The following is a 57,671-nucleotide window of genomic DNA, read 5'->3' on the forward strand; positions in this document are numbered from 1 at the left end:
ATTTATAGCGATGCTAAATCCAGAAATCTGCTGGTTAATATCGCCGATACTCCCGAGTTATGTGACTTTTACCTAGGGGGAATCGTCACTAAGGGAAATGTCAAAATAGCCATCAGCACCAATGGTAAATCCCCGACCACTGCCAAAAGATTGAGACAATTCCTGGAAGAGGTCATCCCTGAGGATATCAATGAGATGGTGGAAAATATTAATCAGTACAGAGATACTTTAAAAGGAGACTTTGAATATAAGGTGGAAGCTTTAAATAAGCTTACCAAGGAGCTACTGGTGAAATCCTAATGGGTGACCAGGCTTCTGGAAAATTATATATGCGGTTGATTTATAATGAAAAGAACAGATAGTCGTCTATCTGTTTTTTTTTGACTTTGACAATAAATACCCCTCCTCAAATAAAAGCTATTTACCCTTTAGCCTTTACTTTTTACCCGGATCAGAATGGGCCTGAGTCGTTTTATAAGACCCTGTCCCTCATTTTTAGACTGGGCTGGCCTATAGATTATATGCCGAATCAAGGGCCTTTGGGCAGTTTATGACCATAGAAGCAGGAGAAAAAAGCAAAGGATCATCTCAAAATTGGATTTAGTAGCTGAGATAATACTCCTTATCGGGCAGCGCTATCGGCTCGAAGTCAACTATCAGAACATCTTCATTTATGCTTAGTACGTCTTTTTAGCTTATGGAGAGGTTTACAAATAGTAAATTTTTTATGCAGGATATATCGAATGTTAAAAAAGATAACTTTTGATTAATTGTTTTTTGAAGGTTAAAATATACATATTTAAAGATCGATAGAGGTGCTTTTTTACTATTTCGGGGAGCGTTTAGGCTTTTTGCCTTAAAGAGAAATGGGCCACTAAATTTTTGTTAATTTTTTACTAATTCTAAACTTTTTAAGGTAATCAATTGATAATGGTGCTTACTATGATGCATTCCTAAAGAGGAATAATTTTGTCATCGTAAAAAGCCGAATGGAGCTCTTTTTAGAGATTATTTTATTGAAAATCAATTATTTACCATACCAATCACCTTAAATCTATGAAACACGTTTTTACTATTTTACTGAGCTTGCTGCTGGTACCGATGGCCGTATTTGGTCAGGATCAGATTACAGGGCAGGTGAAGGATGCCTCCGGAATAGGATTACCCGGAGTGACTGTTATGATAAAAGGTACCTCCAAGGGTACCGTGGCCGATTTTGATGGCAACTATGCTATTGACGCCAAATCGAATGATATTATTCAATTTAGTTTTATCGGTTTTTCTTCTCAGGAAGTGGCTGTGAATGGAAAATCGATCATCGATGTGGTCCTGGCAGAGGATCAAAAGAGTCTTGACGAAGTGGTGGTAACCGCCATTGGGATCAAGCAGCAGAAGAAAAAACTTGGTTACGCTACCCAGGAGGTCAATACAGAGGGTCTGGAGCAGGCCAGCACCATGAATGTGGGTAATGCACTTTCTGGTCAGGTGGCAGGACTTACGGTGACCAACCCAACGGGGATGTTTCAGTCGCCTTCTTTTAGCCTAAGAGGCAAGACTCCATTGATCGTATTGGATGGGGTGCCTGTAGAAACTGACTTTTATGATATTTCTCCGGATGATATCGAAAGTATCAACGTGCTAAAGGGTGGTGCAGCTTCTGCCCTTTATGGAGCCAGAGGGAAGAATGGAGCGATTCTTATTACCCGAAAAAATGCAAAGAAAGAAGGCCTTACCGTGTCTGTCTCCACTAGCAATATGGTGACTGCCGGATTTACAGTGTTCCCGGAGACCCAAACCGAATATGGTAATGGCTCCAATGGTAAGTATGAATTCTGGGATGGTGCCGATGGCGGTGTATCCGATGGTGATATGATCTGGGGACCTAAGTTTGAGCCTGGCGTAATGGTGGCACAGTGGAACAGCCCGATACGAGATAAGGAGACTGGCGAGACCATCGAATGGTATGGCAATGTGGCCGGCACCGTGTATGATGATAAGTCTAGGTATGAGCGTGTGCCTATTCCATGGGAAAGACATGATAACCTTAAGGATTTCCTGCGTACTGGAGTAGTTACCAAAAATGATTTCTCAGTGGCTTACCAAGGAGACCGCGCGCAATTTTATTTCTCTGGGAACTATAGCCATCAAACGGGTCAGGTGCCCAATACGGACATGACCACCGGTGGATTGACTTTCAACTCCTCTTTTAAATTGACTGACAACTTGCAGTTGGATGCCACCGCTAGTTATAATAAGGTGTATTCTCCCAACTATCCGCGATATGGATACGGACCAAAAAACCATATGTACACCATCCTGATCTGGATGGGGGATGATGTAAATGGCCAGGATCTCAAGGATCATATGTATGTGCCTGGGCTGGAAGGTTACCGTCAAGCTAACTATAACTATGCCTGGTATAATAATGTGTACTTCGCTTCCTATGAGCTGAACCAAATGTACAACCAAAATACCTTGGATGGTAAGTTGAAATTAAAATATCAAATCACGCCGGACCTATTTATCCAGGGAAGGATATCTGCTAGAGAAAAAGGTGATTTCAGCAATATGCAAAGTCCTAAGTCCTATATGAACTATGGAGACTCCAGGAATGGGGATTATAAAATGTGGAATGACAATCAGCTCAATCTGGATACTGACTTCCTGGCGAGCTATTACAAATCAGTATCTGATAACTTCGCTTTTGGGGTCAATGCTGGAGCTTCCAGCTTCCGCAGGACCTATCAGCAGGAGTACTCTGCTACGGATGGACTGATCGTACCAGGAATCTATAGCCTTAGCAACACTCAAGGGCCGGTTCAAGCGTCTAACTACTATCAGGAAAAAGCCATTCGAAGTGTCTATGGAACGGTGAATTTTGATATGTGGAATTCAGTATTCTTAAACCTGACTGGCAGAAATGACTGGTCTTCCACCTTGCCTACTTCTACCAACTCCTATTTTTACCCCTCGGCCTCCCTAAGTGCCATGGTGTCGGAATTTGTGAAATTACCTACCGCTATTGATTACCTGAAGGTGTATTCATCCTGGTCTGAGGTATCCAGTGATTTGAGTCCTTACAGCTTACAGGCTACTTATAATAAAGGAGTGACTTATGGCTCTACTCCATCGGTGTACTATCCTTCCAGTTTGGTAAACCCAAATATTCAGCCTGAAAAGTCCACCACTTTTGAGATCGGTGTGAGTACATCCTTTGCTGAGAAGAGATTGACCTTAGAAGGAACGTATTATAAGATCCTGGATGAAAACCAGATTATCAACCTGAACATCTCCGAAGCCTCTGGCTTTAGCTCCAGAAAGGTAAATGGTAATGAGTACACGACCAATGGCGTGGAGATCATGGCCAACTATCTGGCGATAGATCATGATAAGTTTGACTGGAATATCGGTATCAACTGGACCCGGTATGTCAAGAGAATTTCTGATATCTATGGAGGTGACTTGACTTATGGCAACTTAAGGGAAGGCGATCGCTCTGACTCTTATTATGCTACCGTATGGCAAAAAAGTGCCGATGGCAAGGTCATCCTTGATGCCAATACCGGCCTGCCTACCAGAGATCCATACCCTACCAAGATTGGTCATTTTGACCCAAGCTGGAGACTAGGAATCCAAAATCGCTTTAATATCGGCAAGTTCCGAGTAGATATGGATGTGGATGGCGCCTGGGGCGGACTGATTCGTTCCCTGACCATCGAGAAAATGTGGTGGGGCGGTAAGCATCCCAACTCTGTGGAATACAGAGATGAGGAGTATGCCGCTGGCCAGCCAGTATATGTTCCGGATGGGGTAGTAGTTACAGGCGGAGAGCTGGTAAGAGATGTAGAAGGAAATGTGATCTCCGACACGCGTGAGTACACTCAAAACACCACTGCAGTGAGCTGGCAGACCTGGTCTCAGATCTATCCTTACCGTGCTCAGGTGACAGAGGAAGAGAGTGAGCTATTCGCCAATGTGTATGACCGCTCTTACTTTAAGTTGAGACGACTGGCGGTGACTTATGACTTGATGAATATCATGGAATCCAAAAAAATCAATAAGCTAGACCTGTCAATCTACGGGTATAACTTGGCGATGTGGAAGAAAATGCCGCTTTTGGATCCGGATTATGGAGATGATAATAACCTTCAGGATCCTTCCTCTCGCTTCCTTGGCTTTACGCTAAAAGCTACCTTTTAATTGATTTTGCTGTTAAGAAATTCTAAGAAAATGAAAAATATAATCATCTTATTTGCTGTTTTGGCCAGCNTGGCATCTTGCCAAAACCTGGAGGAGATGAATGTCAACCCCAACCTGCCAACAGAAACCCACCCGCAGCTTTTGCTGACCAATATCGAGTGGGATGCGTTCAGAGATTACCGGGGGACTTCACCATTGTATGCACTCAAAATGCTGGTCCAAACCGATGGCGAAAATGCCTTCCAATATTATAAGTGGGATCGGGGGAGCTTCGGGAGCTTCGGCACCCTGAGCAATGTCACCAAGATGATCCAGGAAGGCGATCGTATCGGTGACCGCTCGTATGTCGCTTTAGGCAAGTTTTTTAGATCTTATTACTTCTTTGAGATGGCCTTGACTTTTGGGGATATCCCTTATAGCCAAGCTCTGGAAGGAGAGACAGACGAAAACTATGCTCCTATCTATGACAGCCAGCAAGAGGTGTTTGAAGGAATTCTTACTGAATTGGCCGAGGCCAATGAAATCCTGAAGACCGAGAATAATATCATCGCTGGGGATATCATATTCGGCGGAGATATGCTTAGCTGGAGAAAGGTGATCAACGCTTTTAGACTAAAAGTAATGCTGACCCTGTCCAACAAAAGCGCCGAGATCAACTTATCAGAATTTTCTGATATCGTGGCTAACGAGCCACTAATGGAGAACCAGGCAGAAAGTGCCCAGTTGGTGTTTCTGGATCAGCAAGGCAACCGATACCCAAGCTTCAACTCCAGTGGATTTAGCTCTGGGATGTATATGGATTCCACCTTCATCCAGCGCCTGCAGGTTCGGGAAGACCCGCGCTTATTCATCTATTGCACCCAAACCAAATCCGCTAAGGAAGCTGGTAAAGCCATCGATGACTTTACTGCTTACGAGGGGGGAGATCCAGCAGCTCCTTATGCTGAGGTAAACGAAAAGGCTACCCAGGGAAATGTCTCCAAAGTAAACGACAGATACCATAGAGATCCTGTGAATGAGCCATATATGCTGATTGGCTATTCTGAGCAACAGCTTATCCTTGCGGAGGCAGCGGTAAGAGGCTGGGTTCCTGCAGACGCCCAGGCATTATATGAGTCGGCTGTTCGTGCTTCTTTTGAATTTTATGAGATGTATGCGGAGAACTATTCCAGCTATATGAGCCAGGATGCCGCGAATACCTATCTGGCTAATCCTACCAACAGCTTTGCTGCAGCGATGGATGAGCAATCGCAGCTGGAGCTGATCGTGATGCAAAAATACCTACAATCCTTCTTCCAGTTGGGCTGGACCTCTTTCTACGAATATCACCGAGTAGGAGGCTATCCTTCCCTGAGAAGGCCTGCAGGGGTGGAGATCCCTTATCGTTGGATCTATCCGCAGTCAGAATATAACTATAATGCTGCCAATGTGACCACGGCCATCACCCGTCAGTTTGGCGAGGGAAATGACCAGATCAACCAGGAAACCTGGTGGCTAAAATAATTGCTTAAAACCACCTTCCTATAATCCGAAAAACCTCCGGGAAGGGCCAAAAGCTGGGTTCTACTCCTGCTAAAGGTCTTAGCCTAGAGGCTTTCGGGCAAATAATGGGGTCAAGCTATAGTTAGTCTTGACCCCATTCTTCGTTTAGCCAAATCCATTAATCACCCGTCATTCGAAAGCAAATGAAGGTGATTATATTCGTTGTAAAAGAAATAAAAAGTTAAATTGGTTGGTTGAAAGTAAAGAGATCCAAAGATCTAATTTCATAAAACCATTTTCTTTACTCTTCCTTTGGCCTAAAGTAGGGGAAATCCATGGGAAGCAGCACTTATGATTTTGCGATAGCATATCTATAAAATCATATTCCTGTAATATAATTATCCATAGTAAAACCGAAAACATTATCCCATATAGAATGATGAATGAAAAAATGAATGAGTCCAGAAGAGATTTTTTGAAGAAGGCAGGATTACTTTCTGGAGGAGCTGGAATATGGTCTGTGCTTCCCGGCTCGATAGAGAAGGCTATGGCGATCACTGCTGATCCTGGTACCACCTTTTTGGACGCGGAGCACGTCGTGTTGTTGATGCAGGAAAACCGCTCCTTTGACCATTGCTATGGTACCCTGAAGGGGGTGAGAGGCTATAATGATCGCCGGGCAATTCAGCTTCCGGATAAGAACCCTGTCTGGTTACAGGCTGACAAGGAGGGGAACCGATATGCTCCTTTTCGCTTTGATATCAAAGGCACGATGGCCACATGGATGCGGGATATTCCTCATAGTTGGGAAAATCAGGTGGACGCCAGAAATCATGGTAAATACGACAATTGGATTGAAGCGAAGCGATCTGGCAGGGCTCAGTTTAGGGATATTCCTATGACCATGGGCTATTATAGCCGAGAGGATATTCCTTTTTATTATGCTTTTGCTGATGCCTTTACCGTCTGTGATCAGCATTTCTGTGCGGCACTAGCGGGCACCACGACCAATAGGAGTTATTTCTGGACGGGGAAAACCCATCCTGAAGGCAAAAAAGCCAAGGTTCGGAATGGAGAGCTTACTTATGGCAAAGAGGTCAGTTGGAATACCTTTCCCGACCGACTGGAAGACAATGATATCTCCTGGAAGGTATATCAAAACGAAATCAGTTTGCCCTCAGGTGTGGAGGACAGTTCCTTATTAGCCAATTTTACTGATAATAACCTGGAGTGGTTTACCCAATTTGGGGCTCGCTATAGCCTTGGTCACTATAATTATTTGCGCCAAAGACAGAAGCAACTCCCAAAAGAAGTCAAGGCGCTGGAAAAACAGTTGAAGCAGTCGGGTGCCAATATCGAGGAGCTATCGGCGGAAATTGCCAAAAAGAATAAGGAAATCAGTAGCCTGAAGGAATACCTGACGGAGTGGAACCCTGAACGCTTTAAGAAGCTCAGCGCACGCGAGCAAAGCATGCATCATAAGGCTTTCACGACCAATAGTGGTGATCCTAATTATCATAAGGTGGAGACCATGACGTATGAGGAGCAGGGTGAGGAGCGCAGCACTAGCATTCCCAAGGGGGATGTGCTCTATCAGTTCCGCAAAGATGTAAAAGAGGGCAATCTGCCTGCCGTATCCTGGGTGGTGGCCCCACAGAAATTCTCCGATCATCCTAGCGCACCATGGTATGGAGCTTGGTATGTGTCGGAGGTATTGGACATCCTGACGCAGAATCCAGAGGTGTGGAAGAAGACCATATTCATCCTGAATTATGATGAGAATGATGGGTATTTTGATCATATACCGCCATTTGTGGCGCCGGACCCGAGGGACGCAGATCAGGGCAAGGCCTCAGAAGGTCTGGATGTGACGGGAGAAATAGTCACTAAAGAGGAGGAAATCAAAGAAGGGTTCAGTGAGAAAGACTCCCGAACTAGCCCTGTAGGTCTTGGGTACAGGGTACCTCTGGTGGTGGCCTCGCCTTGGAGCCGTGGTGGATGGGTAAATAGTGAAGTATGTGATATCACTTCGACGATCATGCTGATGGAAAAATGGCTTTCGCATAAGACCGGCAAGGAAATAAAAGAAACCAATATAAGTGATTGGCGCAGGGAGATCAGTGGGGATCTATCCTCTGTATTCAGACCGTATAATGGGGAAGAAATAGAACTTCCGGAATGGGTAAAGCAGAAGGAGCATGTCCAGCAGATCTATAATGCCAAGTTTAAGGGGCTTCCGACAAACTATAAAGCCCTGACGCCAGCGGAGGCTCAGCAAATTGCTCAGAATCCTCAGCGTTCGGAGTTATTGCCGACGCAGGAGCCGGGCACCAAGCCTTCCAATGCCCTGCCGTACGAATTGTACGTGGATGGGGCGGTCTCTTCGGATGGGGAAAATTTCACGATTACCTTTGCTGCATCGAAGGAGATTTTTGGTGAGGAAGCCTTGGGAGCTCCTTTCAATGTCTATACTCCGGGAAACTATCTAAACCCCAAAACCGGGGAGTATGAGGCGGTAAAGACCTGGGCTTTTGCCGTGAAATCCGGGGACAGCATTTCTTACCAATGGCCGATAGCCTCTTTTGAAAATGGGCAATACCACCTGCGGGTATATGGACCAAATGGGTATTTTAGGGAGTTTGAAGGGTCGGTACAGGGACCGCGGATTCATATTGAGGCGAAGCCGATCAAGCAAAAAAGAGAATATACGGATAAGATCAAGCTGACACTGAGCAATAGCAGTGCGCTGCAAGGGGTAAGCCTGAAGCTAGTGGATGAAGTCTATCAAAAAGATGAGAAGACTCTCCATCTCGGTGGTGGGGAGTCGGCGAGCTTCACCTTGGACACCCAGCCGTATGGGGGCTGGTATGAGTTTAAGGTGCTGAGCGAGGGCATAGCGGGTTTTGGGATCACCTATGCAGGAAGGTTGGAGACGGGCAAGGACCGTGTGTCAGACCCTGCGATGGGGGTGCTATAAGCTCAAAAAATGAGGAAGTAAAAAAAAGGCAGCTCAAGGGCTGCCTTTTTTTAATGGGGTGCTTATACTTACTGAACTCTCTCGAATTCGCTGAAGAAGAAGCTGCCTTCGATAGCGGCATTTTCGTCAGAGTCGGAGCCGTGCACCGCATTGGCCTCGATAGACTTGGCATATTTCTTACGGATGGTACCTTCTTCTGCATCGGCAGGATTGGTGGCGCCGATAAGTTTTCTGAAGTCCGCCACAGCATTATCTTTTTCGAGAATGGCAGCGATGATCGGTCCGGAAGACATATAGTTGCAGAGGTCATTATAAAAAGGTCTCTCTTGGTGCACCGCGTAGAATTTACCAGCTACGGCAGCAGAAAGCTGAGTGGCTTTAAGAGCTACAATTTTAAATCCTGCTTCTTCGATCATTTTAAGGATCCCGCCAGAATGGCCATCTTTGAAGGCGTCAGGCTTGATCATTGTGAAAGTTTTGTTACTTGCCATTTTGATTTGTTTTGAAAATGATGGTTTATATTTGGCTGCAAAAATAGTGTTTTTGCTGTAAACAAAGAATTATTACAATTATTTGTAAGTTATCTTATTCATTTTAAGAGCATTATAGAAATTGGGATTTTTGAAAAATTATACAGACCTTTGCGTCTTGTGTGCTGTAAAAAGTGCTTCTAAAATATTGTAGATGCTAGATTTAGAGTCATTTAAAAAACTACTGGCTTCGCCAAAGAAGATCGTCATTACCACCCACCACAAGCCAGATGCTGATGCATTGGGATCTTCGCTGGGAATGGCCAACTACCTTAAGAAAAAGGACCACGATGTACGGGTGATCACCCCATCGGATTATCCCTCCTTCCTGTACTGGATGAAGGGCAATGATGAGGTGCTCAATTATGAGGAGGAAGGCCTCCAGACAGAAGCCCGAGAGCTGATGCAGCAGGCTGATATGATCATATGCTTGGACTTTTCGTGTCTGAGTAGGATCAGTGAGCTAGGGGGGCTGGTAAAGAAATCTTCTGCCGTGAAGGTAAATATCGACCACCATATGGATCCGGAGGACTTTGCGGACTTCCGGTACTGGAGTACGGAGGCTGCGGCCACCTGCGAGCTGGTGTACGATCTTATCGTCAAGATGGGCGATAAGGATCTGATCGATTCGGATATTGCAGATTGCTTGTATTCAGGGATCATGACTGATACCGGAGGCTTCAAGCATCCCAATACCACGAAGAATGTCCATATGGTCACCGCTGAGCTGATCGACCTGGGGGCGGATAATTCGAAAATTTCACGCCTTATTTATGATACAAATTCAGTAAATAGGCTTAAATTTATCGGCTTCGCTTTGACTCGTCGCTTGGTGATCCACACTGACCTGCACACCGCTTACTTCTGGATCTGTAAGAAGGACTTGAAAAAGTACGATTCGCAGACCGGAGATACGGAAGGTCTGGTAAACTATGCGCTGTCATTGGATGGGATCAAAATCGCCGCCATGTTTACCGAGCGCAAAGATGGGGTGAAAATCTCCTTCCGATCTACTGAGGATGTAGCCGTAAATAAGTTTGCCGCTAAATACTTCAATGGTGGAGGACATAAAAACGCCGCTGGCGGGAAATCTGAGGATCCGTTAAAAGAAACGATCGCCAGATTTGAGAAATTAATAAAGGAAAATCAACAACGATTATTAAATCAACTAGAATTAGTCACTGAAACTAAGTAGCTTTTATTTGGCCTAATAAGTAATTTTTGAACGGCTCTAAATCGATTACTGGTTTTAATGACCACTCCAAAACAATTAAATATCACATGAAAAAACTGAAAAGTCTGATGTTGTCCGCCGGTATGGTGGCTACCTGTCTGGGTGTAGTATCTTGCGAAAAAACAAAAACTACCGAAGATGGCACTGAGTACACTTATATCAATGAAGGTACTGAGAAGCCTGAAAATGGACAATTTGTTATTTACGAATTTACTGCCAAAAATAGCAAGGATTCTGTCTTCATCTCTAGCCTTGAGAATGGCGCACCAGCGTATATGATGCATAATGACAGCATCAAAAGATATGATACCACTAAGGTACGTCCAGGAATCGATGAGATCTTCTCTCAGCTGAAAAAGGGTGATAGCATCCAGTTTACTGCCGAAGCTTCTAAGATCTTTGGTGAGATGAATACCCCTCCCTTCCTGACTCCAGAGGAAAAAGTAACACTAAATATTGGGGTTACCGATATCCTGAACGAAGAGGATATGCAGGATTTCATGACCAAGGTGCAAGAAAAGCAACAAGCCAAAATGGCCAAAGAAGCTGAAACGCAATTGGCTACTGATATCAAAATGATACAGGACTATATGGCGGAGAAAAATATCAATGCTACCAAAACTGAATCAGGATTATTCTATGTCCTTGAAGAAGAAGGTAACGGCGAGCCAGTAGAAGAAGGAAATACCGTGAAGGTACACTACACCGGTTATGTATTGGATGGAACCATCTTCGACACTAGCAAAGAGGATATAGCCAAAGAAAATGATATCTTCATAGAAGACAGAGATTACGAGCCGTTTGAGGTGATGGTAGGCAAAGGCCGCGTGATCCCAGGATGGGATGAAGGATTGCAGTTATTGAAAGGTGGCTCTAAGGCGAAACTTTTGATCCCTTCTACCCTTGCTTATGGCCCTCGTCAAGCTGGAGAGGTGATCAGTCCAAACTCCATCCTTGTATTTGACGTAGAAGTACTAGACGTACAAAAATAATTTATGAAGGCATTCAATCAAGTAATCATAGCAGCCCTGTTCGCAGGGCTGTTTGCTTCCTGCGTGGAGGATCAGGAAACTCCCTTAGAAATCTTCGAAAGAGATTTGGCAGCCATAGAAGCCTATATTCAGGATACCGATTACTCTTATGTTCTTTTGGATCAGGATGAGGAAAATGGTATAGCCTTGCTCTATGGAAGCACTTCTGACTCAGGAGTGAAGGCGGAAGCTGGAGATCAGATTTCTGTCCATTATACCTTAAGGCTTTTGGACGAAAGTCTGCTTCAGACGACGGTGGAAGCCACCGCTATTGCCGAAGGAATGTATGATGAAAATGCAGCCTATGAGCCCTATTCTTATCAGTATCTGACCAATAGCGTGATCTATGGCTTTGATTATGCCATTTCCAAAATGGAAGTAGGCGATAAGGCGAGAGTTATTATTCCCTCTTATTATGCGTATGGAGCCTCGGCTAGAAATGGGATTCCTGCAAATTCTGTATTGATTTTTGACCTCGAACTTGTTGAGGTCGATTAAAAAATAGTTTAATGTTATTATTATGAAAAATTCATTAATCGGAGCATTGGTCTTAGTGATGACGATTGGGATATACTCTTGCGAGCCCACCAATCCTTATAACTACGGGCCGGTATATGATGTGGAAGGAAATTTGACAGCAGATAGCCTAAGCATTGCCGGGTACCTGGACACCGCTAAGATGGATAGCCTCTATCGGATCTATGACCCTAGCGGTGTGGTGATCATCGTGCAGGAAGAAGGACTGGGATCCCGACCTAATTATAATACCTCGGTTTATACCAATTATGTTGGGAAATTAATGGATGGGTTCGTTTTTGATACCAATATACAGTCTGTGGCGGAAGCGAATGACCTGCATGAGGACGGTGATGAGTATAGACCTTTCCAATTTTTGGTAACTACTCTCCAGAATTCCACGCAGTCAGGAGCTATTCCAGGCTTTAGTTTTGGATTTAAGCCCCTCAGAAGCGGATCCAAAGCCACTTTAGTCATCCCTTCCGTATGGGGCTATCGAGATCAGGTTAAGACTAATATCCCCGAAAATTCCATTTTGGTATTTGAAGTGGACTTCTTAGGGATGGATTGATCTCCTTTTGATTTTATTTGCCCTTCGGGCTAAAAATAATCTTAGGTAATACTCCGATTGGAGCAAGCCGGGAAGATTAAAAAAGCACTTCATAATTTTGAAGTGCTTTTTTATTTAGATTGCCTGTGAAATCCATAACTTTGATGAAAAAGTAAGATATGTCTAAATCTATTATCCATTCGCCGGAGGCACCGGCACCTATCGGGCCGTACAGCCAGGCCGTATTAGCAGGAGATACCCTGTATGTATCAGGGCAGATAGCCCTCGACGCAGACTCAGGAGAGCTGATCAACGAGAATATTACAGAGGAAACTCACGCCGTGATGAAGAATTTGGATGCCATCCTCAGCGCTGCTGGTTTGAGCTTTGCCAATGTGGTGAAGTGTTCCATTTTCATCAAGGATATGAATGACTTCGGGACCATCAATGAGGCTTATGGTCAGTACTTCAGCAGTGCGCCTCCCGCCAGAGAGACGGTGGAGGTAAGCAGACTGCCAAAGGATGTAAGCGTAGAGATTTCTTGTATTGCCTATAAGGGCTAGAAACTAAAAAGTGGCTATGATTCCATTTTTGCCTTATCATAGTGAAGTATTGGTGTCGTCGATGAGCTGCGGAGAGGTGATCACACGCTTGGGAGCATTTACTCGCGAGATCGATTACCTTTCCCAACCCTTGAGGGCGCAGAGCGAAGATCATGTGTTCAATGGTAAGGTGAGCAAGGATGATTTTCGATTGTCACTTGTGATCCATAAGGCGGATAGTTTTTTGCCACTGATCAAGGGAAGGATCGAAAGCTCCCGTGCAGGCTGTATTATCTTTTTGGATTATAGTCTGTTTCCGGGCTCAGCATTTTTTTTGGCCTTCTGGTCAGTGGTGACCTTAATTATGGCCTTGTTTTTTTTCTTTGCCGCAGGAGAGCCCACTTTTGCCGGGATCAGTCTTGCGGTGGGAATAGGGAATGTGGCTTTTGCATGGTCCCATTTTCAGCGAAAAGTCCGCCAGAGCCAGCGGATTTTTCATAAAATGCTGAGCTTGCAAAAAAACACCTGAAAAGTCGGGGCTACTTCATGGATTATGGCCTTCAGATAGTAATTTAGTGGCTCAGGCTCAGACTGAGTGCTAGCCTTTCTTTATGGAATTAAAATCAATAATAATATACGATGAGCTATAGAATAGAAAAAGACACGATGGGCCCGGTGGAGGTTCCAGCAGACAAGTATTGGGGCGCCCAGACCCAGCGGTCTATCAATAACTTCAAAATCGGTGGCGACAGAAATCGTATGCCACTCGAAATCACCCATGCCTTTGCCATACTAAAGAAATCCGCCGCCTTTACCAATGCGGAGCTGGGAGTATTGGATCCTAAGAAAGCTGAAACTATCGGCAAAGTATGTGACGAAATCTTAGCAGGAAAACTTGATGACCAGTTTCCTCTGGTAATCTGGCAGACAGGCTCGGGCACCCAGTCCAATATGAATGCCAATGAGGTGATCGCCTATCGCGGTCATGTGCTAGGCGGAGGAACCCTGGAAGATGAGAAGAAAAGCATCCACCCAAATGACGATGTCAATAAATCCCAATCCTCCAATGATACCTTCCCAACGGCCATGCATATCGCAGCCTATAAGGTGGTCGTAGAAACGACCATCCCCGGTGTGGAGAAGCTGAGAGATACCCTTAAGCAGAAATCAGAGCAGTTTATGGAGGTGGTTAAGATTGGCCGTACCCACTTTATGGATGCCACTCCCCTGACCTTAGGACAGGAGTTTTCTGGCTATGTAGCACAATTGAATTATGGCCTTCGAGCCTTAAGAAATACCCTGGAGCACTTGTCAGAACTCGCCCTTGGCGGCACTGCCGTAGGGACCGGGCTGAATACACCCGCAGGATATTCGGAATTAGTAGCAAAGAAAATCGCTGAATTTTCCGGTCACCCATTTGTAACAGCGGCGAATAAATTTGAATCTCTGGCCGCTCATGATGCCATCGTGGAAACACATGGTGCGCTGAAGCAGCTGGCGGTAAGCCTGATGAAGATCGCCAATGATATCCGTATGCTTTCCTCAGGTCCTCGATCAGGAATAGGGGAAATTCTGATTCCTGAAAATGAGCCGGGTTCTTCTATCATGCCAGGTAAGGTAAACCCTACCCAAGCAGAGGCCCTGACCATGGTCTGCGCTCAGGTAATGGGCAATGACACTGCTGTCTCTATCGGTGGTTCCAATGGCCACTTTGAGCTGAACGTCTTCAAGCCAATGATGATCCATAATCTGCTGAGCTCTGCCAGACTTCTGGGGGATGCTTGTGTGTCGTTTCATGATAATTGCGTGATTGGTATTGAGCCAAATCGTCCATTTATTAAGAAGCATTTGGACAACTCCCTGATGTTGGTGACTGCCCTGAATACTCATATCGGCTATGAAAATGCAGCGGCTATCGCCAAGAAAGCCCACAAAGAAGGCCTCAGCCTTCGTGAAGCAGCCCTGGATCTGGGTCTGCTTACCAATGAGCAGTTTGACGAATGGGTAAAACCAGAAGATATGATCGGTGGCTTGAAGTAAGGAAATAAGCTTTTGGTAATCTATAAACCAGCCTGTCGGATCTGCCGAGGGCTGGTTTTTTTATTTTATTGCGAAGCAAAAAAAATAACTGCCAGATTATGCTCGGCTCAAGTGATATCAAGGAGAATTTTCAGATCACCAACGTATGGTCATTGTGAGGTGCTAAACTTGCCCCTTTAAGTTTATGTTCTGACGGAGGCTTTTTGGCGAGGGAAATTTTAACTGGCATAATATTGGCGAAGCAAAAAAAGAATCCTGGCCAGCGAATAAGCGAGTTTCTGTGAAACAGCGCATTTGTCTCATGAGGGATAAGGTTGGCAAGAGTCTAAAAGAAACAATTTACGATGGCTTTAGAGGTTTCAATCCTTCAATTATGAGGTTTATAGGGGAATAAGGAACTGGTTTAGGCTGGATTTGGACTTCTAAATGTAAGGTTTTTGCTTATTCTGACCGATTACTGGGCGGAATAGGATTATTTAAGTTTCAAAAGCTAGCAGAAGAGATTGGATTATTTAACTTTATATTATTCAAATTTTAAAAGAGGGACTATATTTCGTATTTTACATGAAATATTTTTTCTTTTTTTTATTACTAAGAAGATAACCGATAGAGGATATGACCATAAAGTACCTTTTGGGATGTGCATTATTTGCGCTATTGACCGTCGTCAACATCTCTGTAAGTAATGCCCAGCAGCTCACCAAGTCCGAAAAGAAAGCTCTCAAAAAGGAGCTTAAATCGATGAGTCCCGAGGAGCTTTGGCAGCTCAAGAATTCTAGTCAGGAGCAAAAGGTAGAGATCATTACGCTGAGCAAGGAGGTAAAGACTACAAGGGAAAAGGCTATCGAAGCAGAGGAGGATCTTAAAATCCTCCAAAAGAAGCACGAGATGCTCTTAGAAAGCACGACTAATCCCAATCCACAGATGAGAACGGATAGCGGATCTTCGGAAGAGATAATTGCTGACTGGAAGGAAGGCGTGATTTTTAGGGTACAGATAGGAGCACTTACCAGCGAAGAATATGATAAGGAAATCCCTGGTGGGTTCTCCATGGATGTGGAAGGAAACGGGGACCTGCAGCGGATGCTCATTGGGTATTATAGAGACTACCATGAGGCTGATTCCTTCAAGAAACTGATGCGGAAGCTTGGCATCAGGACCGCCTGGATCGTTCCTTATAAAGACGGCCAGCGTGTCGCACTCAAAGAAGTCCTCAAAAATGTTGTAGAAGAGTAAAACCAATGCCTTTGCTGGAGTTTTGAACTTAGATCGGGATATTTTTTGGCATATTCTTAATAGTGAGGATCTTAGCTAAATAGGTGTTTAATCCCTATTCCATCCCATTGATTGATATCAATTTGGTTTTAACTTTTCAGTACTCAAGGAGTCACTTAGAAGCGCAATAGTTTAAAGAATTGCTGTTTTTTTTAATAAAGAAGCGTTTTAGTTTAGTAATTTAGGCGGCATGGAGTATAGGTGGGAAATAAAGAGTAAAGCAGACCAAGTAACCGTAGAAACACTAAGTAGTGAAATTAATGTCAACCCAACGCTGGCAAACTTGCTAGTAAACCGGGATGTCCACACTTTTCAAGATGCCAAAGATTTCTTTAGGCCTGATTTGGATAAGATTCATTCCCCATTTTTGATGAAAGACATGGACCGAGCGATTAGTCGGTTGATCTCAGCGATAGAGCAGGAGGAGAAGATCATGGTATATGGGGATTATGATGTGGATGGGACCACCTCGGTGGCCTTGGTGTATGGGTTTTTGAGTAAGATATATCCTCATGTGGATTTTTATATTCCTGATCGCTATCAGGAAGGGTATGGAGTCTCCGAAAAGGGCGTTCATTATGCCGCCGAAAATGGATTTAAGCTGATCATCTCCTTAGATTGTGGGATTAAGGCGATCGAGAAAGTCGCTTTAGCGACCAAGCTTGGTGTTGATTTCATCGTATGTGACCACCATACGCCAGGGGAGATTTTGCCGCCGGCAGTGGCGGTGCTGGATCCGAAGCGCCTGGACTGTGATTATCCCTATAAGGAGCTCAGTGGCTGTGGAGTAGGTTTTAAATTGATTCAGGCATTTGTGGAGAAAACCGGCCATAATGCCAGTCATTTGTTTGGCTTATTGGATCTGGTAGCGGTAAGTATCGCTGCGGATATCGTACCCATCACTGGCGAAAACCGCATCTTGGCACATTATGGTCTGGAGCGGCTCAATAATAACCCACGGCCAGGATTAATGGCATTGATCCTGGCAGGAAAAGGGCAGAGAAGTCTGCAGGAATTACAAGAGAATCGTCAGCTGCTGCAGCGAGAACTGCTACAGCTCAAGTCGGATAAGGATATTGAGATCAGTGATATCGTCTTCCGGATCGGCCCCAGGATCAACGCCTCAGGGAGGCTGGAGCATGCCAAGGCCTCTGTGGAGCTTTTGATCAGTGAGGATATTCACGAGGCGCTAAAGATGGCCGAAGTGGTGGAAGATGTGAATTCGGCTCGAAAGAACTTCGATGAAAACATCACTCGTGAGGCCATCGAAATGATAGAGCAGCAGGAGGTGGTAAAGCCTTGGAAAACCACCGTCCTATATAAGGAAGACTGGCATAAGGGTGTAATCGGAATAGTGGCATCTCGGTGCATAGAGCAGTTTTATCGGCCCACTATCATCCTCACCGAATCCAATAATAAGGCCACGGGCAGTGCACGCTCGGTATATGACTTTGATATCTACGAGGCCATCAGCGAATGCAGTGATTTGTTGGAGCAGTTTGGTGGGCATAAGTATGCGGCGGGATTGACGATGGAGCTGGCCAATGTAAAAGCCTTTCAGGAGAAATTTGAGGAGGTGGTGAGCAGAAGGATTACCGATATCCATACCAAGCCAGTACTGGAGGTGGATGATGAGCTAGAGCTGGATCAGGTAAATTATAAGTTTTATAATATTCTCAAGCAAATGGGCCCTTTTGGTCCTGGCAATCCGGAGCCGGTATTCTATGCCAATCAGGTGTATGCTGAAAATATAAAAGTACTTAAAGACAAACATTTGAAGTTTGAGATTGTTCAGGATGGGCAAGCACTACAGCCGATATGCATTGCATTTGGATTTGCTACCTATTATGAAATGTTGCGCAGCAAAATGCGTTTTAATATTGCCTTTGAGGTAAGGGAGAACACCTTTAGGAATACCAGTACCTTGCAGCTTTTCGTAAAAGATATAAAATTTGATTAATCATGATACTTAGAGGAGAAAATCTGGTCAAGATTTATAAAGGCCGGAAGGTAGTAAACAACATTTCTGTAGAGGTGGAGCAGGGTGAAATCGTTGGGCTTCTAGGGCCAAATGGTGCGGGCAAAACCACCACCTTTTATATGATTGTGGGTTTGATAAAGCCCAATTCCGGAAAAGTATTCCTGGATCAGGAGGAGATCACTCCGCTCCCGATGTATCGCCGGGCCAAACTGGGCATCGGCTACCTAGCACAGGAGGCTTCCGTTTTTCGTAAGCTATCGGTGGAGGAGAACATCCTCGCGGTGCTGGAGATGACCAAGCTCCCCAAAGCCGCCCAAATAGAGAAAATGGAGGAGTTGCTGGAAGAGTTTAGCTTGACGCACGTCCGCAAAAACCTTGGCATGGTTCTTTCTGGTGGGGAGCGAAGAAGAACGGAGATTGCTCGGGCCTTAGCGGTCGATCCCAAATTCGTCCTTTTGGATGAGCCTTTTGCCGGGGTGGATCCTATTGCGGTGGAGGAGATACAGACGATTGTCGCCAAATTGAAAAATAAAAATATCGGTATCCTCATCACAGATCATAATGTGAATGAAACCCTCTCTATTACCGATAGAGCTTATTTGATGTTTGAGGGCAAACTGCTGAAAGCCGGGACTGCAGAGGAGCTTGCGGCAGATGAGCAGGTAAGAAAAGTGTATCTAGGGAAGCACTTTGAGCTGAAACGTAAGATTTAATTATATGGACGTACTTAATACTTTTATGACTTGGATTTTTAAAATCCGAATCGGTCAGATCGACAATTTTAAAGAAAACCCTATTGAGGTTCAGCAAGAAACTTTTTTTGACCTGATCAAAACAGCTCGAAAAACTCAATTTGGCAAGAAATATGGCTTTAGCGATGTGAGATCCTTAGCCGATTTTGCCCGGCAGGTGCCCGTGCATACTTATGAGGAGATGCAGCCCTATATTGAGCAAACCATGAAAGGTGAGCAGAATGTAATTTGGCCCACGGACATCAACTGGTTTTCGAAATCTTCGGGTACCACTGGAAGCAGAAGCAAATTTATCCCCGTATCTTCGGAATCTCTCGAGGATTGCCATTTTAAAGGGGGTAAGGATATGCTTTCGCTTTATGTGAACAACTATCCTGATAGCAAGCTATTCACCGGCAAGTCCCTAGCTATCGGCGGAAGCAGTGAAGTCAACACCCTCGACATTAATAAAAACAGCCAATACGGAGATATTTCTGCGGTGATTATGCGTAACCTGCCCGTATGGGCACAGCTTGCCAGAACACCCAGTCTCGAGACGGCGCTGATGAGTGAGTGGGAGGAGAAAATCGAAAAGATGGCCAGAGAGACCATGCATGAAAATGTGGTGACGATCTCGGGCGTTCCTACCTGGACCATCGTCCTCCTCCAGCGGATTATGGAAATCACCAATTCTAAGAATATACTGGAAGTATGGCCAAACCTGGAGGTGTTCTTCCATGGTGCAGTGGCATTTGGGCCTTATCGCCGCTTATTCGAAGAGATAATCCCCTCCTCTTCCATGCATTATATGGAGACTTATAATGCCTCCGAAGGGTTTTTTGGAATACAGGATCAGAAGGATTCTGATGAATTATTATTAATGCTTGATTATGGGATTTACTATGAGTTTATCCCCATGGAAGACTGGGACAGTGATGACCCCAAGGTAATACCCCTTCAGGAGGTAGAGTTAGATAAAAATTATGCAGTGGTGATAAGTACCAATGGCGGGCTGTGGAGGTATAAGATTGGGGACACCGTAAAATTTACCTCACTGACTCCTTACCGTATCAAGATAACTGGTCGTACCAAGCATTTCATTAATGCTTTTGGGGAGGAAGTAATCGTGGAGAACGCGGAGAAGGCTATTGAGATCGCTGCTGAGGCCACCGATGCCATTGTCGTGAACTTCACTGCCGCTCCCGTGTACTTCGAAGGAGCAGATAGTAAGGGTGCTCATGAGTGGATTATCGAATTTAGCAAGCAGCCAAACGACGAGCAGGCCTTTACAGGAAAATTGGACGCCGCTCTACGAGAAATTAATTCTGACTATGACGCCAAGCGCTATAAGGACATGGCTTTGGATCGTCCGCGAATTCACTTTGCCCATCAGGGGACGTTCGAAAAGTGGATGAAATGCCGTGGAAAACTTGGTGGCCAGAATAAGGTGCCTAGGCTCGCCAATAACAGAGACTATATCGATGCTTTACTAGAAATACTTAAATAAGTATTCGTCCTTGACTATAGGAGGATGATGATAAAGGGGAGCAGATGCTCTCTTTGATTTCAGAGAGTAAGGTTTTTAGCCATAAAGTGTCTTTTAATTCAGCGATAGCTAATAACAAAAAAAAGCTTCTGACCTGGGGTCGGAAGCTTTTTTTGTTTGAAGGATTGATATTCCCTGAGCTCAGGTTTACGAGCAGGATTTCTCAAATATTCAATAATGCTTGGATGAAGCTCATGTTTTCACCTTTTTTCTTCATGACCAGCATGGGTACTTTATAATTAATCTGTACCAGTCTCTCGGCAACACTTCCCAGGAGAAGGGCGGCGGAGTTGCTGCGGCCGCGGCTACCGATGATGATGAGGTCAATATTTTGCTTCTGAGCATCCTCTAGGATATCATCGGCTTTAATAGAGTCTTTGTTTAGGATAAAGTCGCATGGATATGCTTCCAGATGATGGTTTTCTACCATCTTTTGAAATTCCTTACGGGCATTTTGCTCCATGATTTCTGCAAATTCCTCGTAGGATTTCCCTGTTTTATGGTAGCCTATAGGCACTTCAAAAAGATGGACATAGCGGATTTTAGCATTTTCATTCTCCTTAATGAAATCTTCCACTTTTTCCATGACCACTTCGGTATGATCAGAAAAATCCACTGGAACCAAGAAATGCTGGAGTGAATTATGGCTTCCCATGTCTTCGGTGACGAAGAATATGGAAGATGGTGCTTTCTGGGCGATTCTCTTTGGTAGTTTTCCGCTTCCTTCCAGCTCAGACTTACGTCCCATGACGATAAAGTCCACGTTTTTGATCTTGGTCCACTTCAGGAGGGTATCCATGGGGTTTCCCTCTTCGGCATTGACTTCTATTTCAATATCAGCAGGTAATCCTAAGGTCTCGATTTTTTTGGAAATTTCATTTTCTATACTTTCATCCACCGGGGCCATTAGATCAGGATAAGTGCTGCTAATGTCCTTTGGCAGTTCTAGGCTTTCGGCTATATGCATGACATATAGTTTTTTAAGTTTGAGCAGGTCACAGACCTTTTTGATATTACTAAGAATGACCTCATCCATTTTGGAGAGATCCAAGCCTACGAGTGCAGAGTTTTGATGTGCCATAGTTATGATTAAAGAATTTACAACAATTTAATAAGTACTACGCAGCTTAGAAAGTGAACCGCCAGAATTATCAGTAATAATATTTGAAAATAGCCCCTTGCGAGATCAATTGTGAGCCTTTTGCCTATCGAACCACTCATAAAATGCGTAGAAACCACTAAATCTCCTCAAAAAATTATGATCTTTGAAGATGGCAAAATCAATTCAAAAATACTTTATCGCCATTGTTCCCTCGGGGGATATCCAAGCTCAGGCCAGTGACATTAAGGAGCGGGTGAAGGAGGTATATGGAGCAAAGCATGCACTTAAATCGCCTGCACATGTGACCTTGAAAATGCCTTTTTCGTGGAATGGAAACAAGGAGGATAAGCTGGCGGGCTTACTGGAAGGATTCTTTGGGTCCGTAGAGCCTTTTAAGATGACCGTGAAGGGGATAGGGAGGTTCGGTAAGCGTATCATGTACTCGCGAGTAGATGGGGGCGAGGAGCTCTTGAAAATGCAGTTTGAGCTCAAGTCCTTTTGTAGGCTGCAGCTGAAAGTGGTGGAGGAGCTTAGTGATAAGGCTTACACGCCGCATATTACCTTGGTATATAGTGATCTTAAGGACAGGTTTTTTGATGAATGCTGGGCGATGTTGAAGGAGAAGGGATTTTACGGAGAGATGAAAGTGGATCAGGTAGCGCTTTTGCGCAAGACGGATTATCGATGGCATGTGGTTCATTACTTTCCTTTAGTAGGGAAGTAAGGTCGATTTTGATTCAGGTAGGGAATTGTGGCTGGAAGAAATTATGAGGACTTTTATGGATGAGGGACTGAGGTCACAGACCTATTAATCGGGAACAGGACTGAGGGGAGGGATAGTATAAGTGTTATAAGAGAAGTAGGGGCAAAAAAAAGGAACCGTTTCGGGTTCCTTTTTTTTATGCTCAATACGGATAAGACTTAGTGTCTTACCGCTATTTTTTCTTTTACTTTCGCAGCTTTACCCTGACGTCCTCTCAGGTAGTATAGTCTGGCTCTTCTTACTTTACCTCTTCTTAGAAGCTCGATTTTCTCGATGCTTGGGCTAAGGATTGGGAAGATTCTTTCTACACCGATACCGCTAGAGATTTTTCTTACAGTGAAAGTTTCACCGTTAGAGTTTACATTTTTTCTCTGAATCACGGTACCCTGGAACTGCTGGACACGCTCTTTGTTCCCCTCTTTAATACGTACGTGAACATTGATTGTATCTCCTGCCTTGAAAGAAGGGAAAGTAGCTCTTATGTCTTTGTATTCCTCTTCTACAATTTTAAGTAGTTCGCTCATATCTGTATGATTTATGTGCTTATCACAAGTTCGAATTGCAAAGGTATGCAATTATCTTTTTTATTCTATTAATTGTCAACTAATTACGTTTTTCGCCGATATCGAAATCAGTACCTTCCAGTAGGTCGGGTCTTCTTTCTTTGGTGCGGCGAACCGATTCTTCAAACCTCCAATTGGCTATATTTTCATTATGGCCGGAGAGCAATATTTCGGGAACTTTCATTCCGTCATAATCCGCCGGTCTGGTATAGATAGGCGGAGCTAGCAGGCCATCCTGAAAGGAATCAGTCAAGGCGGAGGTTTCATCATTGAGCACTCCGGGGATGAGTCGGATTACCGCGTCGGCGATCACCGCAGCGGCAAGTTCACCACCAGAAAGCACAAAGTCCCCAATACTAATTTCCTGGGTGATGTACTTTTGGCGGATGCGCTCATCCACACCTTTATAATGACCGCAGAGGATCATTAAGTTTCCTTTTAGGGATAGTTGATTAGCGAGTTGCTGATCGAAAGTTTTCCCATCGGGGGTCATATAGATGATTTCATCGTAATGCCTTTCGCTTTTCAGTGATTCGATACACTGAGCGATAGGCTCCACCATCATCACCATACCTGCGCCACCACCAAAGGCATAGTCATCGACCTGCTTTTGTTTGCCGGTGGCATAGTCCCTGAGGTTGTGTACACGGACGATTGCGAGACCTTTTTCTTCTGCCCTTTTCAGGATAGAGTGGGAAAATGGGCCATCCAACAGTCCAGGTACGACAGTGATTATATCGATCTGCATGGGCTAATCCTCTAAATATATGTCAAGTAAGCCATCAGGCAGTTGGCACAAAACTTTTTTTGTGTCCTTATCTACTTTCACAATGATATCATCCTGTATGGGGATCAGAACTTCTCGGTCCTGATAATCCAATCCGATGAGGTATTGTGTCTGGAGGTCGTATATTACCTTGATACTTCCCAGATGTCCAAGGGATTTGTCTTCCATTTCGTAGCCGATCAGCTCATGATAATAGTATTGATCATCATTCAGAGCTGGTAAGGCGGTGAGAGGAAGATAAAGTCCAGATCCCACTAGGGATGTGGCCGAGTCTATTGAGTCAAAACCTTCAAACTTAGCTAGAAAGCGTCCGTTTGGTTGTGCCACAAAGTGCTCGATAAAGTAAGGAGCCAATCGGCTGTTTTTTTCCAAAAAGACATGCTCGATATCTTCGTATTGTTCCGGGAAATCCACATCCAACATGGCCACTACTTCCCCATGGAGCCCATGAACCTTAGCTATATAGCCTAACTGGAAACAGTTGTCTTTGTTCATGGAGGGTATAAGTATTAACCTTGGTTTTCTTCTTCGCCAGCTTCAGCAGCAGGAGCTTCACCTTCAGCAGCTTCTTCTTCTGCAGGAGCAGCAGCGGCTTCAGCAGCAGCGATAGCTTCTTCTTCTCTTTTCTTGATTGCTTCCAGACGGGCTTCGTTCTTAGCAGTCTCAGCAGCAAAAGCCTTGTTACGGGCATCTTCCTTAGCCTGAGCGATTTGATCTTTCTTGCCAGTGATGGCAGTTTCTTTCTGCTCGATCCAAGTTTGGAATTTCTTATCAGCATCTTCTTGAGTGATAGCACCCTTAAGCACACCGATTTGAAGGTGTTTCTTAAGTAATACACCACGATAAGAAAGCATTGCTTTTACAGTGTCAGTTGGTTGTGCACCATTCAATAACCACTGAAGAGCTCTTTCGTTGTTGATGTTGATAGAAGCAGGGTCAGTGTTCGGGTTATAAGATCCGATTTTCTCGATAAAGCGTCCATCACGTGGAGCTCTTGCATCAGCTACTACTACGTCATAGATGGCCATTCTTTTTCTACCTCTACGCGCTAATCTGATTTTTACTGCCATAGTATATTGATATTTAGTTAATTGATGGATCTCGTCCATCGTAAATTTGGACTGCAAATATAGCGGTTTTATCTTTAAAAGAGCAAGTTAGGTAAAGAATATTTGCGGGATATGGATAAAATGTTTTAAATTGCGTCTCGATTTTGGAGCCTCTTAATAGACTCCCTATCTCCCAAACGATCCTCACGGTCCCGTAGTTCAATGGATACCTGCCAGACTTGTCTGCCGTCAGGTAGACAGGCAGGGAATAGAAGTAAGAATATAATATGGTCCCGTAGTTCAATGGATAGAATAGAAGTTTCCTAAACTTTAGATACAGGTTCGATTCCTGTCGGGACTACGAATCACCCTTCCATCGAAAAATGGAAGGGTTTTTTTTATTTCTTCCGTTATTTGACTTATATTATTAGAGGGATTTCCGAGGGGACCTATGTATATAGTATATGCAATAAAGAGCGAGGTGGAGGGTAGAATTTATATAGGTTTTACTGGTGATCTAGAGCGGAGATTAGTGGAACATAATGCAGGCAAAACCAAATCAACCAAAGTCTTTCTCCTATGGAAATGTATTTTTAATGAAGAGGTAATCTCCCGGGAACAGGCCAGAAAAAAGAGAGAAATATTGGAAGTCGGGCTGTGGTAAAGAGAAGCTAAAAGCTATTTGATAGTGGCTAGCCATAGGTCATCACCCGGTTTTGCTATTTGCCTTGGCAGAATCTTCCCTTGGTACTACGGGCTTCCTACCTACTGAGGCCTTTAATCCAGCAAGAGCCTAGTAGGAAATGGATATCCTTCACCGGAGCATAAATGGAGGTTTGGTGACACGTGATAAACCAGTCAGTTTACATACGGGTACTCCGAAAATGCAATGACTTCCAATTATCTAATTCATTTGGTTGTTCCTGTACTCATTAGGAGTTTGCCCTACCGTTTTTTTGAAAAGTCTAGTGAAATGCTGTGGGTATTTAAACCCCAATCCATAGGCTATTTGACTGATCTCCTTGTCCGTGTCAAAGATGCGTTCCTTGGCTACGGCAATTAACTTGGATTGGATGTATTCCTGTGCGCTTTTGCCTGTTTCCTTTTTGATCAGGTCTCCAAAATAGTTGGCCGAGAGATTGAGCTCATCTGCACAATAGGTCACAGAAGGCAAACCCAACTTATCGGGTTTGTCAGACTTGAAATAACCATTCAATAAAGCTTCAAATTTCTCCAAGGTTCCTTGAAGGACGTTTTCACGCGTGATAAACTGGCGTTCATAAAAACGCACGGAATAATTCAACAGCAGCTCAATGTTTGAAATGATAAGTCTTCTGCTATGATGATCAATGGACTGTTCCAGCTCGTAAGAGATTTTGGAAAAACACTCCAAGATCAAATTCCTCTCACGCTGTGATAAATGGAGGGCTTCATTGGATTGGTAACCGAAGAAAGTATAATTGTCCATGTGGTCGGCCAAGGAGGATCCTAAAATTAGGTCGGGATGGAAAATAAGGGCCTTTCCCTGAGGTAGGTACGACTCGCCGGTATTGTCCACGCTCACCACCTGTCCGGGGGCTATAAATACCAGTGTCCCTTCTTGATAATCATAGGTATGGCGGCCGTACCGCAGATTTCCACACTTCACTTCTTTTAAGAAAATCGTATAAAATCCAAAGTACATATTGGATGCCCTTCTTAGGTCTGCTTTGGTTAAATCAACAATGCTCACCAACGGGTGAAGAGTTTCATTGTTGTTGAAAACATTATAGTCATTGACCGTTTCAAATCTCCTTAGTTTTTCCATGACCGTTCTTGGTTTATATGCTTCAATATTACAGATTTATATCCAGTTCGTAGAGTGGCCAGGATCAAAATCAGTAAAACTGGTAGGAGTACCCGTAATCTGTATAAGCTCTTGATGGAATAAAACTGGGATGTTTGTAATCACAAATGTCAAAGGGGAAAATTTCCCCTATCCATAATCAAGAAGTTCACTATATGGAAGCAGCAAAAACATTATCAAAACCCCTCAAACGTATCAATGTATTGGACGCTTTAAGAGGCTTCGCTTTATTGGGGGTGGTTCTAATCCACATGCTCCAGCATTTTGGGATTTTTTCCAGAGCAGTGGAGCAGGTCTTCCCTTGGTTCCGAGCTTTGGACGAAACGATACAGTGGATCGGCCAGTATATAATTATGGGAAGGTTTATCAATATATTTGCATTTTTGTTTGGGCTTAGTTTTTTTATACAAATGGACAGTGCCAGCCGAAAGGGAGTGGATTTTAGGGGACGATTTGCATGGAGAATGGTCATTTTGTTTTTTATGGGTATATTAGCTCATTCCTTTTATCCCCTTGAAATCATCTCGGTCTATGCCGTCTTTGGGCTGATAATGATTCCGCTTTACAAATCCAAAAACTGGGTGCTGTTGTTACTTTCCGGTCTACTATTGGTTGGTGTACCTAGGACCATTCTCGCCACAATAAACAACCGTGCATTAGGTAACCCTTCTTTAGAACAGGTGGAGAGGAGTAGCCTAGTAGTTGCTGAAGGGACTCCTGAACATATAGCGAATCCTTCATTCTTCAATTCTGCCAAGTATAATTTTAACCAGCGATATATGGGGAAACTCAATTACCAGTTTGGTATGGTGGGAAGGGGATATGTTACCTTGGCACTATTTATACTGGGATTGGTGATAGGCCGTCTCCGGTTCTTTGAATCTTTGCAGGTCCACAAAAGACGCAACCTTCTGTTGTTTCTTGGTTTTTTGTTGGGTTTGCTCCTGATCTCGCTCGTCCTGAGCATGTTCCCTTCAGTGGAGACACGTATGCTGTTCAATCCTGAAGGAAATGTCGTTTCTGACAGGGTTTTGGCCGTCAAGGCATTGGAAGATATTGAATTGATATTTTTTTCCGGGACCTTAATAATGGGCTTTATTATCCTCTATCAAACTACAGCGGGAGGGAGTGTGTTGAAAATCCTGTCCCCTTACGGCCGTATGGGGCTTACCAATTACCTTATGCAGGGCTTGGTGGGGTGCTTTCTTTTTTCTATGTGGGCATTTGGACCTTACTTCGGTGGAGCAAACCCAACCAAATTGTTTTTGGTGGGGATCTTGATTTACGCTGGCCAAATTCTGCTCAGTAGGTTTTGGCTCAGGCATTATTTGTACGGACCATTGGAGTGGTTGTGGCGTTCTTTGACTTACCTTAGGATACAAGCTATCAGGAAAAAAAAGCACGTAGAGGCAAAAGGAAAGCAGTCAGAAGGACTTTCAGCGCTGCTCGATCGGAATCAGTGAAAATAGTAAGTAAACCTGATACCTGCATAAGATCAATGAAATAAAAGACAGTGAACTTTGTAATAAATTAACATATGATTTATGAAAAAGATCAAATTGAACAATGGATTGAAAATGTCCCTCTTGGGATTTGGAGTGTTTCAGATACCTGATTTAAAGGAATGTGATCGGGCAGTAATGGATCCCATAAATATAGGTTACCGCCTCATACACTGCAATTGCATGTATGAACGAAGCAGCGGTGGGAAATGCGATAATTAAAGAGAGGAGTAGCCAGAATGGAAATGTTCGTTACCTCGAAACTTTGGGTGCAGGATATGGGCTACGAAATCACCAAAGCTGCCCTTGGAAGGGCGTTTGAAAGGTTCCAGCTCGATTATCTTGACCTTTACCTTATCCATCAACCCTATGTGAATGTCTATGGCACTGGAAGGCCATGAACGAACTATATCAGGCAGGAAAGATCAAGGCCATAGGCATGGCCAATTTTCAACTTGATAGGATTATGGGCCTTACCATTAACAGTGGGTTTGCCCCGGCCATTGACCAGATTGACCCACCCTTTCCATAAACAACAGGAAAGCCAAGATTTTCTGATCGACCCCAATGTTCAGATGTAGTCTTGGGGGCCATTTGCAGAAGGAAAGTCCGGCATTTTCCAAAATGAAGTGTTGTCTAAAATAGGAAAGAAAAACAATAAGTCCATAGCACAGGTGATCCAGCGCTGGCTGATCCATAGAAATGTTATTGCCATTCCAAAATCGGTCCATAAGGAAAGGATAGAGCAGAATTTTAGGGTTTTCGATATTTCTAATGAAGATATGCATTCCATAGCAGCATTGGATACAGGACCTACCTTGCTTTTTTACCACAGAAACCCAAAAATGATCAAATGGTTGAGTGTAACAAAATTGGATATATAAAATAATAGAAACCATGAAAAAAAGGGCATTGGGAAATCAGGGATTGAAAGTTTCCGCGCTTGGACTGGGCTGCATGGGCCTGAGTTTTGGCTATGGGCCTCCCACAGAAAAAAACGCAGCGATCAAACTGATCCGTTCTGCGTTTGAGCAGGGCATAACCTTTTTTGATACTGCAGAATGTTATGGGCCATTTACCAACGAGGAGTTGGTGGGAGAGGCGATTGCCCCTTTCCGAAAGGAAGTGGCGATTGCTACCAAATTTGGTTTTAAGGAAGGTGATTCCACAAAAGGCCTTAATAGTAGTCCCAAGAGGATAAGGGAAGTTGTCGAATCTTCCCTAAGACGATTGAGCACAGATCATGTTGATCTTTTTTACCAGCATAGAGTGGATCCATCCGTCCCAATGGAAGATGTGGCGGGGACCATAAGTGATCTGATCAAGGAAGGGAAAATAGGACACTGGGGCTTGTCTGAAGCAGGAGCAACTACCATCCGGAAAGCGCATGCCATTCAGCCACTTGCTGCATTGCAAAGTGAATATTCGCTTTTTTATAGGGAGCCGGAAAAGGAGATTATTCCCTTATTGGAAGAACTTGGGATAGGTTTTGTTCCATTCAGCCCTCTGGGTAAAGGTTTTTTGACAGGGGCAATTTCAGAAAGTACCCAGTTCGAGCCCAATGACTTCAGGAACACTGTACCTCGCTTTTCAAAGGAAAACCTAAAGGCAAACCAGGCATTGGTCGATTTAGTCAAAAAGATTGCTACACAAAATCAAGCCGCTCCCGCTCAAATTGCCTTGGGGTGGTTGCTGGCCCAAAAACCGTTTATTGTCCCAATTCCTGGAACTACCAAGCAATATCGTCTGACAGAAAATGTGGGTAGTACAAAAATCAACCTGTCCGGTGATGATTTGTTCCAAGTATCCACTGCTTTAAAAAATATCCAACTTGTGGGAGAAAGGTATTCCGCTGCAGCCCAAAAAATGATAGACAGATGAGAATGTTTAAGATAATAGCTGTGCTATTGCTATGCAATGTTTGTTACCGCTCTCAAGCCCAACAACTGGATAAGGGACAGATAAGCATGGCCTCAATTGCAGCCCTTACGACAATAAGCGATTGGGAAGGGCTAAGATCCGAACTATCAAAAGGTCTTGACAATGGATTGACCGTGAACCAAATAAAGGAGCAATTGGTGCACCTGTATGCATATGTGGGGTTTCCTAAAAGCATCATGGGACTGCAAACATTCCTTTCGGTTTTAGAAGAACGAAAAGCTGACGGTGTCAACGATAATTGGGGAAAGGAAGCTTCTCCAATTGATGACACACTGCCCAAATACGGCAGGGGCAAAAAAGTATTGGAGGAGCTCATTAAAAACCCTTTACCTGAGACAAAACCCGCTTACCAACAATTCTCCTCCGAAATTGATAGGTTCCTTAAGGAGCATCTCTTTGCGGATATATTTGAGCGGGATGTGCTGACCTATCAGCAAAGAGAGTTGACCACCATATCGGCTTTGATAGTTATGGGCGATGTAGAGCCCATGCTGAGAGGGCATATGCGGATTGGTTTAAAACAAGGTTTCACCAAAGGACAGTTAAATGTTTTAGTCGAGAGTCTAAGACCTTATTTAGACGAGAAGAAAATGAAATCTGCTAAAATAATAATTTCAGAACTACATTGAAAAGGGTAAAGTAGAACAATCCCTGTAATATTGGTAAGTACCTCAGTAATTCATCTACGTATTCTCTTTGTTTTTTTTCTGTTATTTGTAATAACAATTTAAAAATCAGTGAAATGAAAAGGATTATTTTGACGCTGCTAGCACTTATATCTATAAGCAGCATAATGGCACAAACTGAAGGAAAAAAACCAATAAGCTTACAGGACCAAGGTGTGTTTGCAGTTGGTGGAGGAATCATCAAAGCAGAAGGAGAGTACGACCCAAACAATCCAAAAAAAGATGGACAAACACTGCATATCGACCATGCGACAATACATTATCAGATTCCGATCAATGCCAAGAAATTGCCTTTAGTATTTTGGCATGGGTTCGGCCAAACAGCAAGAACCTGGCAGACAACGGCCGATGGCCGTGAAGGTTTTCAAACAATTTTCCTAAGAAAGGGCTTCTCTGTATATTTAATCGACCAACCACGTAGGGGCCAAGGCGGAAGAGGACCAGAAGAAACATCCATTCCCGCAACCCCCAATGAGCAGTATTGGTTAGGAATGTTCAGGATTGCCAAAGGGGATGAATTTATGCCCAATGTAAAATTTGATAAAGGACCGGAGACGCTCAATCAATTTTACAGACAAATCAGTCCGGATCTTGGGGCTATAGATTTTGAAGTAAATACAAACGCCATATCAGCCCTGTTTGACAAAATCGGTGATGGTATTCTAATAACCCATTCCCATAGTGGGGGGCAAGGTTGGACCACGGCCATTAAAAATAGTAATATCAAGGCCATTGTTACTTATGAACCTGGGAGTGGCTTTGTTTTTCCTGAAGGTGAAGTGCCCGACCCAATGGAGAGTTCGGCAGGAACATTGGAGGCAGTGCCAGTTTCCAAAATTGACTTTCTGAAGCTGACCAAAATTCCGATCATCATTTATTATGGTGATTTTATCCCTGAAACGCAGGATAGCTTTTATGGTACGGATAATTGGCGTCCTCGTTTGGTAATGGCAAAATTGTTTGTGGAAACCATCAACAAATATGGGGGTGACGCCAAAGTGGTTCACTTACCAGGAATTGGAATCAAAGGGAATACCCATTTTCCCATGTCCGATCTCAACAATATAGAAATTGCCAATCTGATGTATGGATGGCTTAATGATAAAGGACTTAACTAAAAGCTGAAAATATGAAAAACCTACTTATTACATTATTGTTCATCGTTCCCGTGAGTGTTTTTGCCCAACAAGGGGGCTACGAAGTTTCCTCATACCTGAACGAAGGCTTTAAAGCGCCCAACACCCATTACATCGGAGAAGCTTGGCTAAATGGAGTAATGACAGACGATAGTGAATTGGGCTTTAGCATCACCAAAGCAACGTTTAAGGCAAACTCTACACTTGACTGGCATAAGCATTCCTCAGCACAGGTATTGATCTATGTGGAGGGAGAGGGCTATTATCAGGAAAGAGGAAAGGATCCCATAATTCTCAAAGCCGGCGATGTGGTAAAATGCGAAAAAGACGTCGAGCATTGGCATTCTTCAACCAAGGAGAGTGATGTAACCTATTTGGCATTGTATGGAGGTGAAAACCCAACTACTTGGACAGAAGTACTTACTCAGGAATATTACGATGCCGTAGCAGAACAATTAAAAAAATAAGAAGTCTCAAAATGAAGTATCCAGTTATATTGATAATAACATTAATTGCTGCACTTAATCTAAAAAGCCAAGGCATTGCCCAAGCACAAAATGAAAATCCATTCACCTTGGTTTATGCAAATGCGATAACCAAAAATGAAAATGGAATGGTGAATATCCATGCGGTTATGTACCAATTAAACGGTTTGGAAATTGCAGCCAATGTATATACGCCCGCTAATTTTGATTCGACCAAAGCCTATTCAGCCATTGTCATTGCACACCCAAATGGGGGTGTGAAAGAGCAAGTGGCAGGTTTGTACGCACAACGTTTAGCAGAACTGGGCTTTATAACTATTGCAGCAGATGCCGCCTACCAAGGAGCAAGTGGCGGATCACCAAGAAACGTTGATATACCTCAAAATCGTGTGGATGATATTCACGGTATGGCGGATTTTATTTCGCAATTTGAAGGTGTAGATACTGCTCGGTTAGGCTTGCTTGGCATTTGTGGCGGTGGTGGTTATTCGTTGAAAGCAGCACAATCCGATAGTCGTTTTAAAGTTGTTGCTACATTGAGTATGTTCAATTCAGGAGAGGTTCGACGCAACGGGTTTTTAAAATCACAAATGACAACCATTCAGGAACGATTGGGCCAGGCCTCAAAGGCTAGGGAACAAGAAGCTAAAGGGGGAGAGGTTTTGTATGTGGGTGGCAATACACCATTATTGACCAAGGAAGAAATAGCTTCACTTCCTTTTGATCTGTACAAAGAAGGCTATATCTATTACAATGAAACACATGTTCACCCCAATTCTGGTGGTTGTTATACAATGAGCAGTCTCTTGGAATTAATGACATGGGATGCCACCGATGAAATCGAACTTTTGGATCAGCCATTACTGATGATTGCTGGAAGTAAAGCTGATACCTACTACATGACCGACAAAGCTTACGAAAAAGCCATCAATGCCAAGACCAAAGAATTGTTTCTCATAGATGGTGCCACCCATATCCAAACCTATTGGAAACCTAAATATGTGGATCAAGCAATTGATAAGTTGGGGGAATTTTATACCAATAATCTGTAAATCCGAAAAGATGAATTTAAAATTTAATGCAATTCCTTTATTGGTGACAATTTCATTGTTAGGCTGCCATAATGAAGATTCCACTATTTCTGAAATCCAGAAGTCATTGATTTTCCAAAAAGGCCAAAAAATTGAAAATAACAATTTCACTGGTACTGCCTTTCTGGAAATGTTGGTCGATGCTGATAGTATAAACCAAAATTCGGTCGGAAGTGTCACCTTTGAACCTGGCTCGAGGACCAATTGGCACCGACATCCAAATGGCCAGATTATTTTGGCCATAGATGGTGAAGGTTATTATCAAGAAAAGGGAAGTCCAAAACTAATCTTAAGAAAAGGGGAGACTGTAAAATGTCCTCCCAACACCCCTCATTGGCACGGGGCAAGTGCCAGTAGAGAATTTGTCCAAGTTGCCATAACGAGTAGACTTGCAGGACCGACAGAGTGGATGCAAGAAGTGACCGATGATGAATACAATGCCGTGGTGAAATAACCGATTGGAAGTTGGATTTCGCTCATATCTAATAAATATAAAACGCAACTATAAAAAAATAATTCTCCATTTTCATTCATCATTTCACAAAGTTCGCTTTCGATCTGCCGAGCGGCAATGAGCTTAGGGCTTAAACACCGTCTTTCCCGCATGCCCTTCCTTTATTCCGTTGCCCTTTAACGGGTTTTAGTCATATTAAACCAGAAATAGTTTATTTTTACATATTTATTTCCCCTTAAAGTATCTTTAATTTTTGGAGGGTGATATTTATTCTGTATTATTTGGATAATAAGATTTATTCATATTTATTAGGAGCTAATCAACTTGCGACCACTTGATGAGAGTCGGACATTTTTGATTAGTTCTTCGATCATTTTGTTCCTAGTTTAGGCAACAAAACCAGTCCAATTATTTAAGCAGTTAGGAACATTTTTATTATTTATGATAATCTATCATGAAAAAATGTATTGTTTAATTTATTCTCTTCCTTGCCTGTTCGTCTAACAGCAGACAAGCAGTCTACCAGGTATCCAGTTGTTCTAGGGAAGAGGATATGGTTACACAGGACGATGCCAAAGTAACAAGGTATAAACGACTACAAATTCAATCCTGAGGAAATAGATACAACCTATAACTAGGAAGTGAAAATCTACGACAAAACAGGTGAATAGTATATTGCAGCAAATTTTGGGTCCGATCAGGAGGCTGTTAATGAGGAATGGCTATCCTTTATGAATTATACCTTGGAAATGGATTATAATTCTAATCAAAATGAGGGAAAAGTCGAATCTGAACGAACTTTCGATGAAAATAGGACTACAAAGAGAACCAATGGGGAAATGGTTTTGCAATTCAAGGAATTCCATTTAGGTGAAAAAGCGAGTGGTTTTTCAATAGAAGTTAGCTTCGATTTATAAAAAATACATGCAGCCAATAGGTCTTCATATGCCTATCAAACAGATTTTGATAGTCCTAATAGATGGGATGTACTGGGGTAGGGTGGAGCAATTGCCAACCGCTAATCAAAATCCGGATATTTTGGTTTATTAGATGTACCGAAATACCTCTTTAGGTAGTATGAAAGTCCGTAAAACTGTATTGTTGGGGGACAACGAAATTTCAACCTTTCACGAACCTGGTGTAAGGAGGATTAGGGCTAGAATAAAGAGCAACTGGTTAAATTTTAAGGTGTATTTTAAAAAATGGGAAAGGGACAACTGGGTAGTCAAGAACTAATTCAATTCATTTCTGTTAAAAACCATTCTATATTTAATTTTAAAAGAAAACTGGGCCTGTTAATTTAGGTCCAGTTTTAATTCGTTATGATCAATAAATCCATTGTCTTTGTGTTATTTCTGGGGACTGTCTCAGCCTGTTTAAATGAATATACCCCCGATTGGGATCAGGAAATGGAAGAAACCTATATAGTAAATAGTATTTTGTTCCCTGACAGCATAGCAACAGTGAGCCTTACAAAGTCTTCTTTTTTCCATGATGAGGAGGACTTGGCAGAAATGGCCTCATCCCAAGTTAAGTTGACGTGTATCGAACCAATTGGTGGGAGGGTACTGTTTTCTGAAATTCTCTCGTTTAGGGATTCTGTGTTTATGGGTGAAAATATTCTGAGGCAAGGATTTGATTATAAACTGGAAATATTGACACCTAGTGGAGATTCTATCAAGGCAATAACATCAATTCCACAGCCAACCTCCTTTGAAGAATCCGACTTGGTGTTTCCTGCCGGGTACAGTGACCAAAGAAACATAAAAGGGGATATTGTTCGGCTTTTTGCCTCCTTTGACCCACCTAAGGATCAGGCTTGTTATTATGAAACTTATGTATATAATGCTGATTCAATGGGGGCGGGTGATAATAAATGGAAGTACCACTTTTTGAAAACGGTCAACAATGACCAAATAATTCTATCTGAAGATCTTCCAAGTAACTATCAAAATACTTTTCTTTTTTCGACTGACCACGATGACAAGGACTTAATTACCCTAACCTTTGATATCATTCCAACGGGCAACGTTGGAAATCCCTTTTTTTCAGAATTTTACCCAGTCCTATCAAGGGTTTCAAAAGATTACTATCTGTATAAAAAATCATTGTATCAGCATCTGGATGCTTTGCAATTTTCCCCTTCCCTTGAAGTGGAAAATCTTTACTTTCCGGATATTTTTAAAGTGCTCCCTGAAGTCCATTCTAATATTGAAGGGGGAACGGGTATTTTTGCCGGCATTAATCCTACCAAATTAAAAACTGTTTGCAACAGAGAAGGAACAAGTTGTGTATAAGATAGGGCTATTATTATATATGCTTTTGGGGACGGGGACTCTAGTCCATGCTCAGAGGGTGAACTTATCTGGAAAAGTAACTGATAGGTTCTCAGATGAGAGGGTCATTGGGGCGGTGGTAATGTTTGGAAATGGTACCAAAGGAACTTATACCAATGCCTATGGCCACTTTTCATTAAGTATACCCATAAATGAGCCCTTCAGCCTAAAGATCTCCATGCTGGGATATCACCCATTGGATACAATGGTAACCATTGGCTCAGATGCCATTATGGATTTTAATCTTGAACCAAAGCAACTGGAGACGATAACCGTAAGTGAAGAACGGCCCGTTCAAAAAAGGTCAAGCAGTCAGGTTAGGATAACCTCTCCTGATAGGTTGAATTTGCCCTCACTTAAACCGGAAGTGGATATCTTAAACCTTATCCAGCTACAGACAGGGGTCCAATCTGGCTTGGAAGGATCTGTGGGTTTTTCCGTAAGGGGTGGAAACAATGATCAGAACCTATTGATTATGGATAATATTCCGCTATACAATACGGGGCATTTTGCCGGATTTGTTTCAATTTTTGACCCTTTTGCAATAAATACGGTGGACTTTTATAAAGGAGGGTTTCCAGCTAAATACGGCGGGAAAATTTCATCCGTGGTGGATATATATTTACGGGAAGGAGATATGCAGGAGTATCATGGAGAAGTTGTCCTAGGTACCTTTTCGGGTAAGATCGCGATGGAAGGGCCTATCATAAAAGGGAAGTCTTCATTCTTGATTTCCTATAGGAGGTCGACAATCGATGCTTTCTTGAAGGGACTATACCTTTTTCAAAAGCCCGAGGACAAATTTCTTTATCGTTATCATGATATCAATGTGAAGATCAATCATAAGGTCAACCCTAAAGACCATTTATATCTTAGTTATTATTCAGGAGGAGACCGATTGGAAACTAGTGGAGACCAAGTCTATTTTGGTGCTGATGATCATTTTAAGGAATATACCAGCTTGTACGACAATGATTGGGGGAACAGGTTCCTTAGTTTTAGGTGGAACAGGACATTTTCAAAGGGACTGTTTTTGAATACTACCGTGGCCTATTCGAATTTTCATTATGACCTTACTTCGAGAGACAGGATGGTTGATAATGGACAACTTGAATTTTTCAATGATACCTATTATGGCGTTTCAGTCAGGGATATGCTGATAAAGAGTGAGTTGGACTATGTGCTCAACTCCAGCTGGAAGTTTAATACAGGCATTAATTTTACCAATCATTTTTTTGTGCCAGTAGATTGGTTTCAAAACCAATTGAATTCAGGCGGGATAGGAAATGCAAAAGATTCCAATAAAGTCACCTTGGGCGCAAATGAAGCATCCTGGTATGCGCAAGCTGAATATTCTAATGGAAAGGTGGAAATATCTCCCGGCGTGAGGATATCGACTTATTTATTGTCCGGAGAAAATGACTATTTCCTTTTCGAACCCCGCCTCAAAGTGCGCTTTAATATAAATGAAAATGTAGACATCGAAGCAAATTACAGCAGGATGAATCAGACCGTCCATTCTCTTAATACATCAGGAACCTCCCTCACTCCGGATATTTGGATTCCAGTGACCAATGATATAAGGCCGTCTTCAAGTGATCAGGTAGCGTTATCATATGGTTTTGGCCAAGATGGATTAAATATAGTAATGGGAGGCTACTATAAAACAATGAATTCCCTTATAGATTATAATAGGGTCAAAGGATTTGGATTGACAAAGGGAAACTGGGAAGATGCGATCGCTAAGGATGGTAAGGGATATGCCTATGGGCTGGAGCTCTCCGCAGAAAAATCTTTCGAGAAGTCATTCATTGAACTAAACTATACCTATTCAAGGTCATTTAGAAAATTTGACGAAATAAATAACGGTGAGTATTATCCCTATAGCTTCGATAGACCACATAACCTAAATTTGGGTTATCAGTTCAAATTGGGAAAGCAATCTACAATCAACTTTCAATGGGCCTATCAAACGGGCCAGCCGCTGACCATAGGTGATCAATATTTCAAGGTTATCAATAACCATAGATTTTATCTAAACAATGACCTGTCCGGTCAAGAGAACTATTACCTTCCAAATCCTGATTTTAGCGTTTATGAAAAGGTTATTTTGATACAAAAGCAAAATAACCAAAGGATGCCGGATTATCACAGGTTGGATATATCCTATAGCCATAACAAACGTTGGAAAAACGGGTGGCAGCGAACGGTGGGAGGTTCCATTTATAATGTTTACAACCGCCAAAATGCATATTATATTTATTCTGATGTGACCGATAAAGGTATGGTTTTAAAGAAATTAACATTGTTTCCAATTTTGCCATCACTATTTTATAAAATTAAATTCTAAAACAAACATTATGAAAGATTTCCAATCGAAATTATTCACATGTATAATTACATCGATATGCTGCATTTTATTTCTTGGCTGCTCTGATGAGGGGCAAATGGATGGGCCATTATTGGTCCCAAAAATAGGTGTGGTGCCTGCCCAAAATGCCTTTTCTGGAAATGTAGGAGACCAGATTGATATGTTGATCAATATTTATACTGAAAGTGGAAATGGTAAGTTCAATTCTTTAAAGGCAATCAAGAAAATAGGGGATGAGGTCGTGGAAGAGACTGATTTGATAAAGCATGATCCAAAGGGGCATTCGACACCATTTGAGACAGGATATGTTTATGATTTTAATGAACATGATATCAATAGCCCTGTGACAATACGTTTTGTTATGGAGGCTGTGGAGAAAACAGAATCCGGAGGATCAGTTTCTACTCAATCCTTTAAGGAGATAACAATTGAAACTTTACCTTGATGCAAAGCTGGTGTAACCGTGTCCGTCCAAACCCCCATATTGATACAGGCGGTCTGAATACCTAATGTTGCAGGATGAAAAAGAAATCCAACCAAGCATATTACTCCCCGTTCAGTAAGTGGCAGGAATCCGGTCAGAGTAAGGCCAGCTTTACCCATTTAATGTGCTTGCCCTTGCCAGCTTCTATGTCTAAAATTTAATTTTAAATTTTCCCCTCAACTCTTCCCTCTTTACCTTTTTATGGGTGAGACAAACATCAGCTACCACCGATAATCCGCTAAAGGTATATATTACGCTTCGATAACTTTAGATTGATGATATTATTCTGTAAAATTGCTTTCTGATAGTGTTTTTGGCTTGGGAAAAGAGAGGATTTGTAAATGGAGAAGGTTAGAAAAATCAAGGATATTTTTGTAAATGGGGCTATTTCCCCGGATAAAATTGCTACATCGATCGCGAACCATAGTTCCAAAACGGGTATTGGGGGGCATTCTATCTTTTTAGGGCAGATCCGGGCGGATGAAAAGGAGGGCCGTAAGGTGCAGGCCATCGATTATACCGCCTATAAGGATATGGCTTTGGAGAAGGCTAGAGAAATTAGGGAGGATGTGTTCGCCAAATACGACCTTAGCTGTATGCATATTTACCATAGTCTCGGCGAGGTTAAGGTTGGAGAGATCTGCTTGTTTGTATTTACCTCCTCAGCGCATCGTAAGGCTGCTATTGAGGCTTGCAATGAATTAGTGGAACGTATAAAATCGGAGCTTCCCATCTGGGGTAAGGAGATTTTTGATGATCATTCTGAGGAGTGGAAAGTGAATCGCTGAGGAATGAATAATTTTGTCCCAAAATAACCTTATGGATAAGCATGACCCTAAAGCCCCAAACCCAGGATATATTATAATCATTGATGCGCTGACTTTCATGGTTTCTACCGGATTTTGCAGTCAATTTGGCTCCTTCACTTTTGGCCAAAGTGGGATTTATGACGAAGCCGAATTCAATTAGTTAAACCCTCGAAACCTAGTGTTTTTTTGGTCTATACGAGAAGGTTACCATTTATCCCTCTAGACCCACCTCTCAAGGCTCTTTGCTAGTGGAAGAATAACGAGACTGGTGCTTTTGGGAAGGCATTCTTAGGAATAATTTCGTATATTTTAGAGGATGCTTAGCACTCGCTCAGCGCTTTACTAAGCTTACTACCCAATCCACAAGCTATGAAACCTTATATCCTTTTGATTTTTACCTGCATATCATTCTGCTCCTGCAATGATAAAAACACCAGCGCTGATCGGGTGGATCAGGAAGGGAGTTTTGATTGGTTATTAGGAGAATGGCTGCGTACCAATGACGATGAGGGGCTGGCCACCTATGAGAAATGGCACCGATCGCAGGACGGTTATTCGGGGATTGGCTATACGGTGAAGGGGGATGATACGGTCAAAATGGAATATATGGACTTGACGACTGAAAATGGGCAGTGGAGTCTGTCCGTCGCTATCCCCGGCGAGGTGGAGGCTACTTTGTTTCGGATGGATAGTCTGGAGGAAAACTACTTTAGATGTATCAATGATTCTATCTATTTCCCCCGCAAGATAGAATATTGGCAATTGGAAAATGAGCTCGTGGGAAAGGTGTCCAACGAGGATATGGAAATATTTTTTAGCTTCCAGAAGATGCCCTAATACCTATCTTAGCCTTCTCTCCCTTGGGCGCCTTTGTTTGTCCAAGTGCCACCACAGGAGTTATGAAGCCGCAAAGTGCTATTGTTCTTCCTCCGGACCGGCTCGCATTTAGTTCCTCAGGTTAATACATCTTGAAAAGCTATTCCTCACATTTTATAAATTTTGACGTGTTCCTGGAGAGTTAGGGGACGGGGTTAGAAACGTTTCTGACCGCTAAACTCCATTGCCTCGCCCTTGCCAAATCCAAAGCTGATGCCCAGGGTGAAGAAAGTGCCTCGGCGGCGATAGTTGTATTGGTAAAAGTCAGGTACGGCTGAGCCCGTTTGGACGGTTTGGCTTTCCTGGATACGGCTGGCAAAGATATCACGCACACTTAGATTGATGATGGATTTACCTTTCCATATCTTTTTACGAATCCCAATATCCGCAAAGGCAAAACCTGAAATTTCCCGTTGGAAGGTCTCAAATCGTGATTGGTAATTGCCGATCAGTTCAAAATCAATTTGTGCCGGCAGGGAAAACTTACTGGTAATTCTCACCGTGGAAGGGGAGGAGCTGAAGTCAAAGCTCGTGCCCTCATACTCGCCATCTCTTTTGACATAGTTATAGTTGAAGTCCCCATTCAGTGCCCACCAGTCTGTGGGGTCGTATTTGGCGTTTAGCTCAAAGCCAGTAGATTTGTTAGTACCGATATTTAGCGGCATGGTGATGCTAACATTGTTTTCCACGCGGGTGACATTCTCCATTACATCTGTGGTGTATCGGTGATATATCGCAGCGCTAAGGGAGAATTTTTCCTGGTCATATAGAAAGTTCACCTCATAAGAATCTGCATATTCTGGAAGCAGGTTTGGATTGCCTGTTCTTACGCTGTATTCATTTTGGATATTATAAAACGGATTCAGATCCCAAAGCCTAGGCCGAGAAATCCGTCGGGAATAGCCACCCTGAATGGAGAAATTGTCCCATACCTTATAGGAGGCATGCAGGGAGGGGAATAAATTGGTAAAATTCTGAGAATTGGTTTCACCAGTTTCGACTAAGAGAGTGCTCATATCGGTGGATTCCACCCTTAAGCCTGCTTTCACCCCAAATCTTTCGGCTTCATAGGCTCCGGTGATATAGGCGCCTAATACGCCTTGCTGGTACTCAAATAAGTTGCTGAGATTTTGGTTGATCTGCCACTGTCCATCCTCCAGGGAGCTGATGGTATAGTCATTATATACATCGTTGAAGACGTACTGAGCGCCAGTCTCCATGGTAATACGGTCATTGAAGGGCTTGGTATAGTCGAGCTTAAAGGTATATTCTCCCTGACCAAAATCGGTATCTGTACGCTGCTGATCATCACTCGCCGCATCTCCAAAGATGGGGCTGTTTATAAATGAAGAGGACTGGTCCTTCCCAAAGAAATTGCCAATGGCGCTGAAAAGTAGCATATGCTCCTTATGATCATCGAAATCCTTCTTGTATTGAAGCTCATACTGCCATTTTGGATTGGTGGCCTCGGTGGATTGCCCACGGTTCCAGCTGGCAATAGCGGTGTTTTCCTCGTTTAGATTATCAAAAAGCGTGGAATAAGACTCTGATTCCACTTCATAGGCGTAATGACCGGTGAGGGAGATTACATTATTGTCATTGATATGGTAGTCTGTTCCTAAGATGATATTATAAAAAGTCTCATTCTTGTCTCCTTCCCCGCTACTCACGATGCTGTTGGGACTGTCATTGCTGCTATTGATGCTGCGGTTGACCTCTGGAAAGGTACGATGACCGATCCCCAGCTGGCTGAAGAGATTAAATTTCTCAGTTCGCTTATTCAGACTTAGCCCCAGACTGTGATTATTTGGAATGCCAGTATTTAGGGTGACAGAGCCATTTAGGCCTTTTTTCTCTTCTTTTTTGAGGATAATATTGATGATCCCCGAGGAGCCCTCCGCATCGTATTTGGCTGAGGGATTGGTGATCACCTCGATGGCCTCGATCATATCCGAGGTGAGGGTGCCAAGGGCGTTTCCAGACTCGCTGGCTAAGACGGATGGTTTGCCGTTTATTAGGATTTCAACTCCGGTATTGCCTCTGAGGCGGATTTCACCTTCCACATTCACCGTTACTGAGGGGACATTATTTAGCAGCTCCAGGCCGCTTAACCCAGCGCTGGCTAGGTTTTGGCCCACATTGAATACTCGCTTATCCAAGCGAAATTCAGTGGTTGATTTTTCGCCTGTGATCAACACCTCATCCAAGGTTTCGGTATTTTCGGCTAACTTAATGGTGCCAAGATCTGCGACTGCCTCCGAGAATGTGATGTCCTGTATCACCTGGGTCGTATAGCCCAATAAGCTCACCTGCACCTCGATGGAGGTGATGCGGGTGGATACACTAAAGCCTCCCTGCTGGTCTGTGGAGGCGCCAGAGATGAATTTGTCTGTGGAGAGGTCATTGACACGTACCGTCGCAAAGGGCAGGGCTTTTCCACTGGCGGCGTCCACCACCTTACCTCTCACCTCAAAACTAAACGATTGACTCCACACGTTCATGACGGTGATAAAAATTAGGCAGATGCTGAGGCTTATTGTTTTCATTGGGTTTTGCTAGGTGTTGTATCGTGTATCCCGATATTGATTGGGTATTATCTACGCCATATCTGTTAATGACCAAATATTTATCAAAAATAATCAAATTTTCCTGTCACTATATTCTTACTTGTTGGATAGTGCTATCTTTCACTTTGACGGTCTATTTTTGGGATAAAGGTAAATCCATTTATCCATAAATTAGAGCAGAAGAATCAGAGCCTAAAATACGAGCGATCTTGACTCGCCCACCAAGGAAGCTAGCCTTGTGCTAATCCTGATCTATGCCGATTCCTTTTTCAACTATTAGAAAACTTTTATTTTAACTTTCTTATTTTACTTAGCTCTCAAATATAAGGTGTAGAGCGTGCCTGTACCTCCCGCACCCCCGCCTATATTGATGGCAAATGATCCGTCTCCTTTGACATCCCCGCCATAGGAGATCGATCGTGAAAAACGCTCTTCTGCGGCTAAATTTAGATTAAATCCTCCCTCATTAGCATTGATTCTATCAAAGGATTTGATGGTTTTATCCGCATTTAGGTAAAGGATATAGGCCCAGCCCTCATACTGCTGGTTTGCGCCAGTGATCAGGTCAGGGATTCCATCTCCATCGATATCCCCAGCGCTGGCCATGGCATGTCCTAGATTTGCGCCATAAGTGCCATTTGGATTTACCCCCTCGACCAATTTATCCGTGAAGCCATTCATGCCTTCCGTTAACTTGATTTTAGAAAGTACCTGATGGCTGTCCTTGTCCAATGACAGTATCCAGATGGCCCCTTTGCCTTGGTTGGACATGAATGCGCCCACCGCCAGCTCCTTGTTTCCGTCTCCATCGAGGTCGCCAAGCATGGCTACTTCCCTGCCGCCAAACTGATCACCATCTTCTAGGCCTAGCCCGAAGCCTCCCTGTGTCGAACTAATCGTTGTGGACTTGGTGAGTTCTACCTGTGAATCTGCATTCAAATATAAGATGCTGATCGCACCACGGTCGGTGCCACCCTCATCCGAGCCGGGATTGCAGGCCACCACGTCAATTCTCCCATCTTCATTAATATCCCCAATGGCTGACAACCCATTGGCAATTATGTTTCTGTTTTTTACAAAGTTCTTTACCGTTCCATCGGCATTCAAATGGATGATATACAAAGAGTGATTTGGAGGGACAGGGGCGGAAACCGCTATATCAGGAATACCATCGGCATCGTAATCGCCAATACCCGCGACGCCATAGCCAAAGAAATTGCCGGCATTTAAGCTTTCCGAAAAACCTCCCTCAGTCATGGATATCTTTTGATTGGACTTTACGCTGCCATCCTTATTCATAAATACAATATAAACGGCGCCAGCATCGACCTCTCCATCGTCATCTGATCGCGCTCCCACCACAAAATCCGCTGTTCCGTCCCCATTGACATCGCCCACCAAATCATGGTCCCTGCCAAATCGGTCCCCATTTTCCAGATTGGCGGAGAATCCTCCATAGCCTTCCTTGATGATGGTCACGCCTTCTGCTTGATATCCCGTTGAATTTGCGGATGCTATTTCACCATTGAGAGCGTCTTGGCTACAGCCAATAGCAGTGAGGATTACAAAAAGTATAGCATGGATTTTCATTGATGAGTGAGATTTTTCTCTTAGACTTTGTTTTGAAGCTTTGGTTTAATAGCTGGCGCAAAAAAAGAAATTTTATTTCTACCTAAAAATGGTATGAATCCTTATATCAGGTATCCCAACCAATCTTTGGCGGTATCCATCAGCCATTAGCTCCTAGCATTCTGCCTGTGGTGGCCGACGTAATAGAGATAGAATGGAAGGATCCTCTAAGCGGGGATTGTTTTTGCCAGACTATATTATCCCCCTTAGTGGAGGGTGAACTATTTTTCGAAGATTAAAAATTATTAATCAGGAACGGGTTTAAATGTTTGGGTATAATTATTTTTTTTATGTAAGAATAAAACTTTATATGATGCTGTGATGAGATGAGTTAAAAATGGGTTTTGATAATTAAAAGATTTTTTCACTTGCATAATATTATTATTTTCAATAGCTTAAAAATTATTTTCTATAAATAACCAGTGATTAAATCCTGACTTAAGAGGTTTCATTATTAAAAAGAGACCAATCATATCCTAGTATTGCATTTAATCGATTTTTTATTTGGAAGAAGCGAATTGAAAGTATAGGAATGAGTAATAGCCTTTAGCAATTAAAGAGATCCACGGAGCAACAAGGCTCTTGGCGATTAATCAGGGATTAGTAGGAGCGATCTTTCTCGCAGGTAGTATTAGGCCTCATTGGTCAGCGTAAGAGGCTTTTTTTGGAGGCTGATAGTGGAATAAGAGAATATTTTGAGAATGAGTTTGGCAAATTTACTATTGCTTAATGCCGGGGATAATATCCGTAATAACTAAAATGCTATAACTATGACTATGGATGGGAAACGGGGCTTCTGTAAGATTTGCCTAAACAGGGGGGTTGACGCAAATCACGGGGTTATATGTGGGCTGACGAATGCGATGCCCACCTTTGAGCTAACTTGTGATTCCTTTATTGAGGATAAGGTTAAAGTGGAGGCTAAGGAGTCTGGCTTCAAAGAAGCAATGGTATTGGCGAATGAGGCAAGTAAGATCATTAGGCTTATCAATTACTTTTTAGACATGGTTTTTATCTTTATATTTTTCATGGGCATAGGTTATTTGCTATCGATTTTATTTCCTTATCTAGAGATCTTTAGGGATGAAGAATCTATCTTTATATACCTAATGGATTATTCGATTGTTCTTTTTTATTATCTATTTTGGGAGCTATCCACAGGAAGAACCTTGGCTAAATACTTTACTAGGACTAAGGTAACCACTTACACTGGAGAAAAGCCAAGTGCCAAGTCTCTGTTAGTACGTTCATTGCTTCGTTTCATTCCTTTTGACCCTATAACCTTCTTAATAAGCTCCTCAGATGGCTTTCATGATAGGTTTTCGAAGACTAAAGTGATCCGATCCAATATCAAAAAGACCTAAATCACACAATTCGTTTAAGGTGTTTTGCTCAAATATGAGGTGGATTTTGGCTGAGCTATTTAAGCTTAATTTTCAGCAATTTATACCTGTTTGAGGCATTAGCCTTTTAATTTCCTTATAATTGTAGCTCTACCTGAAGCTACATTCACTCACTTAGGGTGGGTTTTGGGAGGGGTTGAAATCAATGGATATGGGAAATAAAGAGCTTATACAGAAATTTTACACCTCTTTTTCAGAGGGGAATGCCGCCGGAATGGTGGCTTGCTATCATGATGAAGTGGTGTTTGAAGATCCTGCTTTTGGCCAGCTGAAGGGGGAGAGGGCGAAGAAAATGTGGGAAATGTTACTTTCCAAAAAGGGTGGAGCGGCTAAAATTTCCTTTGATCAAGTGCATGCAACAGCTGATTCGGGAGCCGCGCACTGGCTGGCAGAATATACCTATGGTAAGCAGAATAGAAAGGTGATCAATAGAGTAGAAGCCTCCTTTAAGTTTAAGGAGGGGAAAATCATTGAGCATATCGATTCGTTTGATCTGTGGAAATGGACCCAACAGGCCATGGGGCTTTCTGGCTATTTATTAGGATGGAGCTCGTTTATTAAAACCAAAATTCAGCAAACTACCAAAGCCAAGCTGGATGCATTTTTAGAAAGTCAATCCTCGCAATAGTTTAAAGGGATATTTTGACTCGTATTTGATTTCATTTTTGTTTGTAAAAGCAATGGCTAATTTAAAGTAATTAAAAGCAGGTTTATGATCCAATTAAAGTGTCATGTTAGCATTCCTGATTTGTCTCGGGTTATAATTAAAAGATACTTAAACTAGGGTTTATTTACTTATAACCATGTGTTAATATTATATGAATGGTAAATAATACTTAATTTATTCCGAAATAATCTTCATCAAAAGCTTTTCACTTTTTGATAATTGAGAGACATATTTTATGTTTTTTAGAGGCTTATCGGCATAAGAGTCCAGTTTATCGTCCAACAAGACTTGCATGACTTTAGGATGAATATAATACTCCCGACAGACGGCCAGGGTATTCCCCAGGGTCTTAGCTACTAATTTGACCAGCGTAGGTTCCAGCTTTTTCCTGGGATTTCCCTCTACCAGTGCTGAGGCATGAGGGAAATTTTCGATAGCGAGCATAGTTCCGCCCCAGGTGCGAAAATCCTTTGCGGTGAAATAATGGCCAGATATTTCGCATAGGTATTCATTGACATCGTGAGAATCGAGGCGGTGCTTCGTCTTGTCCTTTTCAATATATTTGAAGATTTCGTATCCGGGAAGTTCAGAGATTTTCTTTATCATCCTGATCAGGCGCTTGCTCTCGACTTTCACCCGGCGCTCTTTGCCACTTTTGGCTTTATATTGCAGGTATAGTTTACCATCTTTTTCGACGATATGCTTTCTCCTAAGAGTGGTAAGGCCATAAGTTTGGTTTTCCTGCTCGTATTGTTTGTTGCCTATTCGGATATAGTATTCATCCAGCATCATGACAATCATCGCCAATATCTTTTCCTTTGGCCAGCCCCGGCGCTGAATATCCTCTTCAATTTTTTTGCGAATAAGAGGGAGCTTTTTCCCGAACTCCAATAACTGGCTGTATTTATTAAGTTGCCGATGCGCGACCCATTTAGGATGATAGATATATTGTTTGCGGGATTTCAGGTCAAACCCCGTGACCTGGAGGTGGCCATTAGGCTTCTGGCAGATCCATACATTCTCCCACATCGGAGGAATCACCAGCTCCTTAATGCGCTGAAGTATTTCGGGGTCCTTGATTTTTTGACCTTCGCAGTCTATATATATAAAACCCTTGCCGCATTTTCTTCTCGTAAAACCAGCACAATCATCCATGAGATAGATGATTCCATGTGGGCAGTTATTGGATGGATTCATTCCGAACAGACCTATTAAATGAGCATAACTAACTTCGAAGCTTTGCTTTTTGTTTTATAAATAAGAGCAATGCTTATAGTGAAAATCCCTAATAACAATGCCAATCTTTATGAATAGGAGTAAGTATTACCAGAAAAGCCTATTTATTTTGAGCAGAAAAATCTCAGGGCCCTTAGCCTTTTGTATTCATCCATCATATTTGGAATAGGGCTTTGTGGTCAGAATAAGTGATATGCCATTAAAGGAATTGATTTGCGAAGCAAGTAGGACAAATAATATAAGGAGGTAGTGGCGGCCTAAGGCCGACGATGGGCCAGGGTTGTTTTTTGATCAGCCAAAAAAAAAAGAGAGGCTGTCCCATTAAAAACTTGTCTTAACCATTTCTTGAAACCACCAGAAGGTCCAGCGGGAGCACAATTGGCAGAAAGAGTAAAGACTGTTTTTAGGATGAGACAGCCTCTCAGGTATTAATTTGTCAGGGGTATTCTACGCTTAATCGCTACTCTATATTTGGGTTACTCTAATAATCAGTCTTTGGTCGCAAAATCCGGATAGGCTCTCATGCTATGCTCGTTGATATCGAGGCCTTCCACTTCTTCGGCTTCAGGGACGCGTATTCCCACGGTTTTTTTCATGGAGTAGAATACGATAAAGCTAAAGGCTATGCAGAAAGTACCTACCGCTCCTACACCGATAAGTTGGGACATCAGCTGGGAGAAACCTGCCAATTCGCCGAATATGCCAACCGCTAAGGTGCCCCATATTCCACCAACAAGGTGGACGGAAATGGCTCCTACGGGATCATCTACTTTAATTTTGTCGAAGAAAATAACTCCGAATACTACTAGGCCTCCGCCTACAAATCCGATGATGGCGGACTCACCTACCCCCATCATATCTGCACCTGCGGTGATCCCCACGAGTCCGGCAAGAATACCGTTGAGTACCATGGTGATATCGTAGGACTTGAATTTGATATAGGAGAATAATAAGGCTCCGAAGGCGCCCGCTGCTCCAGCGATGGAGGTGGTGACGAATACTTTTGAAACAGTCCCCGGGTCAGCAGATAGCACTGATCCGCCATTGAAGCCAAACCAGCCAAACCACAGTAGGAATACGCCGATTACGGCCATAGGGATATTATGTCCCGGTATAGCTTTCATCCCCTTTTCGGTATATTTACCTATTCTTGGTCCTAATAAATAGGCGCCAATCAATGCTCCCCATCCTCCGACGGAGTGTACGATGGTGGAGCCTGCAAAATCATAAAATGGCGTGTCCAGGGTATCGAGGAATCCGCCTCCCCACTTCCACATGCCTACGATCGGGTAGCAGATGGCCACATATAAGGTACTGAAGATGATGAATGGCCCTAGCTTAATCCGCTCGGCCACGGCACCAGATACGATGGTGGCAGCTGTGGCTGCAAACATCGCCTGAAAGATAAAGTCGGTGAAGAAAGTATATCCTTCGTTATAATTGGAGGTGTCCCAGCCTTCTGGCAGGCTAAGGCCCAAGCCGCTGAGGCCAAAGAATCCACCCGCAAAGGCTTCTCCCGGATACATCAAGTCAAAACCTACAAAGGCGTAGGTTAAGATACCCATGGCTGGAATGATGGTGTTCTTAAAGAGGATGTTGATGGTATTTTTTGCTCTGGTGAGGCCTGCTTCGAGCGAAGCGAAACCTAGGTGCATAATGAACACCAGTATGGTGGCTACCATCATCCACACATTGTTGATGGTAAAGAGTTCTTGAGTCATCTGAATGGGTAAGTTTTAGTGGCTGACTGTAACTAATTGGGTGGTACTGATTTGTTGATTAGGATTAAAGGGCGTCGGATCCGGTGTCGCTATTACGAATTCGATACGCTTCCAGGACTTCAGTGATGAAGATTTTGCCGTCTCCGATCTCGCCGGTTTTGCCCTCATTGAGGATGCAATTGATGACAGGTTCTACCAAGTCCTCGGTCACCACGATCTCCAGCTTCGTGCGAGGAATGAAAGTGGGCTCATAAGTGACCCCTCGGTACTTTTCTACTTTTGCATGCTCGAGACCCATTCCTTTTACTTCATAGAAAGTAAGAAACTTCACCCCTAGTGCTGCAACGCATTTGTGAATCACCTCAAAACGAGCCGTTCTAATAATTGCTTCTATTTTTTTCATTTTATGTAGCTGACAAGCTGATTGGTTGAAATTTTACCCGACTAGCGTCGATTTCGACTACAAACATAATGAAACAGATTCTTAAATAACCATTAAACTTTATAATTTTTGCTAAAAAATGGCAAAATGGTTGTCTTAACATCCGATTTTGTCAGGTTTTGCAAATTATAGAGGATGCATAGGGCTTTTTTGCAGGGATAAAGACTCCCGTAAGATTTTTGGGGTCATAATGGGCAGTTATTAAAGATTGTTTTAATTTTAGGCTCCAGATAGACTGAATCTTTTATACTTAACACTTATATAAATGAATAAACCCACACTTTTGATATTAGCCGCCGGCATAGGTAGCCGCTATGGCGGTAATAAGCAGATCGATGGTTTTGGCCCCACAGGAGAAACTATTATAGAATATTCAATTTTTGACGCTATACGAGCAGGATTTGGCAAGGTCGTTTTTATAGTTCGTGAAGAAATACTTGAAACTGTAAAGGAGATATTCCTTCCTAAGCTCGAAGGAAAGATAGAGGTGGGTTTTGTGATTCAGTCGCTAGCCTCTGAGGTGCCAGCGGAATACTTTAGGCCAGACCGTAAGAAGCCTTTTGGCACTGGCCATGCCGTACTCTGTGCCAAAGACCATATTGATGGACCCTTTGCGGTGATCAATGCGGATGATTTTTATGGTAAAGAAGCCTTTCAGGAGTTGGGTGTTTTCCTGCAAGAAAAAGTCGATCCGGAACTGCACTGTATGGTGGGCTATGCGCTCAAGGATGTGCTTTCTGAAAATGGTACTGTAAGCCGAGGGATCTGTGAGACCGATGTGGAAAATCGACTGATCGGTATGACTGAGCGAACCGCCATCAGCCGGGAAGGGGAACATATATATAGCCGGGAAGAAGAGGAACCTTTCGAAATCGACCCTGACACTCCTGTAAGTATGAATTGCTGGGGATTTCACCCTTCCTTCTTTGAGGAAGCGGAGCGCATGTGGAAGGCTTTTCTGCCTCTGCATCAGGATAATCTTAAGTCGGAATTTTATATACCAACTATTGCTAATACCTTAATAGAGGAAGGCAAAGGAAATATTATCATTCTTCCTGGAGGAAAAACCTGGTTTGGCGTGACCTATCCACAGGATCGGCCAGTGGTGGAAGCAGCCTTGTCCCAGCTACATCAGCAAGGAGAATATCCAGCTGATTTATGGGCCTTATAAGATGCCCTGTCCAACACTCTTCCTGATAAATCAGGACTATTACGTATCAATCATAAACACAAGTACAGCATATCATTCATGAAGAAACTTCTTTTCTCAAACAAGCCTATTTCTAGTAGCATAGCCTTATTGGTGTTGCGTGTATCCACCGCTGCCATGATGCTGACTCATGGCTGGGCAAAAATCTCAAATTTCAGTGAATACCTGACTAAGTTTGCTGATCCCCTAGGATTGGGAGCTGCCGTATCCTTGCAGCTAGCCATCTTTGCGGAATTTTTCTGCGCCATACTTTTGGCAATAGGTTTTATGAGCCGAGCGGCATTGATCCCTTTGATCATCACCATGGTGGTCGCCGCATTTGTGGCACATGCTGGAGATCCCTTCGGGAATAAGGAACTTCCTCTCATGTATCTGGCAAGTTTTGTCACCCTCTTCCTCACTGGACCTGGCGCCTTTTCCATGGATGCGCAGATGCTGAGAAATAATAGATATAGGTAATTGCCCTGATGAGCAGCTTACCTTGGAGATATAAAAAACACAGGCCTGATAGCGATTGCTACCAGGCCTGTGTTTTATTATTACTGCTTTTTATCAATTACACCATCCTTGCAGTATCTACCTGGCGGATAATCTCCTCGTAGTTTAGCTGCTGATAATTTTGCAGAATCGTTGGGTCATCCATTACCCGGTCCATGATTTCATCCTGAAGCTTTCCTTGCGCATAGGCATCGGCATACTTCATATCAGAGAAGGTGACCATGGTATAGAGAGGAATCCACTCGTTAGGATAAAGCTCATGAAGCTTGGCTTCAATTTTTTTCCTCACTAGAAACTTCGGGTTCGCCACACTGTCGCGCATCTCCGTGAAGTTGTCTCGGGCCATTTTGCTGATGGCATCAGTATCTTTCTTGCGGATTTTTTGGAACTTCTCGAAAACTAGCTCCCAGGATGTTGCCCCGTATTTCTCCAATAATCCATCCAGAATATAGCAATCCTCAAAACCACAGTTCATGCCCTGACCAAAGAAAGGGACCATCGCATGACAGGCATCGCCTATCAGCATGGACTTATTGGCTAGCCAAGGGTAGCACTCCACATTGATAAGAGAGGAGGTGGGATTGTCAAAGTATTGCTGAGCCAGGTCTGGCATCAAGGCATAGGCATCATCAAAATAGGTTTTGAAGACCGTATCCAAATCCTTACGATCATTGATCTTGGCGAAGCAAACTTTTGCTCCCTCGAATGGAAGGAATAAGGTGCAGGTAAATGACTTGTCGGGATTAGGAAGTGCGATCAGCATAAACATGCCTCTTGGCCAGATATGCAAAGCATTAGGGTCCATGGCATACTCGCCCTCTTTGGTGGGAGGGATGCTGAGCTCCTTATATCCATGAGAGATGTATTCCTGGGTATAGTTCAGACGGGTCTGGTGCTGCATAGCATCACGCAGGGAGGAATAGGCACCATCTGCACCGATGATCACTCCGGGAGTATTTTTCTCCGTGCTCCCATCGGGATTCTGGACCACTATACTAGTGTCTGTGATGTTGATTTCCTTGCAGTGATGGTCAAATTTCATCTGAACGCCATTCTTTTCGGCCTCATCCACCAACATATGGTTGAATTTTCCTCTGGAAATGGAATATATTGCTTGGTTTTCTTTGCCATAGGGCAAGAAAGTAGTGTCTCCGTGCTCATCATGGATCCGACGACCATACATGGGGATGGCGTAAGGCTCGACCAGACTTCTCAAGCCCAATTCATCAATGGCCTTCCAGCCTCGGTCACTAAGTGCCATATTGATAGAGCGGCCTTCTGGCGCATACTCTGGCAGACGTAAGTCGGGCCTTTTTTCATATACGGATACGCTTAAGCCGCGCTTCTGGAGAAAGATCCCCAGCAGTGAGCCAATCAATCCCGCACCGATTATGCTGACATCATTATTGTTCATGAATAAAAACTAGTTAATAGGTTTGTAAAATAGGTTCTTGGTCTGTTTGATATATGTACTCACTTCTATCAAGTGAATTTTGATAAAGATTGTTCCAATACTTTCGCAAATCTATACACATCTTCATAACTATTGTACAGTGGAGTAGGGGCAATTCGTATGACATTTGGGTTTCGCCAGTCTCCTACAATTCCATTTTTGTAGAAATCATCAAAAACTGCCTTTCCTCCCTTATGGATCAGTAGGGACAGCTGACAGCCACGTTGCTCCTGGTCTGCGGGGGTGATGATCTCCAGCATCCCTGAATCTCCGCTTATTTCCCTTATCAGGTATTCCAAAAAGCCCGTAAGCAATAGGCTTTTTTCGCGAAGCTTCGGCATGCCCGCTTCAAGGAAGATGTCCAGGGAGGCCTGATGAGCGCTCATGCCAAGTACATTGCCGTTGGACATCTGCCATCCATCTGCCCCGCTCATCGGCTGAAAACCCTTCTCCATATTAAAGCGCTGGGACTCATTATGCCCCCACCAGCCTGCAAAGCGTGGAAGTTGTGCATTATTGGCATGGCGCTCATGGACGAATATTCCGCCCACATTTCCCGGACCGGAGTTCAGGTATTTATAGCTGCACCAAGCCGCAAAATCTACGCCCCAGGAATGCAGCTCCAAAGGACAGTTGCCCACCGCATGGGCCAGGTCAAAGCCCACCACGGCTCCCTGCTCATGCGCTGCTTTGGTGATCTGCTCCATGTCAAATAGTTGCCCAGTGTAATACTGAAGGCCCGCCATCATCACGCAAGCCAATTCTTCCCCCTCCTGCCGAATGGCAGCCAGGATGTCTTCAGTACGCAAGCTGTGCTCGCCCGCTCGTGGCTTTATCTCTACTATGGTCTGCTCCGGCGATAATCCATGGTATTTTACCTGAGACTCTAGCAGGTACATATCCGAAGGAAATGCCCCTGCCTCGGTCAATATCTTTGTCCGCTTGCCTTTTGGTCGATAAAATGAAACCATCAAAGCGTGAAGGTTGGCTGTAAGCGAATTCATCGCTACCACCTCTTCTTCTTTGGCACCCAGGATATGGGCCAGAGCCTCCTTGCCACGCTTGTGAACCGTAAACCAAGGCTTGGGAGAGTCAAAATGGCCGTCCACCGCCTGCTCAGCCCATATTTTCAGGTCTTCCTCGATATAGTCCTTTGCAGCCTTTGGCTGAAGACCAAGCGAATTGCCACAGAAATAAATTACCTCATGCCCGTTTACCTTTGGGAAATAAAATCGATTACGGAATCGACGTAAATGATCATCTCGGTCCAATTCTTGGGCGTAAGCCAGACTATAGCGGTATGGGTTCATGATTCTGATGGATTATGGTCGATCTGCCAAATCAAATAATGCCGTTTGGTAGATTTATTTTTGCATTTCTGTTCCACAGGATTGGCAAATGCGATGGTCTGGATTAGACCAGAATCGCTCCATTACCGGTGGCAGCTGATTTACAATGTCGGTGATCACCTGATATTCTTCGTATAGTTTCTCGCCACAGTTTTCACAGTGCCAGATAAAGCCATCCATTTCACCCTCTCTTCTGTACCGCTCCACCACCAGCCCAACTGTATTGGCTGGCCTTCGCGGGCTATGTGGTACTTTGGCAGGAAGTAAAAATATCTCCCCTTCACGAATAGGAATGTCCTTAGGCTTCCCCTCTTCGATTACTTTTAGCACTATATCGCCTTCTATCTGGTAAAAAAACTCCTCCCCCTCATTATAATGATAGTCCTTCCGGGAGTTTGGGCCGCCTACCACCATGATGATGAAGTCATCATTGCCTAGATATACCTGCTTATTGCCTACTGGCGGCTTTAGCAAGTGACGGTTGTCTTCTATCCATTGTCTAAAGTTAAAGGGTGATGAAAGTGCCATGTCTTAAATTTGGTTTATTTGCTAGAAACATCTCGCCTTTGAAGGCCATAATGTTGTGCTTGATGCTAAAATTACTGCCCTAAAAGTAACAAAAAACTAGCAGTTTTACTCAGCCAGAAGTTCTTTTAAACAGGCGGGGTCTAGCAGACTTTTTTTGACCTTGAAGGACTAATTCCACCTTTTCCCCTGGTTAATAATTGGCCTGGGGGCTAGCTTCTATTAAATGCTGGTGACTTAGCAAAATCATTTTGGCTGTTAATCCCCTCATTGTGCGATGGGTTTTGGAGACAATAAGCGATTTACTTCTTACATTAGCAGTGATCAAAACCAGATTATAATTCTATGTCTTCTCATCATTTTGTAAAAGAACAGCAGGAACCAGCGCTGCTCATTCTAGATGCTTCATCCTATGCCTATGAAGATATCGCTCCCTTGCTGGAGTGGGTGCCCACCGTCCTGGTGGCGCAGCATCAGGTGGATAAGGTGCTTTCTTGGGGGATTAAAATCGATGTAATATTAGCAGATGAGGCTTTTCAAAAGGTAAATTATAGCCTTCTCGAAGAACAATATCCACTGAGGTTCCTGACCGTGAAGGAGCAGAAGTTCCTCGAAGAAGGACTGCAATACCTTATTGCCACCAAACATGGAGCAGCCAACCTGGTTGGTTATGATCATCAGCATGCTAATTTACTATTGCCACATCTGGAATATATAAACCTGGTTATTTTCGATGGACCCATGCGCTATTTCCCCGTTAGGGATAAGTCATTTCAGAAGTGGTTTGCTCAGAGTGCCGTGCAGATCCATGGTGCGGAAGGCCAGCCCGTGGAAATTCAGTCCGCCGAGCAGACGCAGATTGTAAATATCAAATATGCGACTTTTGTGGAGCTGGATGAAGGAAGCCACAGCATCAGAGCCATGCATCCGATCTGGATAGGCGAGATGATCAAGTGATCTAGTCGCTTAGCCCTGCCTGATGGCGCTGAGGATACGAGGTTTTCCTTGCATATCTTCATGAATCTCCACCTTTTTGTAGCCTATAGTGGTCACCAGCTGGCTTGTTTCTTCTGCCAGGGCTTCGTTGATTTCAAAGTATAAACGGCCTCCAACTTTTAGTGCAACCAAGCCTTTTTCCGCTATAGCTCTATAGAAAATCAATGGATCTTCGTCCTCAACAAATAGGGCTAAATGTGGCTCATAATCGAGGACATGAGCTTCCATGGCCTTTTTTTCCAGCTTACGAACGTAAGGAGGATTACTTACGAGAATATCCAATTGGCGGATAGGGATGGGCTGCGTCAAAATATCTACCTGGCAAAAATCCACCCTTGCAGCTAATTTTTCCGCATTCTTCTTAGCGATTGCCAGAGCGGCTGTGCTTATGTCCACAGCGCTCACTTCCGCTTTCGGAAGCTCCAGACTTAATGTGATTGGAATACAGCCTGAACCCGTGCCAATGTCCATAATCTTGGGATGGTCAGACGTGTTTTCTTTAAGGATAAGATATACCAGTTCCTCCGTCTCCCTTCGTGGAATTAAGACGGCCTCAGTGACATAGAAATCATGCCCATAGAAATGAGCCTGGCCAAGGACATATTGGATAGGTTCATTATTCTGCAACCTGAGCAATGCATCATGGAGGGCTTCTGGAAGGTCAGATACCTCAGTATTCATGAGAATGTCCTTTCGGCTGAGCTTCATAAAATGGTCCATCAGCCAAAAAGCCATCGTTTCTGCCTCACCTTTAGGGAAATGAGCACCTAGCTGCTGGAGGATATGACTATAGATTTTTCTGCTCGAATCCATGATGACAAAAGTAATTCTAAAGGTGTTTATTTGGGTCAACTATCAATTCACCAAAGCCAGCTGTGCTCAGTCATTATCTCTTAAGCGCACATATTGGAATAGGTCGCCGATTTGGTCGTTTTTAATATAACCGAATTTGAGGATAGCTTCTTCCACAAATCCAGACTTCTCCAATACCCGCATGGAGGCAAGGTTATTTTCATAGACCTGTGCATAGACGCGGTGGATAGGAAATCGCTGAAAGAT

General features: G+C 43.3%; 55 protein-coding genes and 1 tRNA gene (2 of these 56 cut by a window edge). 39 read left to right on the plus strand and 17 right to left on the minus strand.

The features are described from left to right. The 4 genes from B050_RS0104140 to B050_RS0104155 all read left to right on the plus strand — a co-directional run. On the plus strand, positions 1–300 hold the 3' portion of the coding sequence (locus B050_RS0104140) for a precorrin-2 dehydrogenase/sirohydrochlorin ferrochelatase family protein (protein ID WP_018472629.1). Its footprint begins 276 nt before the window's first position; only the last 300 of its 576 coding nucleotides appear in the window; its start codon lies beyond the left edge, outside the window; its stop codon occupies positions 298–300. A gap of 756 nt (positions 301–1,056) precedes the next feature. Beyond that, complete coding sequence (locus B050_RS0104145; protein ID WP_018472630.1) at positions 1,057–4,200, plus strand: SusC/RagA family TonB-linked outer membrane protein; 3,144 nt, start codon at positions 1,057–1,059, stop codon at positions 4,198–4,200. Between the two features lie 96 nt (positions 4,201–4,296). After that, positions 4,297–5,703 carry a SusD/RagB family nutrient-binding outer membrane lipoprotein gene (locus B050_RS0104150; protein WP_455423222.1) on the plus strand — a complete coding sequence of 469 codons (1,407 nt, stop codon included), beginning with the start codon at positions 4,297–4,299 and terminating at the stop codon, positions 5,701–5,703. Positions 5,704–6,118: 415 nt separating this feature from the next. Next, positions 6,119–8,659 carry a phosphocholine-specific phospholipase C gene (locus tag B050_RS0104155; protein WP_018472632.1) on the plus strand — a complete coding sequence of 847 codons (2,541 nt, stop codon included), beginning with the start codon at positions 6,119–6,121 and terminating at the stop codon, positions 8,657–8,659. A 68-nt stretch (positions 8,660–8,727) separates the two neighbouring features. Here the strand turns inward: B050_RS0104155 and B050_RS0104160 are convergent, their stop codons facing one another. After that, positions 8,728–9,150 carry a nucleoside-diphosphate kinase gene (locus B050_RS0104160; protein ID WP_026235619.1) on the minus strand — a complete coding sequence of 141 codons (423 nt, stop codon included), beginning with the start codon at positions 9,148–9,150 and terminating at the stop codon, positions 8,728–8,730. A 193-nt stretch (positions 9,151–9,343) separates the two neighbouring features. Between B050_RS0104160 and B050_RS0104165 the strand changes: the two genes are divergently transcribed. The 11 genes from B050_RS0104165 to B050_RS0104215 all read left to right on the plus strand — a co-directional run bounded on the left by B050_RS0104165 (position 9,344) and on the right by B050_RS0104215 (position 20,596). After that, positions 9,344–10,384, plus strand: a complete 1,041-nt coding sequence (locus tag B050_RS0104165; protein ID WP_018472634.1) for a DHH family phosphoesterase — start codon at positions 9,344–9,346, stop codon at positions 10,382–10,384. An 86-nt stretch (positions 10,385–10,470) separates the two neighbouring features. After that, complete coding sequence (locus B050_RS0104170; protein WP_018472635.1) at positions 10,471–11,415, plus strand: FKBP-type peptidyl-prolyl cis-trans isomerase; 945 nt, start codon at positions 10,471–10,473, stop codon at positions 11,413–11,415. A gap of 3 nt (positions 11,416–11,418) precedes the next feature. After that, positions 11,419–11,952, plus strand: a complete 534-nt coding sequence (locus B050_RS0104175; RefSeq protein ID WP_018472636.1) for an FKBP-type peptidyl-prolyl cis-trans isomerase — start codon at positions 11,419–11,421, stop codon at positions 11,950–11,952. Between the two features lie 22 nt (positions 11,953–11,974). Then, complete coding sequence (locus B050_RS0104180) at positions 11,975–12,541, plus strand: FKBP-type peptidyl-prolyl cis-trans isomerase (protein ID WP_018472637.1); 567 nt, start codon at positions 11,975–11,977, stop codon at positions 12,539–12,541. A 158-nt stretch (positions 12,542–12,699) separates the two neighbouring features. Beyond that, complete coding sequence (locus B050_RS0104185) at positions 12,700–13,083, plus strand: RidA family protein (RefSeq protein ID WP_018472638.1); 384 nt, start codon at positions 12,700–12,702, stop codon at positions 13,081–13,083. 16 nt (positions 13,084–13,099) lie between these two features. Then, positions 13,100–13,591 carry a hypothetical protein gene (locus B050_RS0104190; protein WP_026235620.1) on the plus strand — a complete coding sequence of 164 codons (492 nt, stop codon included), beginning with the start codon at positions 13,100–13,102 and terminating at the stop codon, positions 13,589–13,591. A 110-nt stretch (positions 13,592–13,701) separates the two neighbouring features. Next, positions 13,702–15,102 (plus strand): class II fumarate hydratase, encoded by a 1,401-nt coding sequence (fumC, locus tag B050_RS0104195; RefSeq protein ID WP_018472640.1) that lies wholly within the window; start codon positions 13,702–13,704, stop codon positions 15,100–15,102. A gap of 615 nt (positions 15,103–15,717) precedes the next feature. Further along, positions 15,718–16,338, plus strand: coding sequence for an SPOR domain-containing protein (locus B050_RS0104200; protein WP_018472641.1), 621 nt, complete (start codon positions 15,718–15,720; stop codon positions 16,336–16,338). 229 nt (positions 16,339–16,567) lie between these two features. After that, positions 16,568–18,337, plus strand: coding sequence for a single-stranded-DNA-specific exonuclease RecJ (gene recJ / locus B050_RS0104205; protein ID WP_018472642.1), 1,770 nt, complete (start codon positions 16,568–16,570; stop codon positions 18,335–18,337). A gap of 2 nt (positions 18,338–18,339) precedes the next feature. Then, a complete protein-coding gene (gene lptB, locus B050_RS0104210; protein ID WP_018472643.1) occupies positions 18,340–19,071 on the plus strand; it encodes an LPS export ABC transporter ATP-binding protein in 732 nt (243 codons plus the stop codon). Between the two features lie 4 nt (positions 19,072–19,075). Beyond that, positions 19,076–20,596, plus strand: a complete 1,521-nt coding sequence (locus B050_RS0104215; RefSeq protein WP_026235621.1) for a GH3 auxin-responsive promoter family protein — start codon at positions 19,076–19,078, stop codon at positions 20,594–20,596. A 202-nt stretch (positions 20,597–20,798) separates the two neighbouring features. Here the strand turns inward: B050_RS0104215 and B050_RS0104220 are convergent, their stop codons facing one another. Further along, a complete protein-coding gene (locus B050_RS0104220) occupies positions 20,799–21,716 on the minus strand; it encodes a universal stress protein (protein WP_018472645.1) in 918 nt (305 codons plus the stop codon). A 190-nt stretch (positions 21,717–21,906) separates the two neighbouring features. Between B050_RS0104220 and B050_RS0104225 the strand changes: the two genes are divergently transcribed. Next, a complete protein-coding gene (locus B050_RS0104225) occupies positions 21,907–22,461 on the plus strand; it encodes a 2'-5' RNA ligase family protein (RefSeq protein ID WP_018472646.1) in 555 nt (184 codons plus the stop codon). Positions 22,462–22,658: 197 nt separating this feature from the next. On the opposite strand, the gene rplS is transcribed toward B050_RS0104225, so the two are convergent. From rplS to B050_RS0104245, 4 genes are all read right to left on the minus strand, one after another. Beyond that, positions 22,659–23,024 (minus strand): 50S ribosomal protein L19, encoded by a 366-nt coding sequence (rplS, locus tag B050_RS0104230; RefSeq protein ID WP_018472647.1) that lies wholly within the window; start codon positions 23,022–23,024, stop codon positions 22,659–22,661. Between the two features lie 79 nt (positions 23,025–23,103). Further along, on the minus strand, positions 23,104–23,811 hold the full coding sequence (trmD, locus tag B050_RS0104235) for a tRNA (guanosine(37)-N1)-methyltransferase TrmD (RefSeq protein WP_018472648.1): 708 nt from the start codon (positions 23,809–23,811) through the stop codon (positions 23,104–23,106). Positions 23,812–23,814: 3 nt separating this feature from the next. Beyond that, positions 23,815–24,345 (minus strand): ribosome maturation factor RimM, encoded by a 531-nt coding sequence (gene rimM, locus B050_RS0104240; RefSeq protein WP_018472649.1) that lies wholly within the window; start codon positions 24,343–24,345, stop codon positions 23,815–23,817. A gap of 14 nt (positions 24,346–24,359) precedes the next feature. After that, positions 24,360–24,959 carry a 30S ribosomal protein S16 gene (locus tag B050_RS0104245; protein ID WP_018472650.1) on the minus strand — a complete coding sequence of 200 codons (600 nt, stop codon included), beginning with the start codon at positions 24,957–24,959 and terminating at the stop codon, positions 24,360–24,362. A gap of 229 nt (positions 24,960–25,188) precedes the next feature. On the opposite strand from B050_RS0104245, the gene B050_RS0104250 reads away from it, so the two are divergent. Both B050_RS0104250 and B050_RS22020 read left to right on the plus strand, forming a co-directional pair. Continuing rightward, a tRNA-Arg gene (locus B050_RS0104250) sits at positions 25,189–25,260 on the plus strand. A 90-nt stretch (positions 25,261–25,350) separates the two neighbouring features. After that, positions 25,351–25,563: a GIY-YIG nuclease family protein gene (locus B050_RS22020; protein WP_229802417.1), complete on the plus strand. Its 213-nt coding sequence runs from the start codon at positions 25,351–25,353 to the stop codon at positions 25,561–25,563. Between the two features lie 240 nt (positions 25,564–25,803). Here B050_RS22020 and B050_RS0104260 read toward each other — a convergent pair whose 3' ends face one another. Further along, on the minus strand, positions 25,804–26,706 hold the full coding sequence (locus B050_RS0104260; protein WP_018472651.1) for a helix-turn-helix domain-containing protein: 903 nt from the start codon (positions 26,704–26,706) through the stop codon (positions 25,804–25,806). A 194-nt stretch (positions 26,707–26,900) separates the two neighbouring features. Between B050_RS0104260 and B050_RS0104265 the strand changes: the two genes are divergently transcribed. The 16 genes from B050_RS0104265 to B050_RS22030 all read left to right on the plus strand — a co-directional run bounded on the left by B050_RS0104265 (position 26,901) and on the right by B050_RS22030 (position 40,877). Further along, a complete protein-coding gene (locus tag B050_RS0104265) occupies positions 26,901–28,208 on the plus strand; it encodes a DUF418 domain-containing protein (RefSeq protein ID WP_018472652.1) in 1,308 nt (435 codons plus the stop codon). Between the two features lie 278 nt (positions 28,209–28,486). After that, positions 28,487–28,648, plus strand: coding sequence for a hypothetical protein (locus B050_RS23655; RefSeq protein WP_018472653.1), 162 nt, complete (start codon positions 28,487–28,489; stop codon positions 28,646–28,648). Beyond that, positions 28,645–28,779 carry a hypothetical protein gene (locus tag B050_RS23725; protein WP_018472654.1) on the plus strand — a complete coding sequence of 45 codons (135 nt, stop codon included), beginning with the start codon at positions 28,645–28,647 and terminating at the stop codon, positions 28,777–28,779. Before B050_RS23655 ends, B050_RS23725 begins: the two co-directional genes overlap by 4 nt. 97 nt (positions 28,780–28,876) lie before the next feature. Continuing rightward, positions 28,877–29,131: an aldo/keto reductase gene (locus B050_RS23660; RefSeq protein ID WP_229802415.1), complete on the plus strand. Its 255-nt coding sequence runs from the start codon at positions 28,877–28,879 to the stop codon at positions 29,129–29,131. A gap of 13 nt (positions 29,132–29,144) precedes the next feature. After that, positions 29,145–30,128 carry an aldo/keto reductase gene (locus B050_RS0104285; protein WP_018472656.1) on the plus strand — a complete coding sequence of 328 codons (984 nt, stop codon included), beginning with the start codon at positions 29,145–29,147 and terminating at the stop codon, positions 30,126–30,128. Next, complete coding sequence (locus B050_RS0104290; RefSeq protein ID WP_018472657.1) at positions 30,125–30,817, plus strand: carboxymuconolactone decarboxylase family protein; 693 nt, start codon at positions 30,125–30,127, stop codon at positions 30,815–30,817. The genes B050_RS0104285 and B050_RS0104290 overlap by 4 nt, the downstream gene beginning before the upstream one ends. Before the next feature lie 113 nt (positions 30,818–30,930). Beyond that, complete coding sequence (locus tag B050_RS0104295) at positions 30,931–31,992, plus strand: alpha/beta hydrolase (protein WP_026235623.1); 1,062 nt, start codon at positions 30,931–30,933, stop codon at positions 31,990–31,992. Between the two features lie 11 nt (positions 31,993–32,003). Beyond that, a complete protein-coding gene (locus B050_RS0104300) occupies positions 32,004–32,477 on the plus strand; it encodes a cupin domain-containing protein (protein WP_018472659.1) in 474 nt (157 codons plus the stop codon). An 11-nt stretch (positions 32,478–32,488) separates the two neighbouring features. Continuing rightward, positions 32,489–33,547, plus strand: coding sequence for an alpha/beta hydrolase (locus tag B050_RS0104305; RefSeq protein WP_018472660.1), 1,059 nt, complete (start codon positions 32,489–32,491; stop codon positions 33,545–33,547). A gap of 10 nt (positions 33,548–33,557) precedes the next feature. Then, a complete protein-coding gene (locus tag B050_RS0104310) occupies positions 33,558–34,040 on the plus strand; it encodes a cupin domain-containing protein (protein WP_018472661.1) in 483 nt (160 codons plus the stop codon). A 1,322-nt stretch (positions 34,041–35,362) separates the two neighbouring features. Beyond that, the gene (locus B050_RS0104330) at positions 35,363–36,337 is read left to right on the plus strand and encodes a DUF4249 family protein (RefSeq protein WP_018472665.1); all 975 of its coding nucleotides are present in this window, start codon (positions 35,363–35,365) and stop codon (positions 36,335–36,337) included. Next, entirely contained in the window at positions 36,330–38,726 is a 2,397-nt protein-coding gene (locus B050_RS0104335; RefSeq protein WP_157492522.1) for a TonB-dependent receptor, read from the plus strand. The genes B050_RS0104330 and B050_RS0104335 overlap by 8 nt, the downstream gene beginning before the upstream one ends. 10 nt (positions 38,727–38,736) lie before the next feature. Beyond that, the gene (locus B050_RS0104340; protein WP_157492524.1) at positions 38,737–39,192 is read left to right on the plus strand and encodes a hypothetical protein; all 456 of its coding nucleotides are present in this window, start codon (positions 38,737–38,739) and stop codon (positions 39,190–39,192) included. Positions 39,193–39,572: 380 nt separating this feature from the next. Beyond that, the gene (locus B050_RS0104345; protein ID WP_018472668.1) at positions 39,573–40,019 is read left to right on the plus strand and encodes a molybdenum cofactor biosynthesis protein MoaE; all 447 of its coding nucleotides are present in this window, start codon (positions 39,573–39,575) and stop codon (positions 40,017–40,019) included. A gap of 31 nt (positions 40,020–40,050) precedes the next feature. Further along, positions 40,051–40,200 (plus strand): hypothetical protein, encoded by a 150-nt coding sequence (locus tag B050_RS23370; protein ID WP_018472669.1) that lies wholly within the window; start codon positions 40,051–40,053, stop codon positions 40,198–40,200. A gap of 209 nt (positions 40,201–40,409) precedes the next feature. Then, positions 40,410–40,877, plus strand: coding sequence for a hypothetical protein (locus tag B050_RS22030; RefSeq protein WP_018472670.1), 468 nt, complete (start codon positions 40,410–40,412; stop codon positions 40,875–40,877). A gap of 194 nt (positions 40,878–41,071) precedes the next feature. On the opposite strand, the gene B050_RS0104360 is transcribed toward B050_RS22030, so the two are convergent. Together B050_RS0104360 and B050_RS22035 are read right to left on the minus strand one after the other, a co-directional pair. Next, positions 41,072–43,462, minus strand: coding sequence for a TonB-dependent receptor domain-containing protein (locus B050_RS0104360; RefSeq protein WP_026235624.1), 2,391 nt, complete (start codon positions 43,460–43,462; stop codon positions 41,072–41,074). A 327-nt stretch (positions 43,463–43,789) separates the two neighbouring features. Beyond that, positions 43,790–45,073, minus strand: a complete 1,284-nt coding sequence (locus tag B050_RS22035) for an FG-GAP-like repeat-containing protein (RefSeq protein WP_018472672.1) — start codon at positions 45,071–45,073, stop codon at positions 43,790–43,792. An 815-nt stretch (positions 45,074–45,888) separates the two neighbouring features. Here B050_RS22035 and B050_RS22040 point away from each other — a divergent pair. Then, a complete protein-coding gene (locus tag B050_RS22040) occupies positions 45,889–46,476 on the plus strand; it encodes an RDD family protein (RefSeq protein ID WP_157492526.1) in 588 nt (195 codons plus the stop codon). A gap of 190 nt (positions 46,477–46,666) precedes the next feature. After that, positions 46,667–47,143: a nuclear transport factor 2 family protein gene (locus B050_RS0104375; protein ID WP_026235625.1), complete on the plus strand. Its 477-nt coding sequence runs from the start codon at positions 46,667–46,669 to the stop codon at positions 47,141–47,143. Between the two features lie 213 nt (positions 47,144–47,356). On the opposite strand, the gene B050_RS0104380 is transcribed toward B050_RS0104375, so the two are convergent. From B050_RS0104380 to B050_RS0104390, 3 genes are all read right to left on the minus strand, one after another. Then, a complete protein-coding gene (locus tag B050_RS0104380) occupies positions 47,357–48,379 on the minus strand; it encodes a DNA topoisomerase IB (RefSeq protein WP_018472675.1) in 1,023 nt (340 codons plus the stop codon). A 527-nt stretch (positions 48,380–48,906) separates the two neighbouring features. After that, the gene (locus tag B050_RS0104385; RefSeq protein ID WP_018472676.1) at positions 48,907–50,139 is read right to left on the minus strand and encodes an ammonium transporter; all 1,233 of its coding nucleotides are present in this window, start codon (positions 50,137–50,139) and stop codon (positions 48,907–48,909) included. 64 nt (positions 50,140–50,203) lie between these two features. After that, on the minus strand, positions 50,204–50,542 hold the full coding sequence (locus B050_RS0104390) for a P-II family nitrogen regulator (RefSeq protein WP_018472677.1): 339 nt from the start codon (positions 50,540–50,542) through the stop codon (positions 50,204–50,206). A 304-nt stretch (positions 50,543–50,846) separates the two neighbouring features. On the opposite strand from B050_RS0104390, the gene B050_RS0104395 reads away from it, so the two are divergent. Then, positions 50,847–51,752, plus strand: coding sequence for a nucleotidyltransferase family protein (locus tag B050_RS0104395; protein WP_018472678.1), 906 nt, complete (start codon positions 50,847–50,849; stop codon positions 51,750–51,752). A gap of 78 nt (positions 51,753–51,830) precedes the next feature. After that, the gene (locus B050_RS0104400) at positions 51,831–52,250 is read left to right on the plus strand and encodes a DoxX family protein (RefSeq protein WP_018472679.1); all 420 of its coding nucleotides are present in this window, start codon (positions 51,831–51,833) and stop codon (positions 52,248–52,250) included. Between the two features lie 97 nt (positions 52,251–52,347). On the opposite strand, the gene B050_RS0104405 is transcribed toward B050_RS0104400, so the two are convergent. The 3 genes from B050_RS0104405 to B050_RS0104415 form a co-directional block, all read right to left on the minus strand. Continuing rightward, positions 52,348–53,703, minus strand: coding sequence for an FAD-dependent oxidoreductase (locus B050_RS0104405; protein WP_018472680.1), 1,356 nt, complete (start codon positions 53,701–53,703; stop codon positions 52,348–52,350). A gap of 68 nt (positions 53,704–53,771) precedes the next feature. After that, a complete protein-coding gene (gene kynU / locus B050_RS0104410; RefSeq protein ID WP_018472681.1) occupies positions 53,772–55,052 on the minus strand; it encodes a kynureninase in 1,281 nt (426 codons plus the stop codon). Positions 55,053–55,106: 54 nt separating this feature from the next. Beyond that, the gene (locus tag B050_RS0104415; RefSeq protein ID WP_026235626.1) at positions 55,107–55,619 is read right to left on the minus strand and encodes a 3-hydroxyanthranilate 3,4-dioxygenase; all 513 of its coding nucleotides are present in this window, start codon (positions 55,617–55,619) and stop codon (positions 55,107–55,109) included. Between the two features lie 342 nt (positions 55,620–55,961). Here B050_RS0104415 and B050_RS0104420 point away from each other — a divergent pair, with 342 nt between their 5' ends. Next, on the plus strand, positions 55,962–56,573 hold the full coding sequence (locus tag B050_RS0104420; RefSeq protein ID WP_018472683.1) for a hypothetical protein: 612 nt from the start codon (positions 55,962–55,964) through the stop codon (positions 56,571–56,573). A gap of 9 nt (positions 56,574–56,582) precedes the next feature. On the opposite strand, the gene prmC is transcribed toward B050_RS0104420, so the two are convergent. After that, the gene (gene prmC / locus B050_RS0104425; RefSeq protein WP_018472684.1) at positions 56,583–57,425 is read right to left on the minus strand and encodes a peptide chain release factor N(5)-glutamine methyltransferase; all 843 of its coding nucleotides are present in this window, start codon (positions 57,423–57,425) and stop codon (positions 56,583–56,585) included. 66 nt (positions 57,426–57,491) lie between these two features. Next, positions 57,492–57,671: the 3' end of a GNAT family N-acetyltransferase gene (locus B050_RS0104430; RefSeq protein ID WP_018472685.1), read on the minus strand. Its footprint extends 345 nt past the window's final position; only the last 180 of its 525 coding nucleotides appear in the window; the start codon falls outside the window, past its right edge — the gene reads right to left on this strand; it ends in the stop codon at positions 57,492–57,494.

The sequence above is a fragment of the Echinicola pacifica DSM 19836 genome (assembly GCF_000373245.1).
Classification (GTDB): Bacteria; Bacteroidota; Bacteroidia; order Cytophagales; family Cyclobacteriaceae; genus Echinicola; species Echinicola pacifica.

Excerpts from the sequence above, each read along its gene's own strand:
- B050_RS0104145 (WP_018472630.1), top strand. The coding sequence starts at position 1,057 with ATGAAACACGTTTTTACTATTTTACTGAGCTTGCTGCTGGTACCGATG.
- B050_RS0104150 (WP_455423222.1), top strand. The coding sequence starts at position 4,297 with ATGAATGTCAACCCCAACCTGCCAACAGAAACCCACCCGCAGCTTTTG.
- B050_RS0104155 (WP_018472632.1), top strand. The coding sequence starts at position 6,119 with ATGATGAATGAAAAAATGAATGAGTCCAGAAGAGATTTTTTGAAGAAG.
- B050_RS0104160 (WP_026235619.1), bottom strand. The coding sequence starts at position 9,150 with ATGGCAAGTAACAAAACTTTCACAATGATCAAGCCTGACGCCTTCAAA.
- B050_RS0104165 (WP_018472634.1), top strand. The coding sequence starts at position 9,344 with ATGCTAGATTTAGAGTCATTTAAAAAACTACTGGCTTCGCCAAAGAAG.
- B050_RS0104170 (WP_018472635.1), top strand. The coding sequence starts at position 10,471 with ATGAAAAAACTGAAAAGTCTGATGTTGTCCGCCGGTATGGTGGCTACC.
- B050_RS0104175 (WP_018472636.1), top strand. The coding sequence starts at position 11,419 with ATGAAGGCATTCAATCAAGTAATCATAGCAGCCCTGTTCGCAGGGCTG.
- B050_RS0104180 (WP_018472637.1), top strand. The coding sequence starts at position 11,975 with ATGAAAAATTCATTAATCGGAGCATTGGTCTTAGTGATGACGATTGGG.
- B050_RS0104185 (WP_018472638.1), top strand. The coding sequence starts at position 12,700 with ATGTCTAAATCTATTATCCATTCGCCGGAGGCACCGGCACCTATCGGG.
- B050_RS0104190 (WP_026235620.1), top strand. The coding sequence starts at position 13,100 with ATGATTCCATTTTTGCCTTATCATAGTGAAGTATTGGTGTCGTCGATG.
- fumC (WP_018472640.1), top strand. The coding sequence starts at position 13,702 with ATGAGCTATAGAATAGAAAAAGACACGATGGGCCCGGTGGAGGTTCCA.
- B050_RS0104200 (WP_018472641.1), top strand. The coding sequence starts at position 15,718 with ATGACCATAAAGTACCTTTTGGGATGTGCATTATTTGCGCTATTGACC.
- recJ (WP_018472642.1), top strand. The coding sequence starts at position 16,568 with ATGGAGTATAGGTGGGAAATAAAGAGTAAAGCAGACCAAGTAACCGTA.
- lptB (WP_018472643.1), top strand. The coding sequence starts at position 18,340 with ATGATACTTAGAGGAGAAAATCTGGTCAAGATTTATAAAGGCCGGAAG.
- B050_RS0104215 (WP_026235621.1), top strand. The coding sequence starts at position 19,076 with ATGGACGTACTTAATACTTTTATGACTTGGATTTTTAAAATCCGAATC.
- B050_RS0104220 (WP_018472645.1), bottom strand. The coding sequence starts at position 21,716 with ATGGCACATCAAAACTCTGCACTCGTAGGCTTGGATCTCTCCAAAATG.
- B050_RS0104225 (WP_018472646.1), top strand. The coding sequence starts at position 21,907 with ATGGCAAAATCAATTCAAAAATACTTTATCGCCATTGTTCCCTCGGGG.
- rplS (WP_018472647.1), bottom strand. The coding sequence starts at position 23,024 with ATGAGCGAACTACTTAAAATTGTAGAAGAGGAATACAAAGACATAAGA.
- trmD (WP_018472648.1), bottom strand. The coding sequence starts at position 23,811 with ATGCAGATCGATATAATCACTGTCGTACCTGGACTGTTGGATGGCCCA.
- rimM (WP_018472649.1), bottom strand. The coding sequence starts at position 24,345 with ATGAACAAAGACAACTGTTTCCAGTTAGGCTATATAGCTAAGGTTCAT.
- B050_RS0104245 (WP_018472650.1), bottom strand. The coding sequence starts at position 24,959 with ATGGACGAGATCCATCAATTAACTAAATATCAATATACTATGGCAGTA.
- B050_RS22020 (WP_229802417.1), top strand. The coding sequence starts at position 25,351 with ATGTATATAGTATATGCAATAAAGAGCGAGGTGGAGGGTAGAATTTAT.
- B050_RS0104260 (WP_018472651.1), bottom strand. The coding sequence starts at position 26,706 with ATGGAAAAACTAAGGAGATTTGAAACGGTCAATGACTATAATGTTTTC.
- B050_RS0104265 (WP_018472652.1), top strand. The coding sequence starts at position 26,901 with ATGGAAGCAGCAAAAACATTATCAAAACCCCTCAAACGTATCAATGTA.
- B050_RS23655 (WP_018472653.1), top strand. The coding sequence starts at position 28,487 with ATGGAAATGTTCGTTACCTCGAAACTTTGGGTGCAGGATATGGGCTAC.
- B050_RS23725 (WP_018472654.1), top strand. The coding sequence starts at position 28,645 with ATGAACGAACTATATCAGGCAGGAAAGATCAAGGCCATAGGCATGGCC.
- B050_RS0104285 (WP_018472656.1), top strand. The coding sequence starts at position 29,145 with ATGAAAAAAAGGGCATTGGGAAATCAGGGATTGAAAGTTTCCGCGCTT.
- B050_RS0104290 (WP_018472657.1), top strand. The coding sequence starts at position 30,125 with ATGAGAATGTTTAAGATAATAGCTGTGCTATTGCTATGCAATGTTTGT.
- B050_RS0104295 (WP_026235623.1), top strand. The coding sequence starts at position 30,931 with ATGAAAAGGATTATTTTGACGCTGCTAGCACTTATATCTATAAGCAGC.
- B050_RS0104300 (WP_018472659.1), top strand. The coding sequence starts at position 32,004 with ATGAAAAACCTACTTATTACATTATTGTTCATCGTTCCCGTGAGTGTT.
- B050_RS0104305 (WP_018472660.1), top strand. The coding sequence starts at position 32,489 with ATGAAGTATCCAGTTATATTGATAATAACATTAATTGCTGCACTTAAT.
- B050_RS0104310 (WP_018472661.1), top strand. The coding sequence starts at position 33,558 with ATGAATTTAAAATTTAATGCAATTCCTTTATTGGTGACAATTTCATTG.
- B050_RS0104330 (WP_018472665.1), top strand. The coding sequence starts at position 35,363 with ATGATCAATAAATCCATTGTCTTTGTGTTATTTCTGGGGACTGTCTCA.
- B050_RS0104340 (WP_157492524.1), top strand. The coding sequence starts at position 38,737 with ATGAAAGATTTCCAATCGAAATTATTCACATGTATAATTACATCGATA.
- B050_RS0104345 (WP_018472668.1), top strand. The coding sequence starts at position 39,573 with ATGGAGAAGGTTAGAAAAATCAAGGATATTTTTGTAAATGGGGCTATT.
- B050_RS23370 (WP_018472669.1), top strand. The coding sequence starts at position 40,051 with ATGGATAAGCATGACCCTAAAGCCCCAAACCCAGGATATATTATAATC.
- B050_RS22030 (WP_018472670.1), top strand. The coding sequence starts at position 40,410 with ATGAAACCTTATATCCTTTTGATTTTTACCTGCATATCATTCTGCTCC.
- B050_RS0104360 (WP_026235624.1), bottom strand. The coding sequence starts at position 43,462 with ATGAAAACAATAAGCCTCAGCATCTGCCTAATTTTTATCACCGTCATG.
- B050_RS22035 (WP_018472672.1), bottom strand. The coding sequence starts at position 45,073 with ATGAAAATCCATGCTATACTTTTTGTAATCCTCACTGCTATTGGCTGT.
- B050_RS22040 (WP_157492526.1), top strand. The coding sequence starts at position 45,889 with ATGGATGGGAAACGGGGCTTCTGTAAGATTTGCCTAAACAGGGGGGTT.
- B050_RS0104375 (WP_026235625.1), top strand. The coding sequence starts at position 46,667 with ATGGGAAATAAAGAGCTTATACAGAAATTTTACACCTCTTTTTCAGAG.
- B050_RS0104380 (WP_018472675.1), bottom strand. The coding sequence starts at position 48,379 with ATGAATCCATCCAATAACTGCCCACATGGAATCATCTATCTCATGGAT.
- B050_RS0104385 (WP_018472676.1), bottom strand. The coding sequence starts at position 50,139 with ATGACTCAAGAACTCTTTACCATCAACAATGTGTGGATGATGGTAGCC.
- B050_RS0104390 (WP_018472677.1), bottom strand. The coding sequence starts at position 50,542 with ATGAAAAAAATAGAAGCAATTATTAGAACGGCTCGTTTTGAGGTGATT.
- B050_RS0104395 (WP_018472678.1), top strand. The coding sequence starts at position 50,847 with ATGAATAAACCCACACTTTTGATATTAGCCGCCGGCATAGGTAGCCGC.
- B050_RS0104400 (WP_018472679.1), top strand. The coding sequence starts at position 51,831 with ATGAAGAAACTTCTTTTCTCAAACAAGCCTATTTCTAGTAGCATAGCC.
- B050_RS0104405 (WP_018472680.1), bottom strand. The coding sequence starts at position 53,703 with ATGAACAATAATGATGTCAGCATAATCGGTGCGGGATTGATTGGCTCA.
- kynU (WP_018472681.1), bottom strand. The coding sequence starts at position 55,052 with ATGAACCCATACCGCTATAGTCTGGCTTACGCCCAAGAATTGGACCGA.
- B050_RS0104415 (WP_026235626.1), bottom strand. The coding sequence starts at position 55,619 with ATGGCACTTTCATCACCCTTTAACTTTAGACAATGGATAGAAGACAAC.
- B050_RS0104420 (WP_018472683.1), top strand. The coding sequence starts at position 55,962 with ATGTCTTCTCATCATTTTGTAAAAGAACAGCAGGAACCAGCGCTGCTC.
- prmC (WP_018472684.1), bottom strand. The coding sequence starts at position 57,425 with ATGGATTCGAGCAGAAAAATCTATAGTCATATCCTCCAGCAGCTAGGT.